Below are 57671 nucleotides of genomic sequence, written 5' to 3' on the forward strand. Positions count from 1 at the left end.
CGGCGACACCGCTGTCCGGCGTGGCGGTGTGCCGACACAGGATTGTTGCCACCGGTTCGAGGACGTGGGCTGCGAGGTTTCCCTGGTCCGGCTCGGAGTACCGCCACCCACTCGAATCGAGAACCTCCCGGTGTTCCCCGACCTCGGGTCCGGTCAGCCGGTGATACTGCGCCAGCGGGTGCCTGGTCTTGCCGAAGACGCGGGCCACCTCAGCCCACGTCACGGGTCCGCCGTCCTCGCCCGTGGGCCGATCCCTTCGCGCCGGGTGGAACGCCCGGGCATATGCAGGGAAGCCGCGCGGCACGACGTTCAAATCGCGGCTGCCGGTGTCCAGCAACGGCCGCAGCCAGCTCCCGTTGTCAGCACTTATCGGTTCCACGGCCCCAGCCTAGTCTGCGGCGCGCCTATTGAGCCCGCGGCTCCTGAGCCTCACTGGACTGTGATCTTGATTCCGGCGACCGCCCCGGTCCAAGCGCCGGTCGGGTCTGGGCGGGTCAGCTGGGCACCGACGTACCCTTTCTGCAGTTGGACCACCTTCGAAAGGACCCCCGAGCAATCAACCTCCAGCGATACTGGCTCGACCCCATCTTGAGAGAGGAAGATCTGGGTGGCGGGAGTGCCAACGCAGGTCGCGGTGACAGTGTACGGACCAGTAGTCACCACCGTCGCGGCTTTGCTGAAGCCAACCCCTGGCCCGTCGGCCGGGCCAGCGTCGTCAAGAAGAACAGGCCCCGTGGCATTGGCCAGGCGCTTGTGGAGTATTGAGTAGTTGCTCGCTTCCACACCCAGAACGCCAGGGTCCTTCGCAGGGACGGTGGGCGCAGCCCGGTGACTTTGGACGGCAGTCGTTGGCTGTGGATCTCGGTCGTCCTCATAAGCACAGGCGGCCATGCCGTCGGCGAGCAGAGTCCCAATAATGAGTGCCGCAGCGCGACGGACTGTTTTCGTTCCACCAAGACCTGACATGGGCCGAGTCTACGGTCCGTCGCCGGATGGCAAGTCATCCGCCCTGGAGCCTGGCTCCTGTTGCGCGGCCCTAGACTCCGATCCCTGGTCATTGAGTCTGTTTGGTTAGATTGCCCTGGCAGTTGGATGATGCTGGGGAGAGGAACTGGCAGCTACCGTTCGTTCCCCATGCTGTCAGTCAGCGGGGCAGGGATCTCCACTGCCGGGCCTGGAAGGCCAGTAAGACGGTCCAGGCGATCGGCACCAGCAGGGAGGTGAACTCGCCCAGGAATGCTAGGACAGCAAAGACGACCCAGAACACCGCGGTGATGACGGAGAGCACGATCAGTGATTTGCGGGTGATCACGAAGGCGGGCATGTCGATGCCTTCGGCTCGGAGGGCCCGGGTTTCAGTGGTTGCTCCCCGGATCAGGGGAATGAAGACGGCCGCCAGGGCGGCAGCGAGCAGCACGGACCGCCACGGCTCGGGCATTCCTACTGCGCCAAGGACGCTCTGCAGGAGACTGCTCAAGAGGAAGAGCCACAGCATACCCCAGACGACCAGTCTGCGCCGCTTCGGTGGCATGCCCTCCAGAGAGTCGGACGGCCACGATTGCCACGCATACCTTTTACCGCCATCACCACTTTCCGAGGTCATGGGCACAGACTACGCGGGTTACTCCGGAGCCCACATGAACCGCGGTCCTGGCGTCCAGGGTCCAGAGGTGCGCCGAATGCCGGCATCTCCTCGGCGGCTACACCGGGGCATTAGTCGGTAAGCCAGCTGAGGTCGCGGACATGAAACGTCCTGGCAGGCGTCACGTACTCGGTCATGACCCCGTATTTGGTGTTCACGAACGCATACCCGGTGAAGCTGGGGTCTTCAATTGAGACCAGGGCAAACCTGACTCCTTCACCATCTGCTTCGGCTCCAGCCACCCGGAAGTCGTCCGCACTTCCGCCCCAGATGCGCATGGACAACGGGAAGAACAGGGCAACTTCCGGTGGAAGGTAATCGTCCCGGTCCCGAGGCACCTGCTCGACCTCCCCGGTGCCGTACTCGATCCTGCCGCCGTACGCGGGAGTGAACGACCAGGTTTTGTTTTCGTCGGTAACCGTCCAGGTCCCGTCGCTGTAGCTGACCATGATCACGGCTGACTGCCGGGCACCTCCGGCGTCCACCTGATCGACGGTGGCGCCCAGCCTGCGCTGCATGAGGGAGTTCCGCACGGCGGCCAGAACCGACAGCAGGGCCTCAAAGGATTCATCCACAACCGGCGCCCTTTACCTGGGGAACAGCGAGCAAGTTATTAGACGCCAACCTATCCGAAAATGGTGAACGGGCGCCGTGGGGTGATCATGACCGGGTTCCCCGGAACTTTCGTCGTGCGTCGGCGACGCCCTCCTCTGAGTGAAGTTCCGCCCATGTATGCTGCAACGCCACCATCCGCGGTGACTGGTCGAGGGCTGGCACCGTCCGTAGCGTTGCCGGTGGGGGAACCCTGGGCTGGGCAGACTTGCGTTGCCTTGGCTGACTCTTGCTTGAGCGCGCCGCAGCGGCAGCGATCTCCGGTCCACTGATGAGCGACCACTTCTCGGGTCGAAGGCGGTGCAGGAAGACCTGGCCGACAACTGCGTCGCAGGCGGGGCAGCAGAAGGCACTGTACTCCTTGCCTGAGGCTTTGGTGCGCCGGAGCCTAATGACGGCTTTGGGCACGTCGGCTTTGATCTCTTTGATCCACCGGTCGACGACGCGGTGGATCTCGGGACGGTTCTCGAACCGCTTCAGGCCGACTTCATCCCTGGCCTGGACTTCCGGGACCCGCGTCCACCGCTTGCCCTGCCCCGGGCTGCGGGCGGCCCAGACGAGCATCGGCTCCTCGCATTTCCAACACGCGTTCAATGTCGCCCAGATGAAGATGTCGGAGTCGGCGGGCACCCGATGCGGGCCGAAAGCAACGGAAGCCGGTGCGCTGCGTTCGTTCGTCTGCTGGACGGCCAGCTCGAAGGCGGCACGTTTCGCCTCCTCTGCTTTGAGCTGGGCAATCCGCCGCTCCTCCTCGGCCTTCCGGGCTTCTGCCTGTTGGGTCGGAGATCCTTTCGGCCAGTGCGGCCCGCGGTGGAGCAGTTGCCCGATGAATGCGTCCAGGTTTTTGGCCTGCTGGATGAAATTCAGGTCGACGTCGATCCGGAGCAGCTGTTCGACGTCTTCGGGGATGTCGGAGGATTTACCGAAACCGGTCACGACAGCCGGCACGGCGATGGGGCTGTACTCGAGCTCGCGGGGCACGAGCCACACGGGGAAGATGCCACCGTCGAAGTACCGCTGGCTCCGGCTGGCGTACCTGTCCGGCGTCTGGGAGGAGAGCTGGACCTCGAAGGCCACCTTTCGGGCTCCGTCATCAGACTCGGCGAGAACGTCGACGATCCACTCCCGGGAAGGATAGGGGTGCTCGATGATGGCATGCCACCCGGGCACCCGGTCGATGCCCAAGGCCAGGGCCTCCTTCATGGCCAGGTGCTGGGGCGTCTCGCCGCCGTGCTCGACACCGCAACCGGCGGTGGACAGGTGCGCGAAGAACTTGGTTTCACCGCGCGCTTTCGCCACGGCCCGGACGCCGCACAAGGGCATCACCAGTTGTCTGCGCTCCTCCGAGGACTGCAGTGCGAGCCAGGACTCACGCGTGTGCTTCGTGGCGTCGACCCGTTCCCCATCAAGCATGGCCACCAGCGGCATTGTCCACCCCCTGCAGCGGCCCCCTGCCGCTGACGGACCGATTCAACCACGGCCGCAGCGATCTTGCGAGGGGCATCATGGCGGGGGTGCGTCGGCCATCGGCGATCGGCGACGCCTGCTGAGTCGGGGCACCGGCGCCATATCACGACACACTCGACCCTGTTTCAGTGTCTGGCGCGCGTTTAAGGAAAACACAAGGTCATCTGGTGGATCTGTGGTTAGACTCGCGGCATAGGCGAGCGGGCTGGTCCGGCGCAGAAGAATCTATGGGGGGAACATGCTTCGCATTGCCAGCGAGCTGCGTATGCGGCTGGCCATTTCAGTCTTGGTCTGTTTGTCGCTCTTGTTCGTCGGGAGCCACCCCGCAGCAGCCGTCGTTGACACATCGAGCGCCAGCATCAGCGGGAAGATCACTGCTCCCGCCGGGGTTACATTGACTGCCTTGGCCGTGCTGGTGATGACCAGTTCCAACGGCTACGCGGGCACCGGCTTTGTTAATGCTGACGGAACGTACACGGTGTCGTCCCTTCAAGCAGGATCTTACAAGCTGAGCATTGGTGACATTTCTGGCCAAGACAGTGGCACACTGCCGCAGTGGTACAACAACGCGACCACCTTCGAGACGGCCACCCCCGTAACCGTCACGGTGGGCCAGGCCGTCACCGGCATCAACTTCACCCTCAAAAAAGATTCCCGCATCAGCGGAAAAGTCACTGCGCCGCCCGGCGTCAACCTGACCAAAGTGTTTGTCTACTCCTATGCGTCCGCGTCCGGCGCCTACGTCGGATTTTCCTTCGTTGGCGCCGACGGGACCTACAAGATTACCGGTCTGGTGGCGGGCAGCTACAAGCTGGAATTCGGCGGGACCGACACCAACGCCGTACCGCAGTGGTACAGCAACGCATCCTCCTCCGCGACTGCAACCCCGGTGGTCCTCACCGCGGGCCAGGCCGTCACTGGCATAAACGTCACCCTCAAAAAGGCTGCCAGCATCAGCGGGAAAATTACTGCTCCGTCCGGCGTCGACCTGACCCTCCTGAGCGTATCTGCTCAACCGACGGCCGGGTCGGACAATTTCACAGGCTTTGCCTCGGTCGGCTCTGATGGAACATACAAGGTGTCGGGGCTGGCGCCGGGCAGTTACAAACTGGACTTCGACGGAGGTGCGACCAGCGCCCTTACGCAGTGGTACAAGGATGCAGCCTCGTTCGAGACCGCGGCCCCGGTGACGGTCACAGAGGGCCAAGCCCTCGCCGGCATCAACGTCACTCTCAAGAAGGCTGCCAGCATCAGCGGCAAGATTACCGTACCGCCCGGCGTCGACCTGACCGACATGTATGTATCAACCGTGCAGTTGTCGACCGACACTAATCCCGGTGGGTTGGGGTTGGGATTCGTGCAGGCTGACGGGACATACACGATCACCCAACTTACTGCGGGCAGCTACAGACTATGTTTGTTCCGGGGGATCCTCCGCATCTTTCTGCAGTGCTACACAAACGCAGCCTCCTACGAGGCTGCGACTCTAGTGAACCTCACGTCCGGCCAGGACCTCACGGGTATCAACATTGCTCTGGCACCGGCCCTCGGGCCGGCTCCGGCGCCGACTATCACGGGTACGGCGAAAGTCGGTTCGACGTTGACGGCTGTTCCGGGAACGTGGGGTCCGGCGCCGGTGGCCCTGACCTATCAGTGGAAGGCCAACGGCGTCTCCATCACCGGGGCGACCGCCGCTACCTTCAAACCCGGCGCGGCGCAGGTGGGCAAGACCCTGACAGTCACCGTCACCGGCGCCAAGACCGGCTACACCACGGCCGCGAAGACCTCGGCTGCCGCAGCCGCCGTCGTTGCGGGCGCGCTCGGACCGGCTCCGGTGCCGACCATCACGGGTACGGCGAAAGTCGGTTCGACGTTGACGGCTGTTCCGGGAACGTGGGGTCCGGCGCCGGTGGCCCTGACGTATCAGTGGAAGGCCAACGGCGTCTCCATCACCGGGGCGACCGCCGCTACCTTCAAACCCGGCGCGGCACAGGTGGGCAAGACCATCACTGTCACCGTCACCGGCGCCAAGACCGGCTACACCACGGCCGCGAAGACCTCGGCTGCCGCAGCCGCCGTCGTTGCGGGCACGCTCGGGCCGGCTCCGGTGCCGACGATCACCGGTACGGCAAAGGTCGGCTCCACCCTGACGGCGGCTCCGGGAACGTGGGGACCTGCGCCGGTGGCCCTGGCGTACCAGTGGAAGGCCAACGGAGCCGCCATCACCGGCGCGACCGCCGCCACGTACAAGCCCGCCGCGGCACAGGTGGGCAAGACCATCACTGTCACCGTCACCGGCACGAAGGCCGGGTACACGACCATGTCGAAGACTTCCACCGCTACAGTTGCGGTGGCCCCGGGCACGCTCGGACCGGCGCCGGTGCCGACGATCACGGGAACGGTGAAGGTCGGCTCCACCCTGACGGCGGCTCCGGGGACGTGGGGACCTGCGCCGGTGGCCCTGGCGTACCAGTGGAAGGCCAACGGAGCCGCCATCACCGGCGCGACCGCCGCGACCTACAAGCTCACGACGGCCCAGGCGGGCAAGACCATCACGGTTACCGTCACCGGCACCAAGACCGGCTACACCACCAAGTCGAAGACCTCAGCGGCGACAGCTCGGGTCGTGTGACAAAGGGCCTCGTGCCTGGCAAGTAACCGACTGTCGCGGGTTAGTCGCCTGACGTGTCAGGACGCGGCTTCCAGCTTGGCGAGGCGCTCGGCGATCCGGCTTCCGTTCCGGCGTGCCTTCGGGCATTTGGCCAGCCACCGCTTCAGCACGGCGATCTCCTCGTCTTTCTGGGAAAGCTTCCGGTGGATGATGGCGGCCTGCTCGGTGTAACCCGGCGCGGGCTCCCGTCCTCCGGCGTCTCCTTCGGCGGCAGTGATGGCTTTGTAGCAGAGGACGAGAGCTTCTTCGAGCCGGCCGTCGCGATTCAGCTGTTTGATCGGCTCAATGAGCTCGAGATAGTGGACGCCGTCAACCATGCCGCGCTCGAACTGGGCAGCCCGGGCGCCTCCGCCGGTCAGGGCTTCCCGGACCATGGCGCTCCGGTCCCGGTGGGCTTCGTTGGCGCGTTCGGCGGTTGTGAGTCCCGGGGGATTGTCCTCCGTGTGATCCCATTCCGGCGGCCCGTCGCCGAGCCAGACGAAGGCCTTCGCCTTCAGCTTCGCTTCCCGCAGGACGTGGAGCTGGTACGTGGCCGGCGCACTGGCGCCCGGCTTCAGGCCGGTGCCCCTGTTGGCCGGGAACGGCAGGTAACCGACCTTTTCACCCTCGACGAGGACGGCGATCGCATGGGGGTCGGCGGGGTTGTCCGGTTCCAGCTGGAGCTGCGCGGGCCCCTCGTAGTAGCCACGGATGCCGAGGCTGTGGCGGTCAGCCAGGGCACCCACGGCCTCTTTGGTGAATGTGGTTGTTCCGGCCAGCTCTACGCAGCGGGCTGTCCCCGTCGATATGGTCACGCGGAGGCCTACGGGCGCTTCGGACAGAGAAGCAGGCTCTCCCGGCGGGACAGCCGTAGCCGGTTTCGTACCGAATGCTTGCCTGACCCAACTGCCGAGTCCCACGTATGTCCCCCTGAAGGATGCCGGCGGCCGATCAGCCGCGCACGCCCGACTTTACCAAGTCAGCCGCGGGCGTCCGGCAAGGGGGATCCCACCAGACGCGTGGACCCGAACGGTGTTCAGCGAATGGGATTCCTTGGACTGCGGGGCGTGACACTCCGGTTAGGAGTAGTGGGCCAAGTCGGGGACCGGTCGATGTAGTCCGTTTTCACAGAGCGCGACGTTTGGCGCCCGGTCGTAACACTCGACATGCTCAACGACGCAACCCGGAGGCTCAATGTATTTGCCCTGATGCTGCTGGGAACATCGGAGTCGTATCTGGGCCCGCCGGGGCAGCGGTTTGCCGACTGGCAGAGAGCGCAATTGCTGTTCGGTCGCGATGATGAAGCGATCACGCCCTTGGAGCATGATGGCCCGCATCTGGTCCGTGACAGCGGCTGTTGCCTTCCTGAAGACAACCTTCTCCCAACGAGGTTGTTACTCCACGCGACCGCCCGGTTCGGGCTAATTGGCCACCAAATCACCCGTGCGTTGTCGACCCCAGGACGAACATTCCTCACGAACGGGATCTGAACCGGAACGTCGGAGGTCAGGAAGCGGCCCTTCGGGTCGTCCCAAATCTCGAGTTGGCGGGTTGTCATGAGGTCTGCGGCGTCCCACATCGCTTGGAACGTGTTCTTAGTATGGATGTTGGCCAGGCGAAGTGGATCTGCGTCGTCGCGAGGGCTACTGAAGTCGTCTGCGCCCTGATCACCCATCCAGAGGTCGTACTGCTGCAGGAGCCGGCGGCTCTGCATGGTCCGCATTCTTTGAAGTGCGGCCGAAACGCCTGCCGCCATGAAGTCTTCGAAGGAGATGTCTCCGTCGTTACGAAGCCCGAGCAAGAGGTCTTGGACTCTGCGCAGTTCCTCATCAACGGCTCCAAACATGAGTTCTACCCGATTGTGGGGTTCGCCGTCAGAACCGACAACCCTGTAGAAATTCTCAGAGACGCACACGTCGCTGACGCCGAGCTTTTTGACCACTCCGGTTTCGGTGTTGAGCGTCCACACGCGTCTCCCATCGGCCGACCACCGCCTCAGGTGTGTCTTCGGCACGTAGTGGTGGCGTCTGGCCGCGGTGTCAGCAGCTGACCCGATTGCTATCAGACGCTCGAAATAACGTTGGGCCGACTGGCCGAGAATCTTCCCGCCACCTGTCACCGGGATCTCGCCCCAGGGATTGGGGACAATCTCCCGAAGCTGCCAGTCGTCGTGTGTAGCCCGGGAGATCATTCCCTCAGGGTAGCTGCCAAATATCGTCTCCTGGTCTAACGAACAGTAGGTCAAGAGCCGCGAGTGGAGCGCCCCCGGGGTTATGCCTTCCGTGGCGTAGCGGTCGCAAAATGTCGGTACGTTTTTCTGCTAAGTGTGTTCCCGTGCGACTCAGTCGCTGGCGCTCGGAGGATCCGGATGGTGGCACGCATACGATGTAGCCATGAACGAGGAGCCCCGTAAGCAGCCGCTCTTCCTCACCGTCGAGCAGGCCGCGCAAGAACTGAACGTCAGCGATGCGGCGATTAGGTCTCTGCTTCGAACTGGGGAGCTTAGAGGCTTTCAGGTCGGCGGCCGCGGCCAATGGTGTACCGGGATTGACGACCTGCAGGCCTACATCGACGAGGCGTATCGCCGCGTGGCCGAAAAGGTCTCGCGGGGTGAGTTCGCCGAAGTAGAGGTCGGGGACGAGTGATGCAACGGGGGCTTGGGATATGAAGGCCCAGCTGAGCGTCTAGGACACATGGTGTCAGGCCGCTCTAAAACGGTGGGGGCATGGACTTAACCTTGAAAGCGTGGTCCGAAGAATTGACCTACGCCCTAGCGATTGGCAGCCCCGGTGCCTGGGGAATGATGACGGTGGCAACATGCAAGACCGCCGCCGCCGGCGCGGAGGTCATGGAGACTGCAAGGAGAGTTGTCGCTGCTCGGGGACTCTCGCTCATAGAGCTCGACGCTCGAACAGTGGCTGCTGATCCGGGCCTCCTGCCCTCGGAGGCAGGTTTCGTCATCTTGCATGACGTCAAACTTCCCCTGCGGCCCGCTGTGCCCCTTCTCGTTGGAGGGTTCCAGCAACTCGTCATGAAAAATCTGTTCGTGGGAATGCTCGTAATGGGGTCGCCCGCTGGCATCAAAGCGCTGAGGCGCCAGGGCCTCGGGCTCGTCAACCGCGCAGAAGTCTTGGACGTCTAAATTGGCTGCGCGTAAGCCTCAAGCGTCTGAAGGAGCCGATCTTTGCCGCACCAGCAGATCGACGGGCCGCCGAGGTCGAGCAGGGGGTGACCATCCAGGCGGCGAAGACGTTGTGGGGGCCTGCAGTTTCAGGTCCGTCTCGAAGAGCTTCAACACGACGGGGTGCAGGCTGCTGTCGGGGCGGACCGGAATCGGGGCTGTAGGTACCGTCACAACCGGACCAGCTGCCGCATCGCCGGCTCGGGGTCATTTTGGAGGCCGGACATCCTCGTCTGCATGTCTTTCAGTGACGGCAGCATGAATTCCGTCTCCAAGCGTCCCAGAGCGTTTCGTCAACAAGGAATTCCGTGCTGCTCCAGGGGCGGCGTCAGGAGTAGGTCGGCGGCTGCGGGGTCGACGGGCTGAACGGTGGTTGCTGCTGCGGTACCGCCGCTTGGCCTGGCCAGTATCCGGGGAGAAATCCGCCGGGGATAGCGATCGGGAGGGCATCAATATTGACTAGAGCACGGTAGATGCTGACGCTGACCATGATGGACCCGACAAATGCTATTGCCTGCCGGGCGCGGGATCGAGGGGCTCGCTCATGGCTGGATTCTAACGGCAAATACAAGACGCCGGTCCTTCTCTCCAGGGGCTATCTGCCACGCCAATAAGCGGTCTTTTGTAAGGGACGGAACCGCCAAGGAAGGCTCCCGCGTCTGGCATGTTAGGCCATACAGCTATCGGCAGCCAATGCCCCAGTCAACACGCCGGCCGGCGTTACATCCGGTCTAGTCACGGATCGCCAGGCTCAAGAGAAAGATTGAGTGACTTGTCCATATCGGATCGACGTAGGGATCAATGCGAGACATCAGTTTCTTAGGTCAGTGGGACGAAGATGCTGCACTCCACTACATATCCACCCAGGAGCTCGGTCTGCGGCAGGCATCCGTGGTGGAGGACAGCGAAGCATCAGCGCTATTTACGGAATGGCATCGCGGGCAGCTTGGACTTGATGCGCCGGGGGAAGTTCTGCTGTCCTGCATTGATGCGAGCATTCAGGGGATTTTGAGGAAGGATGTCGTGGAGTCCTACCTCAGGCAGCCAGACCGAACCCTTGCTGGTAAGCCCTCATCCTGGGGGCTCTCGGTCCACTCGCTGCCGAGCTGAGTAATGGCAAAATTGTCCTCGTCGACGGAAATCACCGCTGGGCAGCAGCTCGGATCAAAGGTGAACCTTCATTCGTTGCCCAGATACTTAGAGGAAAATCGGCATAAGTGGCAGTATGAGCACGAAGCCGAATCTGACGGCCTTTTGATCCCGACATCCTGGACTTTCACGTCGTGAAACGTCATCAGGTTGTGACGGGAATGGGACAGGCGCGCCGGCCGCCGCAGCTCCTGGCCGGGCCGACGACTTCCACATCACCAGAACCGATGAAGATTCTGTTGGTCAACACGTCGAACTGAGGTTCGTGGTGCAGCTTCACTGACCTATGCTGTCACCGTGGCCGCTCTGCCAGCTGTGCTGGAGTACGGCCGAGGCCACGACAGCGGCCAAGCATGACATCGACGGCGTGATTTCGGAGGGAATCAAGATGAATTTTCCGAGGGGTTACATTGCTGAGGCCAAGCGGATCTTGAAGGCCGGGAAGTATGACAACGACGGGGCCCTCAAGCCGGACGGAACCGTCGTTACGGACCCGGAAGTGATTGCCGTGTTGAATGCGCTCATCGAGCTTGACATTGACGCGACCGAGAAAATTGGGCCGGGCATTGATCACTGGGTTGTGTTCAGCAACCGCGATCTGAAACTCAACCGAAATAGCGCCGGCTACAGGATCATGCAGGTGGACGGCACGGGGCTTATCAAGTTCGGATACGGTGACGTGCTTACCCCACCCAAGCCCCGGACGTTCGTTCAGCGGGCTCTAAATGACGAAGCAGCATCTCTGATGGTTGAATTCCGAACCGCCAAGTTCAATGCAGGACCAGTCTGTTGTAGTAAGACTGGCGTCCTGATTGAGGACTTCATCAATTCAAAAGCGATCCACCATGAGCCTTCGCGCGCTGAGCTTCACGAGGCGTTCTTGGCAAGCGAGGGGCTGACTTTTGAGACTGTCGCCCTTGTCAAGCAAGTACCGCCACGTTCGGGGCATCTGCTTGCAGATCGTGCCCTGACAGCCCGATGGGTCAATTACCAGCGGGCCCGACTTGACGGGCTACGCCTCGTCTACGCAGATCGATTCGACCGTTAGCAAGAGGCTCCGAGGGCAGTCAGCGCAATAGTGCAGACGGCCACCGCCACATACCTTCGAGACCCACTTTTCACCTATGGGTTGGTTGGGGGACTACGAGGTCGGCTGCGCCGGCGAACCTGTTGACTTGTCGCGCTTGTACATGACACTGGCTAGATGCCCGCTGCTGTCGGGAGCCTCCTGACGTTCTCGCAGGTAGGAGCGGATGGTGACGGCCGTTCGTTTGTGTCCTAGCTGTTGAGCCGCCTGGTCAATGGACACCGTTTCTCCGATGAACGTGCCAACCGAGCGGCGGAAGGTATGGGGCGTTGCGGTGTCAATGTCGCAGGACTCTCGGCGTTCCTGTTTTCTTCCCGAAGTTTCGTCCTCCTCAGGCAGGTCGTAGGTGATTTCCAGCTCCTGACGAACTATGCGCCACCGGCGGCGAAAATTGTTGAGTTGCATCCATTTGCCGCCCCGGGCGGCGAATATCGCGCCGTTGGGGTTAGCGCGCTGTTCGTTGGCTCGCCGGGCACGAAGCATGGCGGCCACCTCCGGGCTGATGCGAAGATCGAGGATCTTATCGTCCGTTTTCCTATAGCTATGGCGAAGCATCGGATGGCCCTTTTCCCATCCGACCTTGCCATTGATCTGAACCCAGTAGGAGCCCTTATCCGGTTTGTCGATGTGGACGTCCTCCCACCGCAGCGCAAGGAGCTCGGAGATTCTCATTCCGGTGGCCATGAGCAATTCCACACCGTCAGGAATGTCCAGGTTCTGGCGCGGTCCCGGCCGCCTAACCTGGACTTGTTTTTCTCCGTAGCTTCTTATGGCGGCCAGAACCGTTGCCATGTCTTCTTTCTCGATTATCTGGACCTGTTTCTTAGGAGGTCGAGGCAGTGAGGCTACTTGCCTCACTGGGTTTCCAGATATCAGGCCCCGGCCGGCACACCAAGTCAGGACGTTCGAGAGGACAGCACGATTATGTTCGGCCTTGGCATAGAAGCGTCCGCTGTCAACGATGCCGTGCAGAAAGTCGGCGCAAGTCTTGATGTCGATGTCAGCCAGCCGTAGTTCTCCGAGAGCCGGCACGATGTCGGCCCTCGCCATGCGGGCATACTCGTAGGCAGTACTGATCCGCAGTCCCTGGCCACCAGCCTGGATGTAAGCGATCCAGTCCTCAACCACGTGGGAAAAAAGAATGTCCGTCGGATGCGGTCGCTTGGTAGCTAATTTCTCTTCGGCTGACTTCTTTCTGATCTCATCCTGCGCAGCCATTTCCTGGAACAGAGCAAGGAGGGAGTACTCCGCCTTGCGAGCAGTGCTGCCAGTTCGGAACCGCTGGATAATAGCACCGTCCAAGTTCTTGTAACGCCCGTTTGCCACCCACCGGCCATCCGATCGCATCTTGGCGCGAGGAACCTTTCCCCAGGATCCGGGGCGAATCTCATGGTTGGCCATTACGCTGCCCTCGGCGTAACGCGCTGCGCAGCAATCCAGTCTGCCAAGTCTTCGATCGCGTATACGACGTGCCCATCCACTTGCCGGTAGTAGGGCGGACCCTTGCGCTGCGCGGCCCAATTTGCCAGGGTCCCTGGTGACCGACGCAAGTAGCTTGCGACTTCGCCGCGTGTCATGAGTTGCTTGGGCATCCACTGGATGCCGTATGTCGTGCCTTTAGATGCTTCCATATTGATTTCTATGCGGCCACTTCGCTGGCGGGTGTCACTTTGCGCGGCTGATCCCGAGACGACTCCGGCATAACACTTTGCATAACACTTTGGGCGTGAACGGGCGTGAACCTGAGGTGACCGCCCGTGACCTCCGATGAAGCCGACGCGGTATCCCGGCACGTCAGAGGGGCAAATAGTGACATGGAGTGACTTGGCGTTATCCCGCGTTCGCATCGAAGAGGTCAGGAGTTCGAATCTCTTTAGCCCGGAGGTTTGCACCGGGTCGGTGTTGACGGTGTCAACACTTTCGGCTTCGGATCGGGTCGTACATCGGCCGGACTGGCTCGGATTCCCTGTGTGTCAGGCTGTTGTGTGACAGGTTCCCTGTTGCTGGAGCCGGTGCTCAGAGCGGGGGAAAGGTCCATCATGGATTTCGTTATGCCTGTTCGTGTTTCGAACCGGAAGCACTTCACTACCGACCAGAAGCACGCGATTCTGGACGAGTACGACAAATGCCTCGAGTGGGGCTCTAAAGCCGCATTCATCAGGGCGGCGGGCATCACCGAGGGCACCATGAACCATTGGTGCCGCCAGCGGGAGTCCGGGGAGCTGAGGTCCAGATCCGACAACGTCAAGGAGGACCAGCGATTGAACGCAGGCGATAAGCAGTTGCTCAAACGGGTCTTGAAGGAAAACGAAATCCTCAAGGCCAAGCTGGCACGGTCCGAGGCTGCCGTGGACATTCTGGGAAAAGCTTCCGCGCTCTTGGACGCGATGGCCAAGAGCGCGGCGGCGACGGATCCAAAAGTGGAGGAGCCGGAGCCGGGCCGGCCGGAGTGGCTGACGCCAAAACCCGGAAAGACATCGCCCTGACCTTTGCCGGGAAACTGATCACGGCCGGCTGGTCCGCGGTGAAGGCCTGTGCCCTGGTGGGCGTTCACCGCACGGCCTGGTACCGGCGTCTGAGCCCGGCTGCACCGCCGGGGATCCTGGTGCCCCATGCCGACCGGGACTACCCGAACCGGATCAGCGATGCCGAAGCCGGCGCCTTCATGGAGTTGCTGAACTCCAGGGAATACGCCGACCTCTCCGTCACCCAGGCCTACTACCGGATGCTCGACGCGGGGCACTGCTTCTTCTCCATCGCCGCCGCCCACCGGATCGTGGCCCGGAACGGGCAGAACGGCGACCGCCGCGACCAGCACACGGGAACCGGCCCCAAACGAGCCAAACCCATCATCCACGCGACCGCCCCGAACCAGCTGTGGAGCTGGGACATCACGATGCTCCACGGCCCGGGCAAACACACCTACCGGCTCTACGCGATCCTGGACGTGTTCTCCCGCAGAGTCGTCGGGCACCGCGTCGAACACACCGAAACGGCCACCCTCGCCGCCGCGCTGATCAAGGGCGCGGTCACCGAAAACCGGCAGCACCCTGCCGTGCTCCACGCCGACAACGGCGCACCCATGCGGGCCGGCAGCACCCTCCAGCTTGCCCAGTCCCTGGGCATCACGCTGTCCTACTCGCGCCCGCGGGTCTCCGACGACAACCCCTACTCGGAATCCCTGTTCAAGACAGTGAAATACGACCTGGACTTTCCCCGCCGATTCCAGGACCTCCAGCACGCCCGCGAATACATGGCGGCATTCTTCGCGGACTACAACGCCAACCACCGCCACAGCGGCCTGAACTACTACACGCCCGACACCGTCCACGAAGGACGAGTCGACCAGGCCCGCCGGCGGCGGCAGGCAACCCTCAACGCCTGCCACGCCCGGCATCCTCACCGCTACCGGAACAAACCCACCGCACCAGCCGCACCGGCCCACGCCGGCATCAACTACAAAACCAACCAGCTGTCACAAACAGCTTGATATATACCGGATTGGCTATGTTTCCGGGGCTTCCCTGTGTTTGCAGGGGTCGGAATGTAGTTCGAGTCCCACCTTGGGCACGCAAACCCCCTCGTCAGAGGGGGTTTTTGCTTTTGACGTGTGTACAAAAGCTTGGTGGCGTCCTCTGACCCTTGGTTCGCGGGCTTGTGGCCTGGCCGCCGCGGTGGCCTATTCAGGTGTGCGGGGAGCGGGTTCAGGACCCTGGTTGGTGGGCTCTCCGCCTGTTCTGTACTGGGGGTTATACGGTTCCTCCTATGGGTTCTGATAGGTAGGTCTGGGCGCGGCCTACACTCTTTCATGGGGTAGGGGAGTGGGTACGACATGACTACGACAGAATTCGGTTCTGTAGATTTCCGCCCATCAGTTTCCCGTCGTTGACAGTGAGGGAAGGCGGCTTTGTCCGGCCAAAGGGGGTGTGGACACTGTCCACACTTAAGCCCGCGCCCCGGAACTCGTCAGCGAAGGCTCGCATTTTCACGCCGTCGCCGCTGCTGCGGCGGAGCGCGGGCTGAGGGTTGGAGCCGGCACTGTGACGACTGTCGAACAACTTGACGCCGCGCAGGGCGCCGGTGTCTCCTTTGGCTGCCGCCGGCGCCCGGCACCGGCAGCACTTCCAGTTCAGCATCCTGCGGGTGTTCTCGCCGAGCGCCCCAGCCGCCCAGCTGGATGCGGCCGAAGCCCACTTCAAGCGGGCCCTCCTCACCCGCAGTTCGGCATGAACCTGAATTGACGCTTTCCAGGTACGCGTCACAGCGTCCCAGGCCGGCCGGCGGCCGCGGGGAGGCATGAACCCCCTGACCGCGTCTTGGGAACGGAATCTGGCGGGAATTATGCGCCCTGGAAGAGCTCGTCCTGTAGGGCATTTAGGCGGGCTTCGGGCCAAGGAGACCGCAACCTCAGCGGGTACGGCTTCTTAGCTGGGAGCCATGCACAGTTCCGCGTCGATCCTGGCGTTGCGTGCCGATGAAATTGTTGCTCTTGGCCAGGTTGCGGCGCCCTCATGCTGATCACCCCGCATCACCCGCATCGCACTCGGCGGCTGCCTTGAACTTGAAGAATTAGCTCGGACCCAGCGGATTAGCGGCCTGCCTCGAGCGGGCCGGGCGGGTGACGCCGGCTGCGGCTACTCCTGCCAGCAGGACGATCAGGGCCGCGATCTGTTGCCAGTCCCCGTCGAACAGGTCGAGCTTGTCCGCCGCGGAGGCATTAAACGATGCATGCAGCAGCCCCACTATGAATAGGCTATGGCCCGTTCCCAGGTAGACGATGCCCATAAGCAGGCGGAAGAACGGCGCGAAAAGGAACAGGACTGCCCAGGTCACCGCCACGTCGGTCCAGGGCGTGCCGGCGAAACCCCTCTCAGCGAAGGCGAAGGGCACATGGATAAGCGCGAAAGGGATGGCGGTCAGCAGGGCAGCACTAACCTGCCCGTTCCGGTCCATGAGCCGGTGCTGTACCACGCCGGTCCACGCCAGCTCCTCCCAGATGTTGCCGAGTAAGGCACCGATGATCAGGGTGTTCTGCAGATAGCTTCCCATCAAGGCTGCCCACCCTCCGGCGGGCAAATGGAATGTTCCGGTGGCTGCCGAAATGAGGACCGTTAGCGTGGGAAGGGCCAGCAGCGCTATTGCATACCAGCCCGGGGCCACCCTCCAGCGTAATGCCCGGCGGAAGAGGTCACGTATTGCCGGCCGTCCGTCCGCGACGCCGGTCACCAGAGTTGCCGTTCCCACCAGTATCAGGAGCTCCGCGAGGATTCCAGGCAGGATATTCCCCAGCATTACGATGGAGACGATCTGGGCAGTCCAAGACAGCGGGATGGCGATCACCAAGAACGCTGCTACCGGATGCTGCTTGATCACGGACGAAGTCCCAACAGAACTGTGCGAATTCATCAGCCGTACCGTCACTCAGATGCCTGTTGGTCGGGGACTGCAGCGCATGCCGCTCGCGGCGAAACAGCGCTGAGCCGCTGACACGGGAAACAGGACTATTGTCCGCCCCGGAAGGTTCCGGGACAAGCAAGTTACGGAGCACTCCGTGCCGGCGCATAGGGGCCGCACTCTTCCCCCTGCCATCGATGCGCAGGCAGCACCGGCGCGACTGGAACACGAGGATGGGCGCGGGCGCCCGACATCATCGCGGCGGGTTGTAGTCTTGTTGGTTGAAACGCCGATAACCGCCGTTTCGTCATCGTGAACAGTGATTAGTGCAGGCCCCCGCACGGGGCCTCCCAGACATGGTGCCCGGGGCGTCCTTGCGTTTTAAGTCTGTGAGGACAGTGGTAGTCCACCTGCGTCAATGTCGGACGGACCATTCCTCGTGGTAGGCACGTGGTCCTGGTAGCCGGCGGCAAGAATTCGTAGCATCGAGTGTCGGGCAAGAGTCAGCGCCCCCCGATTGTGCAGGGTCCGTGGTCCCTTCAGCCGCGGCCGAGGCTTTCCATGCCGCCACAATGCTGCGCTTCTCCGCGCATTCGGACAACAAGGCCTCATTGAGAGTTTGCCGGGATCGCGGAACCCCCGGTCCAGCGCTCCCATCCTGCTTGACGTCTCGTCCCTGAAGCTGTGCCCCCCGCTCAGCTATGCGCGCCTCCAGGAAGTCGACGAGATTCATTCCCCCGCCTTAGTGGTGCACCATGGCCCCATACACTCTCAACGGCGTCGTGCACGAGTACCTGATGCCTGATCCGGCCAATCACCGAAGGACGCCCGGTCGTGGGTGTAATCCAAGTGAACGAGGTCACTGCGGGTGTTCAATGCGACGTGGTCCCATCTCGTGATAGCGGCCGAGTTTCCACCGAACGAGGTGTAGGAGTGGGGACATCCGCAACGCAGGCCTGAAGAGCCGACTGTGGCTGGGTATATTGCAGTACTCCACAGTACTTGGTATGCTCCGAAACAATACCAGATACCGCCAAGGAATATGGAGCGCATCGTGAACGACAACGAAGGATTCTCGCTCATCTCGGTCCCGAACGAGCACGTCGGGGCCGTCTACCGGCTCCTCGCCGACTTGTTCGAACGCGAGGATCTCGCTGAACGCGGCAGCTTGGTCCCCAACGAGGCGCAGGCCAACGCCCCGCTCTGGCCTCTCGAGAAGCTCATCCAATTCGCCAGCGACCGATCAAAGACCGCGTCGATCATCGGAGAGATCCTGGATGTCCTCGTCGATCGTCCTGAACGCCGGCTCAGCATCGACGAGCTCGCCAAGGAAACTGAACGACCTCGCAGCCAAGTCAAGATGGCCTGGACCCACCTCGGCCGCACCATCCGCGCCAGGTACGACACGAAGGCCTGGCCGCTCACCGCCAAGTGGGCAGCCAATATGGACCCCCGTCCGGAAGGCCCAAACGTCGTGTACTACTGGCTCACCGACGAACAGGCAGAACTGTGGAAGCAGGCGCGTGACGCCAGCCGAGACAGCTGACGACTGGCGAACAGAAGAGCGGCCCGCGTGATCGGCGGGCCGCTCTTCTGTTCGCCAGCGCGCCGAGAGCCGGTCTCCGGCGGAGCCTCCCCAGGCCAAGGAAGTCACGTGACGCCCTGCGCTGACTCTGTGGCGTGACTCTGCCGGGCTGTAGGAAGTCGTCCTATGGCGGAGGGTTTCGGGGGAGTAGATTTGACTGTCGAGAGACTATGGGGGAAAGAGAATCCATCGGATGACAGAAGACTTTTTGTCGGGCCTTGACGATCAGCGTCCCCACAATTGGATTGACGCGTTCCCTTGGCTAAAGGGAGTTGTTGACGCTGGAGCCCTTCCGATTTGGGCGGACGCGATCGAAGGCAAGAGTATGGCCGTCCGCATTCAGCGACTGGGACAGCTCTCGGAACTTGCTATGGAGCGACTCAGCCAATGGACCATCGGCCAGATATTTCCTGGCCTTACCCCTGAGTTGAATCTACTCGAAATCCGGCTCCCCGCGCGCGCAGCCAACGCTCTAGAACGTCATGGCTGCAACACAGCAGCAGTTTTGATCCCTGTCCGACTTGAGGAAATGATGAAGTGGCGCAACGTCGGCGTCGGAACCATAGACTCTATCCTTCAGGCCCTGGCAGACGCCTCGACATCCATGGCGACGCCAGCCGTTACGAGTGATTTACCGTCGTTCGAGCAGCCGCAGCTCGAAATACCGCCGACGCTGTTAGTCACGCAGCCCAAAGTACTGCCGACATAGTTGGCCTCGTTGATCGATGATCTCAGGCGGATCGCCGGTTGGTACGCCCTGGTCGGGCTTCCAGAACAGCCACTGTTTGGGGCGCCGCTCACTCCAGGAAGTCCTAAAGAAGTAGTCGAGGCTCGTCAGCGGCTCGAATCTCTGCAGGCGAGGGCATTGCTAAACGGAGAGTCCGGGACTGACGTCGCTGTCCTATTCGACAAAGCCCTGGCCACCCTTGATAACCGTGCTGTCAACGTTCTCGCAAAAAGGGTGTTTGCTGACGTTCCCCTCACTTTGGACGAACTGGGTAAGTTGCATGGCGTTACTCGTGAACGCGTGCGTCAGATCGAAGGCAGGGCCCGCGGGGCCCTGCTCGGCTACATCTGCGGGGGCGGGCCGCTGGCGATGGTCGCGGATGCCGCCCGAAGGCTTATCGGAACGATTCGACCACTGGAGGACCTGCTTGCCCTAATGCCATCCCTTGGAAAGACAGTCGAAGCTGTGGGGCAGCCCGCCTGGCGGGTGCTTGACGGGCTAGATGATGCGTACGAGATCGAGGAGGGCTGGTGTGCGGTGCCAACCCTTCAATCCGCCGAGACAGTCACCCGGGCGCAACTCGAGGAACGGGCAGACCAATACGGTGTCGCGCGCCTCGCCGAGCTTGACCTGATCGAAACTAGCCACCCCGAGCAGTTGTCAGATCTAACGGCGGCCTGGTTGCGGCGACTCGGCTACACCGTGGAGGACCACGTTGTTTTAACACGTGTGCAGTCTGTCGGTGACTATGCCGCCGCAGTGCTGTCCGTGACAGGCTCCCCGATGGGGGCGCAGGAAATCGTAGACCGCTTCGTGTTCGATCGCACTGTTGGCTCACTCAAGACCGCGCTGAGTCTTGACGAGCGCTTTGAACGCGTCGACCGGGACCGTTGGGCGCTTAGGGAATGGGGAATGGAAGCCTACGCCGGCATACGTTCCGTCATTCGCGAGTAGGTGACACGGAACGGCGGAGGTGTCAATCTAAACGACCTGATTGAGCACATCACGGGCCGTTACACCGTGACAGCGAACAGCGTGGTCGCTTACGCCGGCATGAGGCCGTTCGAGATCCAAGACGGGGTCGTCCGCATGCACTCTGGAAATCACGAAATACGGTAGTCACCTGGTCCTGCTTCCTGGTCCGCCACCGTTCACAGAAGGTGCGCGAGAAAGACGCCCACCTAATGCGTCGAATGTGAGGACTGAACGGTTCTGGCCGGCTGTCCCGGAGCACATCTGGGACAGCATCCGCGAGGAGATCACCCTGCCGACCCTGGCGCTGAAGAACCCGCACAACGTCTTGGCTCCCAGGCTGGTCACCCCGCTGTCTAAAGAAGCCAGCTCCCGGCCCGTGGACAAGCTGGACAGCAGGCCGCTACTTCAGCCTTCCCTCGCAGCCTTCGCTGACAGTACCGTCTAGGATCCGGGCGGCTGCGCCACCTGGGTAGGGTGACTAGCCTAGGTACTAAGGCGTGCCACTCGGGATGCGAAACAGGATCACTTCCTGTCGGGCATGGCCGGTTCATCGTGGCAGGATTCAAGCATGACTCCCAGACCGCCGTTACCCCAGACCATCCAGATTTACCTTCCGCAGGGTGACCCGGCGGGTATCCGGATGGCTGAGATCACCACACGGACAGTGAGGGTTTTCGAGGTGCCGCGGCTTCCTTGATGGGCTCTATCACGGCGAGGTAGGCCTCGCTGCCACACTGCGAGCAGCTAAAGGTCTTGCTCCGATAGTCGACTTCCTGCAGACCGGCCAGGTGAGGCCGCGCGAGCGGCGGCAAACGTCACAGCGAAGGGAGAGCGGACCGAACCGCACGAAACTACATGCCTTCTTTCATCTCCTCCAGGTGGTGCCGTTGGACCACGCAATCTCGCGCCCGTTCGGACTAACCTTGCCCGTATACGCTTGGACATACTGACCGCCGGTAAATGTCATCTGCAGGACATCTCCGACCAGCACTCCGTCACCGCGTTTAAAGTGAGGGTTAGCAACGGTGGCAATTGCGGTAACCTGGGTCCCGTTCTGCTGAATCGTTAGGGTACCCCAATCGCCACTTATGTCGATGGTTGCCATTATCTGCCTCCCTTTTTTGTGCAGTCTACCTCGTGAATGGGGGGGGTATGGTCCGCTCTACTGGTGGAAATGACATCTCGGCCGCCTAAATGGATCAAGCCGCAGCTCCCCGCGCTATCAGCTCCTCGATCTTTTTTATGAAGCCTCCGAGCGTCTCATGGAGTTGCTTCGCCTCCTCAAAGGAGCATTGCGCTGTCGCCGGTGCCGGGGTCTGGTTCGGCCCATTCGAGTGCGGCCACAAGGGGGACTGTCTCTAGCTCCTCTGTCAAGCGGCGAGGATGAGCGTGCTGGCTGCGGAGGTTTTGTGATCGTCGATCAGGGCCCGGTATACGACGTCGGATAGTCGGCGTTTGAGGATACGCAGTGCTTCCGTGGCCGCCGTCCCCGCCTGCTTTACGGCGGGCCAGAAGCTCTCGAGCACCCGGATGGCAGCGGGCCTGGGTCAACGCTATCCGGTGCAGCGCCGCGTTCAGCTGTCTGTTCCCGGTTCGGGAGAGTCGGTGCCGGGCCTTGTTCGAAGACCACACCGGCAGCGGTGCAGTGCCGTTATGGCGTGCGTAGGCGTCCTTCGAGCGGAATCGCGTAACGCCGGCGGTCTCTCCCAGGATCTTCGCCGCCGTCAAGGACCCGCAGCCGACGATCGCCAGCAGTGCCGGAGCGATCACTGGGATCCGGCGGCTGAGTTCGGCCGTGAGTTCATCGATCTCCTCGGTTAGGCGGTGCAGATGGGTGAGGAGCCGTTGTGCGAGGTCGGCGACGATCCCGGAGAAGTCTTCCAGGTGGAATTTGATGCGTGCGAACGCGCTGGCCCGGTCGAAGTTGGCCGGGGACGCCCATGCAGGATCGAGCTCGTGCAGATGCCAGCGGAGCCTGCTGATCACGCGGGTCCGTTCAGCGACGAGGTCCTCGCGGTGGTCGACCAGGAGGCGGATCTCGCGTTCGGCGCCGTCGAGACGGGCGGCGGGCAGATCGGGTTCTCGCAGGGCGGCACGTGCAATCGCGAGAGCGTCGATCGGGTCGACTTACCGAACGTGCGGGCGCTGTCCCGAACATGGGACATCAGCTTAGGAGGCACCCGCACGACCTGTTCGCCCGCCACGAGGAGGTCGCGTTCCAATCGTCTGCTCAGATGCCGGCAGTCCTCGATCGCCCAAAGCCGTTCCTGATCATCATGCTTGTTCGCCCATGCCAGCAGGGCCAGATGGTCGTTGCTAGTCGTGCCGATCGTCTTGACCGCGATCTGCCTGCCAACCGTATCCGCGATCACGGCCGTGTGGGAGCGCTTGTGCGCATCGATTCCGATGATCACCATGGTCTTGTCTCCTTTCCTTCTACGGGTCGGGATGCAGGACCGCGGCTGGGTGCCGAGCGCGCAGCCCAGGCACCTAAGGTGGCAATGAGGGACATCCTCGGCTATGCCACCATCGGGGGAGCCAAAGCCATCGGACAGGAATCCGAAATAGGTTCGCTCACCCCGGGCAAGCGTGCAGACATCCAGCTCATCGACACCCATGCCCTCAACCTCGGACCCGTGCAGGACCCGGCCGCGTCCATCGTCCTGGCTGCCCATGAAGGCAACGTCCGGCACGTCCTCGTCGGCGGAAAATTCGTCAAACGAAACGGTGTCCTGCTGGGCGTCAACACGGAAGAGCTGATGGATGAAGCCCGCCGCTCCCAGCAGGGCCTTCTGGAACGTGCCGGCAGGTACAAGTCCATGGCCGGAGTCTGACACTGCCAGAAGCATCCAGCTGCGAGCAGCATCCCAATAGGAGCCCGACAACCAATGAAGCGTGCCCTCAGCTTCCTCGATGGCCGGGAACTGGACGCCGCCACGTTCAATCACCGGGACCGCGAATGGCAAAACTACGGAAGGGAAGTCTGGTCTGCCTCGGATGCGCGTCCCCAGCGTACTTCCGCTCCTCGACCACGACGAGGGCGGCTTCGTTCGGAGCGACGCACGCGGGAAACTGTCCTCTTCGGAAGCCTTGGAGTGTCTTTCGATACCTCCAGTAGGACGCCCGGGTCTGGCAAAGATCCTCGGATCTGCAGTTCACACAGGATCTAGAGCTAGGCCGCAGTCCGGGCTTTGCGCGAACCTGCTGTGAACCCAGTCGCTGTTGTGGCCCCTTTGACGATCGGACCTGCTGCAACACCGGCCGGGCGCGCAGTAGTACCGGATAACCCGGCAGCAACACCCCATTCCCAAAAACGCTGGTCGGATTCCCGGCATGCCCCCGCAACAGCAGCCCGAAAGTCGGGTGCCAGGAGTCCGACCGACATACGTCAGCCGGTCGTATTGTTTAGCCCGAGCAGCTGCAGAGACCGAAGTGATCGAGCAGACGATCATGACGCCGTCTCGTATTTGATCCCAACACAATCAAAGCCCACTTGGACGGCGCTCGAAGCGACAAAATCGTAATCAGATGCGGGATTCGCTCAGCTAATGACGGCGCGAACACACCCGCCGATAATGCAGATTCCGTCAAATTAGCATGGACCCTCAATTAGGTCCTCCGCGGGCCGCGGGTGGAAGGTCGCTTCTTTCAAAATGCCCTAAAGAAGGAGTGTTGACACTGTCAACACTCCTTGCCGCGGATTGGACTGGATTGTCTGCGGATTGCTTCGGATTCCGCATATTTCCGGGGGAGTCCAGTGTTTGCAATGGCAGGAATGCAGTTCGAGTCCCACCTCGGGCACAGTGTTTCCGTAGGTCAGAGGCCTGTTTACTCTTTTGTTGTTGACAAAGCTTGACGCTTTAGCAACTCGAGGTGTATGGCAGGACCCATTGGGTGCGCCTGGTAGCAGTGTATTTCCCTGACCATGTTCTGGTGTCTAAACGGGCCGCAGAGCCCTTTGTGACCAGCTACCGCATAGACGTTTGAGACTGGCCAAGGATGCACGAGTCAGCGCCAGCGAGCGGTGACTTGCTCGTAACCGCGGAGTCAGCGTGTTAAGCAATCACGCTGAGGTTTAGACACTGGTCAGGAAAAGGGAAGCAAGGCCCGTTCTTCCCAATGCGCCACTTCCTACCTGACGTCGAAATGGGAGCAGCCCAATGCACACGAAATGAGATGTTGATGTCGTGAAGTCGGCCTGTAGGGCACCGCTGGCAGGAGCCGAGTATATGAGAAGTTGCAAAGGAGCGGCATGACCTAACCTTCGGTCATTCTGAAGGTTGTCCCATTACTCCAAAGTAATAGTTCCCTTGGGTAGAGCTCTTCGTTCGCATCGAAGAGGTCAGGGGTCCGAATCCCCTTAGCTCCACGAATTGCAAGGAATTTTGGGTCGTCGGATCCCCGGCATAAACACTCTGGTAACACTTTGCCGCCGAAAACGCGTGTGAACGGCGTTGGCCAAGGTAGTCATGCGATTGATTGTAGTGACCTCCGGGCATAGGGGCGTATAGACGCCGCCCGGCTAGCTCGTTTTCTCGCGCGTCTCTCCCCACGCTTTGGTCGAATCATCGGAGCCGTGCAGAACGACGCTGAGCAGGGCATCGCCATGCCGGGTAGATTGCCACCGGCAGGCCACAGCAACGCCATGTTCAACTTCAGGTACTGGTCGTACTGCGGCAGCGGACATCGAGATGAAGCAGCAGGCGCAGGTGAACGCAATGCGTGACTACTACGCCGGCTTCATCGCCGAGGCGAACAAGTAGGCAGCACCTTCAACTGTAGGGGAGTGACCCGGCCGGAATTATCGGCCGTGCTGTTCCTTTGCCTACCCGCAGTCGTTGCAGATGCCGGTGGCAGGCAGCTGGAGTCCGTAGCCGGGACACACGGCTATAGGGCGCGGCGCGGTCTTCTTCGAGGGGTTCATCCGGGCCTCGTACCTCCTGGTCAGCCGCGGCTCAGCATCAGCGGGAAGGTCCTCGCAGTAGACCTTGTAGCACTCCAGGCGCTCGACCGCGGCCGCCCTTTCCCGCTCCAGATCCGTCGCGGGAATGTCCTTGTCGGAGGCGCGCAGCACCTCGTTGAAGCCGGAGCCCCGCGTCCCGTCGGACGCGGTGACAACCAGCGACGACAGCGCTGGCAGGCCTCGGTCAAGGCAGATATGGATTACCCGGTTCAGGAGCTTGCCGCTGAAGTTGGTGAGCAGCTGTCCGGTCCTGATCGCCGTCTCCTCCATCACCCCGGAGGCAAGGTCGGAGTAGATGATGTGGCTGTTGCAGGTCCGGGCCACCTCTTCCGTAATCGGGATCAAGCTTCCGCCCATTCGGCAATAGCCTGCGGGAAGGGGATCCGAACGTTCCGGTGCGGTTCACGCCAAGTTCCTGGCAAGGTTTCCATGGTCCTGCTTTCTGTCGTCTCTGCTGCTGCGTGGGGTGGCTCTACCGACGCCAAGGCGGCAGGGCCGGTGCAGGCGCCGCTGCGGCATCACCGGCAACGGGTGTCCGGTACTGAAGCATGGCCTCGGGATCCGTCACGTGGCGGGCGCCGTCGGCGAACTCGGCACGAAAGGTGAGCCCGGCGGGTGTTTCGTCACGGGTCAGGCGGGACAGCCCGCCCAGGTCCTCCCCGGAGGGCAGGAAGAACGTGCGGCCGAAGTGCTTGGCCTTCAGGCTGCCGGCCTTCAGCACCATCCAGCCTTTCGGGTTCCTGCGCTCGTCGGTGTGGTCCAGCGTCGGCGCGCAAAGCGGACACGTTGCGTACCTGTCCAGTGCCTCGATCTGCTCACGCGTCTTTAGCCGCGGCATGTCCGGGGCGTTGTCGTCGCTGCCGTGCCAATCCCGTACCCGCTCCAGGTGGCGCAGGTACGGCGCCCAGGCCACGTCGCGGTCCATGAACCGCTGTATGGTCGGGCACGTCGGGAGATGCACCTTCCCGGCGTCGGACAGGACGAAATATTCGCCGGCGGCGGCCCACTCGTCCAGGCTCGCTGTCTCCCGCCGGATGGTGGCCTTTAGCTGCTCCCGCAGTTCCTCGTCGGTGAGGTAGTCCATGCGCCTGAGATAGTCCTCGTTGGCTGCCAGGTCCCGTGAGGCTTCCTCTTCGGTCATCCACGGTTTCGTGCCGTTCTCCATGCCGTTCCCCTTGTCGTCTGCCACAGCTTACCGGCGCTGTTACGGTGAGGCCGGAAGGGCCGTCGTCGGTTTCGCCGCATAGGGATACCAGCGGCTAAACCACACCCATTGCCCAAGCGCCGCGACCGATCAGGAAGGGTTCGATTGTGAGCCGAGACGGAGCCGGAAACGCAGTACTTGAACCGCTGCCCGCGACCGCAGTGACGGCCCAGGAGGCCCGGGACCACATGAAGGTCCTTGAACAGATTGTCACCCGTGCCGGCTTCGACAAGAAGATTGCGGTCACCGTCCGGTGCTACAACAACGAGCTCATGACCCGGGAATAGGCGCGGGAACTCTTCCACCTCATCACCGAGGAGTACGGCGTTCCCAAAGCCCGCTTCATCTCGCCCACGCTGGACGGCGCAGCACACCTCTTCGACGCCGCAGAGGACAAGACGAGCCGCAAGTCCGGCTGCAAGCTTGCCGTGCCCCTGCCAAACGGCTAGACCGACACCATCAGTGTCGGCCGCCGCACCACATGCACGGGCTACACAAAGGGCAGACTATCTAGCTCAATGACGGAGACCTCGTCTGGTAATCGGGACGAGGGTCTGCTTCTGCAGGGTTGTGTAGCCAGTCGGATAGAGCATCCCCTCCTAAAGGGAAGGTCACTGGTTCGATTCCAGTCCAGGGCTCGAGAGCTCAGGTTGCTCGCTTGCGGGCTACTCCTAAGTCTTCCATTCTTTGTCCGAGCTGGTTGAGACCCATCTCGAAATGGTCCGTGAGGTCAGCGATCCGGGCGTATCCGCGGAGGCCAATCCATAGAAGGGACGGCATGAGGACGTCGTACCGACGTGTTCCGGGTCTGGGACTGGTACTTAGGCTCCAGGTCAAACCGTCCTTGGATTGTTGTCTGTAGTTCGCCGAACTTTGTAGCGAAGGGTGGGACTCCTGGGTTTCGGCGAGCCATATCTGATAGAGCCCTGCGAATTGCTCGGGATCATCGACAACGACAGCAGCCAACTGCATGAACCGGTCCAGCTGTTTGAAGTCCTCACCCGCCTCATCCTGCAGATCCTTGATTTGGTTCCTCTGGTCATCAGTGAGTGGCCAGCCGGCCTCAGCGGCTTTCAAGGTGTTTTGCAACGACCAGCTACGCATCCGGACCAGGATCTCCACGAATTCTTGCCGGCCTTTATCCGCCGCCCAGGGCAGTCGGATGGCATGCTCCACGACAGAGCGTGCCAGCGGGGCCGCCTCATTGCCGTACCCGGACTTTTCAAGCTCTATCACTGCTTCTGCTGTGCGCTTGACCCGAATGAGCCAACCCCAGGCCACGGCGATGGCATGAGCTTCAGCCTGGTCCTTCCTAGTCCATTCACCGGCAGGCCGGCGAGGAGGCGAAGGTGCTCTGTCAATCAGGGCTGCGAGGTCGCGGAAGATGGTCCCCCAGTCGTCAATTCCCTGCTGCTTGGTGTTCATGAACTAACGGTCACCCATTGACGGGGCGTTCTTAGCTATCCGACACGCCCGCACCATGGTCTACCCGTCAGCAGCTGGACCGCATAGGACTATCGAACACCCAGCGAAAACCCCCACATGCCCACGGTACCCTGGGGCGCCTTGGCGCTCGGGCCAACGGGATGTAGCGCAGGTAGCGCACCTGGCTGGGGGCCAGGGGGTCGCAGGTTCAAATCCTGTCATCCCGGCGGGATCTCGATTCGGGGCTGTTAGTCTTCCCAACGGTTCTTGTCCGTCCACCGGACCCGCGGGTTGGCGGCCTCCTCGGCCTGCTCCTGGGCGTCGTCCCAAGCGTCCTTGAAGAACAGCCCAATTGACCCGACAAGAATGGCTCCCAGCACTGCCCACGTTGTCTTCTCGACGTTGTCCATTTCTTCCCCCATCAATCGACGATCCATCGATCATAGCGGTGCCCGCTGCGGTGCGATGGAAGCAGTCGGCGGACTGGGCTGGCACCAGGTTCACCGCGGGCCTTCATGGAGGGTCCGCCCATTCGGCCTCTTAGCTCAGTTGGTAGAGCGTGCGACTGAAAATCGCAAGGTCCCCAGTTCGATCCTGGGAGTAGCCGCGGGGGAGTAGCGTCCCTTCTTGTTCGCCGCTATGAGTCGAAACAGCGGTCGTGCTGCGCCGGTGCGGATATACGGCGTCCAATACCGATGAGGGAGAACCTGCCAAGGCATGCTGGCGTCCACGGGCACGAGAGCGCGGGCAGGTGTCGGGCCCTGCTAAGGCCCCAACCCTGCACCTGTAGGCGTGGTGCAGGAGGAACGCAGCAGTCTGCCAGTCTGCGGTCGCGGGTTCGAGGCCCGTCGCCGACTGGAAGTTACAAATGCCATCGAGGCCCTGAAGGTAGGGCGCCTGTCTCCCACCCAGGAGGTAGCGGGTTCGAGCCCCGTCGCCGGATCGAAGGCGCCCAATGCGCCGTCACGCCTCCATAGCTCAGCTAATAGAGCAACGGCCTTCTAATCCGCGTGTCGCGGGTTTGAATCCCGCCGGGGGCACTAGTTCTGCGCCCGTTGCTTGCGCAGCTGTTCCGTTCTGTGGCGCTCCATCGCCGCCGCCCGGATGACATCGTCTGGCTCCAGCCGGGTTCCCCGGAAGCCGTCCATGAGGTCGCCCAGGTAGATGAACGGTAATCCGTCGGTCGGGTCGCCCTTCCTGACGACCTTCTCCTCGATCAGCGCCTGCAGTCGTACCGGGTCGATCACAGACCCTGCCGTCCCGGCTTCGATGTCCTTGATGTAGACGAACGCCGGCCCGGGGGAGTGCACAGCCCGCCGGACGGTGTTCATCTGGATCCAGGTGTCCAGCTTGGACGGGTCGATCTGCTTGTCGGAGGGGATCCTGATCGTCATGCCATGACGCTATCGGAGCACCGGCTAGGTTTCCTGGTGGACGCGCTGTGACGGCTTCACGGCTGCCCGATTTGCCCGCTGTTGAGATGATGAACGTCGATAACGGACACGAGAGAAGGACGGCCATGGCCGAGCACAACGATGGCCCGGAGCGGCTGAGCACCGACGAGCTGGTCAACCTGATCGATGAGATCGCAGCAGGCCGCGGTTCCACGCTGGTTCCTGAGCGGGAGCCGGCCGATGACCCGTACTGGCCGTCCGCGGATTACTCTCCCAAGCCGTCTTTGGAGGAGATCAGGGCACAGATCAGACGGGAGCAGGAAGCGGTGGACTCCCGGCTGCGGTCCGGCCAGGACGTCTTCTTCATCACCGCCAGCGGCATCCGGCGCGTCCACAAGCCTGACTGCGACCACGTCAGGCACACCGTGGACCGGAGCGAGTCCTGGGATCTGGTGCTGCAGAACTACGACACCCTCCGGCCTGCCGACCTCGGCATGGTCTACCGGATGCCTCATGTACTGACTCGGCCGGAAGTCGAGGCCCTGAACAGCTACGTCACCTGCCAGGCGTGCGTGCCCGCTCTGGATCACCAGCGGAAGAAATTCAGTTTCCCGGTTCAGTCCATGCTTGCCCTGAGCTTTGGCCAGCACCACGTCGGCCGGGCAGTCTTCACTGAGGACGGCGAGGAGCTCGGTGCCCTGGTCAGCCACCAGCGGATCGTCGCCGCGGAGGGCATCCGGAGCATCACCAGGACGACCGAACAGACGCTTGAAGGCGACGGCACGGAGAAGTACGTGGTGGCGCCCAAGGACGCGGTCTAGCCCGACGGAAAGGCTTTCCGTGCTGCCGCACAAGCTAAGGGTGGGTGCGCAGGGCTTCAGGCCCGAACGGTTTCCATGCCTGGAGCTGGCACCTAAGGAACTCCATCGCAGTGGTCGTCACGGTCATCGACTTGCCGTCGCCTGGTTGGCCGCTTCTGAGAGCCTTACCGTATCGGCCGCGAAGGGTTTGTAGGCCGCGGCGGTCGCGCCGATGATGGTTACGCTTGGGCTTTCCATTGATACGCCAGAGGCACCGGTGCCGGTTCCCGGGTTCCCGGGACCGTGATCAGGCTTGAGCCGACCCGCGCCGTGCCGGTGGTCGTTGAAGCGGCAGCCGACAGTGGTGCGGCCGCGACCGCCGTGGTGGCGGCCGAGGTCCCGGCCGTGCTGGGTCACCCGGCCTTGCTCCCGATTACTCTCAGAGTGACGGCCTTGCCAAGGAGCTGAACAGGAAGCGCTACATAAACGGTTCCCGTGCCGTGAAGCAGGGCGGCCGTCGCAGTCGCCTATTTCTAGGTGTCAGAAAGGCGCCTTCCCGCGCGTCCAACTACGGTTCCAGTTGCCCGCATGCCCTGTGGCCTGAAAATCATTTATTTCAACGTTTGAGAAGGGGTTGTCAAGGTAGCGGACGTCACCGCCACTGAAGTGACCTGAATCAAGCCGAACGAGAGCAAGACGATAATGGGGTTTAGCGTTCTTTCCTGTAACAACCTCATTGTGTGTGACCCAGAAATCGGCCGCTTCAGCAACCTGTGCCACGACCTTAATGCGGTAGGTCTGACCGGACACAGGGTCGGTCGACAGGATGTCGTAGCCATGAGTGTTGCTCGCTTGCAGTTCCGGGACTCGACCAATTGCCTGCTCCTGTGCGAGCACAACTTCAATGCTGCGACGCTGAACAAACGTTGATGGCACCCCGCTCATCGGCCTGTCATCGATAGCGACATCGGAATCAAGCATCGCAGCAGGAAGGACAAGCGCCGCTGTGACGATTAGCGGCGATTTGGTGGACATTTTGCCCTGCTGGTCGATGAGTTCGAGCCGACGGTCGAGTCGCGTTTGCAGGTCCGTCGCCTTTCGGCTCAAGCTCTCCGAGGACTCTTTCAGCTTCTCCCCAAGGTTCTCCCGCTCGGCTGCGGCAACCGCCTCCGAGAGAAGTCGCTCAATCTCATATTTGAGACGTGCCTCGACCAACCCGCGCTGTTTGTCGAGTTCAGCCGATCGCCGAGGCTGGATAGCAGCAAGGTAGCTCGGCAATTCGTTCTCGATAATCCAGCTCACGGCATTTGATTCTGCACTGTGTAACCACGGAAGTGCCTTCGCCTGGCGAACGGAGGCAACGTCAGGCGCCGACATACAGTCAAGGTAGGGAGCCGGACCGGCGTCGTTGACTGCGCCGTCCTCACTCACATAGGCGTAACCGAATCTGCGCGCGACCGAAGCACCCAACGAGTCGACGATTTCTTCGACAACGCCCACCAGTAGGCAGGGCGACTGAAGTCTTGAGGAGACAAGCACGGTGCCCCGGTTGAGGACTCCGGCCAGAGTGGTAACCGCATGGTCCATCACCGAATCATGGAGAGGGTGACCTGGTGCCAGCAAGTCCGCGCTGGTTCCCTCGTCATCGTGTACGAGGCCTAGATCGAAAGTCACGCGTTCATATCTCGTGGCGACCGGGCCGTACTTGCCGTTGCGAAGCGTGGACGGCACATGGCCGATCTCGAAGCGGCCCTTCTCCCGCCTCACTATTTTGCCGCCGAATCGAGTGAAGGCCTCCTTAAAGGCCAGCTCGATGTAATGAGGCTGAAGACGACGAGCACGAGCTTCATCCATCGACGCTCGGAGGCTCGCAAGATCGGCATCCGACAGGTGCTCGTTGGCTAAGGCGCGTTCGTTGAGCAGTTCTTGCAACCCCTCGGCCACGCTTCGGTCGATAACCTGGTGCATGCGTGCCTTGGTTTCAGGGAGTTCACCGTAGCGAATCGCCTCGATCAGCAGTTCCCGAAGGGGCGTATCCGCAAAAGCCGTACCCAGGACATCGAAAACATTGCCACCGTAGGCTCTCCGCTGCTCCTCGATCTTGTTAAGCAGCGCTGTGAAGACTTCGCCCTCCCGCGTATTAGCGGCTACGAGGTTCCATAGCCGGCAAACCTCAGTCTGCCCGATTCGATGAATACGCCCGAAGCGCTGCTCGATGCGGTTTGGATTCCAAGGCAAGTCATAATTGACCATCAGATGTGCGGCTTGGAGATTCAAACCCTCGCCCGCTGCGTCCGTTGCCAACATTATCTGGCAGTCCGGATTCTTAGTGAACTCCTCGGTTATGGCACGGCGATCGTTTCTGCGAACGCCACCATGGATCGCGACGACAGCCTTCGGGCGGCCAATCAGGTGCGTGATGCGCTCCATGAGGTAGTTCAGGGTGTCTCGGTGCTCCGTGAAGATAATGAGCTTGCGTGGCTTCCCACTGGAATCCAGCGGCATGACGTTGTCTTCAAGGATCAATCGAAGCTCTGACCACTTCTTGTCCTCCCCGCGGTCGCGTACTTCCCTCGCGACCTCCGCTAGTGACGTAAGCTCTTGGATCTCTGATTCCAGCTCGGCGATCGTTTCTGCGGCCGTGGCAGCGTCAACTACGTTCTCTTCGAACTCCTCAAGATCTTCGGCGGACACCTCGACGATATCCATGTCCGAAGTAATGTACTTGTAGCGCTCGGGTCTGAGGACATCGCGATCCTCGCGATAGGTGCCGTTCTCAATGCCACGCTTAGTGACGTCCAGTCGCTGCGCGCGACGAACCAGACTACGGTGAATAGCCTCTGGGCTCGAAGCAAGCCTCCGTTGCAAAACAGTCAACGCGAAACCGACGGTGTTACGACGTTTGCCATCGAGCTTGGCTGCTCGGTTCATGCCGTTACGAACGTAGTCGGTTACCTGCTGGTAAAGGTCATTCTCCAGCTCAGTGAGCTCATAGGGGATAGACTCGGCAATTCTTTCCGGAAAGAGCTTGCGACCCTCAAACGTTAGAAGATCTTCCTTAACCATTCGGCGCATGACGTCACTCGTGTCGACGGAGACGCCGTTCTTACCGGCGAAGCGGTCCTTATCGAGCAAACTCAGAAAAAGTTGAAAGTCTTCCTCTTTACCGGAGTGTGGCGTCGCGGTCATGAGGAGGAAGTGCCGAGATACCTCGCCGACCAGCTCACCGAGTTGGAACCGTTTAGTTTTTTCCAACTTGTTGCCGAAGTAGTGCGCACCCATTCGATGCGCCTCGTCGACGATCGCTAAGTCCCAGTGGCTATTCCGTAGCCGCTGCTGGAGGTCCTCGTTGCGTGCGAGCTGGTCCATGCGCGCGATAAGCAGATGATGATTTTCAAAGATGTCGTTGCCCAGGCTTGTATCAACCATCTGCGTCGTGAGGATCTCGAATGACAGACCGAATTTGAAGAACAGCTCGTCCTGCCACTGTTCAACTAGACCGCCTGGAGCGACTATGAGACACCGTCGAACGTCTTCACGAAGGATCAGCTCCTTGATAAAGAGTCCCGCCATGATCGTTTTCCCTGCGCCCGGGTCGTCCGCCAACAGGAATCGCAAGGGGGTGCGGGGCAACAACTCGCCGTAGACGGCACGGATCTGGTGAGGAAGCGGCTGAACATTACTCGTCGCGACGGCGAGCATTGGATCATACAGCCCCGCGAGCTTAATTCTCTGTGCCTCAGCGACGGTTTTGAAGTCGATGGAAGAAGCATCGAATGGCCGGCTTCCCGAAGTTGAGATTGCAAGCGAATCCTCGTCACGCCGGAACATCACGCGCTGTCCTAAGCCACCCGACGATGTCTTGTACGTCAACTCAACTGCGTCCTGACCATGAGGCTGACCGAAAATCACCTGCACTACTTCATGAGGCACGACGCCAGTAATCTGCAGGCCCGGCGCCAAGTCCTCTAACTTCAATTGATTTCCTCCAGCTTCGCGTAGGATGCTATCCAGCCGGCCCACTTCGCGTCGGACCTACAACCATCTTGAAGAATACTGCCAAGGGGGCTCGATGAAGCGCGCCGAGCGCCAACAGTTAAGCGTGCTCATCGAACAAGTGCGGGGTTGGATCCAGACAGTCGAAGAAATCCGGCAACTCGCTGCGCACTTACCGCTTTCAGGCCCAGCTAACATAGCGGACGATGACTGGACTCGCTTGCTCAGGGTTGAGGAGGCAGCTGAGTCCGGCGATCCCGACGAAGCCGACCGTCTGACACAGACAACCTGGCTCCCGAGTGGTAAGAGACTCCGACCCGCGCATGACGCCGCTGCCCGACTTGCTCACTTCCGGGATTGGTACTGTTCGATCGGCGCCCCACAACGTCTCGAGCAACTCCAGAATGAACTGACAGTACGCGGAGTCGCTGAACGCGACGACCTCGCCGACGTTCTGAGCTCCCTAAGCACAACGGGAAATAAGGCGTCACAGATGCTCGATGAGGCCTCTCATCTGCCAATCACCCGAGACCGGGCCCTCGGAGATGACGAACGTAGTGCTGGGCTAGCACTCATCGACCTTCTTAATGAGCACCACGATGAGTCGATGAAGCTTCTCGATCCGTCCTGGTGCGCGGCAGGCGCCTGCGCTAAGGCCCACGCGTCCACCAACGTTCTCCACGAAGCGCAGATCATCGGACGCAAGGTCGGGACTGCAGAGCGAATAAGTGCTGCCGCGACCCGCGTGTCAGCTCAACTTTCGCGTGAGCGCTCCCGACTGCCTCAGATCTTTAGTGATTTGGCCACCTGGAGAGCTGCCGCACAGCAGGCCGAGTTCGCCGCGGAGCACATGCCAATCAATCCTGCAGTGGTGCTGTCGGAGTCTGAATCGAACGCCATACAGACTCTCTTCCAAACCTACGATACAGATGCTGGTATATCTAACATTGTTGCAGCGGAGATGAGTTGCAGCAGCAAGTCGTGCTCGCAGACCCACGAAGCAACAGCACGACTGGCAGCTTTGCACACCTCACTCACCGCGCACGGAACGAATCACCCCATCCTCAGCGTGGCCGAACGGCTCCAGGCAGAGCGATCAGATGAGTGGCAGCGACTTCGCGAGGCATTGGATGACCTGGAGGACTGGGATAGGTCAGCATCACTCGTTTTGCGCTGCTCCGCACATCTGCCCCTAACGAGGACATACGCTCTTACCGAAGGAGCGCGAACGGCGGCGGCCACCATTCGAGAAATCGTAGCTGAACACAGTGCTAAGGTACGTCAGCTACTTGACCCCACCTCCTGTGAATCTGGCTACTGCGGTGGCCTTCACCGAGCCGGTTCGCTCTTGAATGAGGCATATCTGGATTTGCTCACATCGGGCGGCGGGCAAGCAGTAGTGGCGGCCAGCGCCTGCATGCACGAACAGATGAAGGATGAGCGGGCGCGACTGCGCACCGCTTTAGATGACGTTGAAGAGTGGGGGATGGCAGCGTCACTCGCGATGATCGACGCCGAACATCTGCCTCTGACACGGACCGGCGCTCTCTCGGAAATCGAACGGACTGCTGCGGCGAGGGTCCAAGACCTCAGCGAGACGCATAGCCCGGAAGCTCGACGCCTCCTCGACCCGAGCTCATGCGATGCGGACAGCTGCCAAGGTGCCCATGAATCTGCGTCTCTGCTACATCAGGTTCATGCGGATCTGTTGGCATCGGGCGAGGGGCAAGCAGTCGTAGCGGCCTGCGATCGGGTAGGGAATCTGCTTAAGGAGGAGCGCGAGAAGGTCGCAGTTCTCCACCAGGATGTCCTACGTTGGCCGGAATTGGTCCAACAAATTCAAGCAACTCGCGAGGATGCATTGGTTAACGCAAAAGCCATCGTCCAGCAACTGATTGAGGACTCGGCCTCCATCAAGATCAGCCGCACAGCCATGAGGTTGCTCCCACTGCGCGAGAGCAGTCAAGTCTTGGTTGCCAGCCTCTCCGTGCTTCGGGACGCCGCGCTCACTCAAAAAGACAACGAGTTCCTGACTGAAACCGCAGCGCTGGCTAGCCGGGTCGCCGCGGTGGTTGGTGACGGCTTTGACTTCGAATGGGAATGCGAGGCTGGAGGAAAATGTGAGCGTGCCCACCAAGTTATCCGGGAAGCCTATGAGACCGCCAACTTCGTCAAAGCGCAGCTGGCCCGACTGACTGTCAACCTCCAGGACATGCCGACTGACCCCAGTCAGTTACTCGATCCCTCCCTTGGGCTGAAAGCCTACCTGCCCGCGAATTACACGATCGCCGAGACTCTCCCTTCTAACTTACTGAAGGGCGCGTGGGGGAAGCTCCCGCTCATCACCAACGCAGAGAACGCCGCGAAAGAGGCAGCAACTGAGGCACGTGCAGCGGCCGACAAAGTCCGAGCTGGAGACGTTTCTGATGCGCTGAAGGCGATGGATCTCGAAGTCCTACGCAAAGCAGCTCCGCAGCGGCAGCTTCGGACAGCTCCGTTGCAAGATTACGATCTGCACAACGTTTGGGACGTTCTGCGCTTCCAAGACGATTATTCACTGAAATCCTTGCCCGGTCTTGGCGAAGCCTCCGCGCGGCCTATCGCTCAGGCGTCACTGCGTCTTTTCGAGGCTGTGCGAGAGGAGACCCCCGTCCGTATCGACGTAAAGCGGAAGGGAAAGGCTACTACCGCGCTATTAGAGTCGCTCGCGCGCTGGGACAGCGCACGGAAGTTCAGCCCGACTGAGGACGAAGTGGCGGTGGCTAGGGGTCTATCTCGACTCATCAAGAAGAAGAGCAACTCTACGCCCCTCGGGGTTCTGGTGATCAATAAAGGGAAGATTCATAAAGGCCGCCCCGCCGTTTCAGATGTGTTGAATGACGCGTTGAATCGCATCGTTCCTCCTCTCAGTACTGCGAGCATTTGGACCGATTTCCTCTCCCGACCAGCTGATTATTTCGGCATGCTCACTGAACTTGGATTCATGACCGAGGATGAGAAGAGCATGCACGGCGATCTCCCGGAAGAGATCGTTGAAGCAGTGCGCGCCAAGGAACTTAAACGGGACTACCTCACCGCCTCGCTTCGCGCTTATCAGAGCTTCGGTGCGCGATTCGCCCTCGTGCAAGAAAAGGTGATCATCGGAGACGAGATGGGGCTGGGTAAGACAGTTGAAGCCCTTGCCGTTCTCGCCCATCTCCGTGCGCGCGGTCAGTCGCATTTCCTCGTCGTCTGTCCGGCCGCGGTCGTTAGTAACTGGACTCGCGAGACAGTAAAGCACACCAAGTTGAAGGCCTTACGCCTCCACGGCGCGTTATGGGAGCGAAACCACGCGGCAAAGGCGTGGGTAAAGAACGGCGGCGTCGCCGTCACCACATATGATCTCCTGCCGTGGATAGAGGGGTACTTGAGCGGAGTCGATCTGGGGTGCGTCATTCTCGATGAGGCGCACTACATCAAGAATCCCAGGGCAAAGCGCTCGCTCGCCGCGGCGGAGATCATCAATTCCACGAAGTATGCAATCTTGATGACTGGCACGCCGTTGGAGAACAGTGTCGCCGAGTTCCGCAATCTGATCAGCTATATCCGCCCCGACCTCGCGGAGGAAGCGCCTGAATTTCTCGCCAAGGCTTTTCGCAAGCATGTCGCGCCAGCCTACCTACGCCGTAACCAGGAGGATGTGCTCACAGAGCTTCCCGAAGTGGTCGAGATAGACGAGTGGATGGGGATGTCGCACTCTGATGAGCTGGTTTACGGCCGAGCCGTAAGGGAAGGCCAGTTCATGTTAATGCGACGCGCCGCAATGATGTCGGAACAATCCATGAAGGTCAGCCGACTGCTAGAAATTGCAGAAGAAGCCGAAGCTAATGGCCGACGGATTATCGTCTTTTCATACTTCCGAGAAGTCCTGAACCAAGTCGCTCGACTACTACCCGGTCATGTCTTTGGCCCCCTCACAGGGTCCCTCGCTGCGGCGGATCGACAGAAGCTCGTTGATCGCTTCTCACAGGCCGGGCACGGCGCCGTCCTCGTTGCGCAGATAACCGCGGGCGGTGTCGGCTTGAACATCCAGTCGGCGTCGGTCGTTGTGATCTGCGAGCCGCAGATCAAACCTACGATGGAGTCGCAGGCGATCGCGAGAGCTCACCGCATGGGTCAGACCGACACCGTCCAGGTGCACCGTCTGCTTACGGAAGACAGCGTAGACGAGCGCATCCGCGACATTCTGAAAGACAAGAGGCAGCTCTTTGACGAGTTCGCTCGGGACAGTCTTATCGCGAAGCAGGCTCCCGACGCAGTTGACGTATCTGAGGTCGAGCTTGCACGACTTGTGGTGGCAGCGGAGCGTGAAAGACTATCTATTGTGGCAGGGTGAACTTCGATGACTGCTGTCCCGGCCCTTAGCCCGGCTCAGCGTCCTTGCCATTGCCCTGGAGCTCGGGCGCAGCCCGTCAACCGTAAGGAGAGAGATCCGTCGCGGACAGCCCAGCGCACTGGAAAGATCGCCGGCAACCCGGAGTTGCGGGACTTCGTCCGGGAGGGGCGGCATTGGACCCCTGGTGAAGAATACCCGGAGGGACAGAGGCGATAGCCAACTAGGGATTTCTATGTGAGGAGAATTGTCGAGAGACTATTGGGATGGTGTTGACATTGTCCACACTTTTCCCCTCGGATCCGCTAGTACAGGGTCTGGACTGGTTCGGATTCCCTATGTTTTCGCCGGTTCCCAGTGTTTGCAGGGCCTGGAATGTAGTTCGAGTCCCACCTCGGGCACAGTGTTTCCGCAGATCAGCGGCCTTCGGGCCGCTGCCAAGGCGCGCTTCAGATTCGTCCTGTTCAGCGGCCTTGTATGCGCCAGATGTCTGGTTCACTGCCGTCGTTTCTCTCGACCCAGGCAAGGAAGTCCGTGAGGGACATGAAGCTGTGGTAAACGAGGTAGCGAAATTTCTGATTCACATTTGAGTCGGTACGCGCTGTCACCGGATTCGTTACCTCGCTTGGGTTGTGCGGGGACGTTCCCGCGGCACGGTTCCCGTATGGTTCTTCCGGTGGCATGTAATCGTGCGCGTGCGCTGAGGGCGCTGCTTCAGACAGTGCTGTCGGCGGAGCGGTAACTTCGCCTGCCCGTCCCGTTCCCTTTGGTTCAATGGCTCGTCGTTTACCGTGTTGTCCGTTCACAGTTCACCCCGTTCGATCCAGCGGGTCGTTTATTTCCCCTGCTGTTCCATGCGACTTTTCGGGCATCGGACATGACTGACGGGCTGGGCAGCGGAATTTCTCAACTAGGCATGTGGCCGTGATAACCGAGGGTGCTTGGCACATGGGACGCAAGTCCTGCCGAGGAATGCTTGGGAATCAAATGGAGCCCGGGTCATCGTTATCGGTGCACTTGGCCGATAAAGTGAATTTTTGAAACTTGAGGATGGGGAGACAGGCTCGTGAGAAGCACGCGGCCGCTGACGTTTCGCGATCGAGGGCGACTCGTTGCGTTGCCTGTAAAGTGGCCGGCAAGCTCTTCTGCTACGTCGCGCTCGTCTATGGCGTGCTCCGGCGCCAGCACCATCAGGAAAGCAGAGGAATCCTCATCTGTGGCACCAAAAAGACAGCCTCGTCCGGTGCAGCCTGGGACGATCCACTTTGCCAACGGACCTCGTCGCCTGGATCTGCCACACGCGGTACGGACTCCCAAAAAGCAAACGCTCCCGAGCAACAACTCAAAAGCGTAAGTGTCAAGCAAGGAAGTAGTGGAACCCATCACGCCCGTGGAGTCGTGCGGGTCAGTCGCCCAGTGAAGCCATTTCCCAGTTAGGACCAATGATCATCCGTCGGCGTTCGTCCGCGTTGGCCGCCTACGTAGGGATGCCGGAGTGGCCGGGGCTCCCTGTCCGCGCGAACCTGGTCCAGGCCAAGGCCATGTTCCGCGACGCTTTGTGCCGGGACTCTGCGGTTCCGGCAAACACGGCACGGTCCACATTGTTGAATGCAAAAGGCAGATCCAGACTATGGGCGGCGCCGAGCAGTCCGTCCAGAACGTTGCTCGTGCGGGCGAATTCGTACAGGAAAACGGGTGCGCTCTGCCTCGCTTTGATCTCAGCCATGGCCAGCGCGGCTGCGGCGAACGTGCGGCTGTTCACGACGCGCGCGTCCTGGAGGCGCACCGGCTCAGTTGGATGCTCCGCCATGACCTCCTGCAGCAGCAAGACGCCGTCCGCGCCGAAGTTGGCTTGCGCGAGCTCTATTGCCGTGGGCTCGGTCAGCGCCGGGAAGGGCGGGCCTGCCGCCATCAGCAGGCCTGGACCGGCCTGCTTCTGCTCACCCCCGATGACCGCACCTCGCACCTCGGCCGCCGCTCCCAAGTCATCGATCAACCCGACGGTATGAAGATAGTCTTCGAAACCGGCGAATGCCTGCTCCAAGCCAGGCAAGGTGTTCTTGAATTGGAGGCACGGGCCGATATCGTCCCCGACTTGGAAACCGTTCAACGGGTCATCGCGGTCCACCTTGAAAGATTCGGGCAACGCAACGAGCTGCATGTCGAATGGCATCGTGCGTAGGTTCGTTGACCGTGTCTGCCGTTCCGGGCAAGGCAAGCTCATGCTGGCTTGACCCGACCCCTCCCGGAGTCGCCAAGAGAAAACACCAGCTGTAGGAACGTTCGTTTGGTACGCCTGAGCTTCGCAGAGCAGCTGACCAGATGCCTGTCCCACTGCCGAAGTGGGACACCTCTGACGGTTTGTATCTGGGCAGCAAGTTCGAAACGGGTGGGGCGCCTTTGCAATCGCCCCACCCGTCAAGGTTATAGTCCGATCGAAGCCAGCGGCAGGGTAGCCGTTGGCCTCTCTGCGCCTGCGGCCTCGTGAGCGGCCTGTACAGCTGCGAGGGACCTACCGGCGTCAGCGACACTGACGACAGGAGCGGCGAGCCCGCGGGCAACATCGATGAAGTGGGCGAGTTGGTTGTCGAGTGCCCCGCCACGTGGACGGTCCAGGGATTGCCTGAGGAGCGGCGAGTGCCAGTCGCTTTGGTCCGGATAGGTCCAAAGGTCGAGCTGTGGGATGGATATCGAGCCCTTTGTTCCGGCTATCAGGTAGCAGGGCGCATCCGGTTGCTGGGCGAACTGGGGATCATCGCCTGAGTTTTGGTCCCAGCCCCATGGTGCTGCGGCCGTATCGGAACCTATGAGGGTGCCGATGGCTCCGGTGTCAAACTGGAGCAGCAGTCCTGCCGTGTCTTCGACCTCGAAGCCTCTCACCCGGTTGCTTGTCACAGCTTGGATGCCGGATATCTCGCCGATCAGATAGCGAAGTATGTCGAGGTCATGGACAAGGTTGATGAGCATTACGCCGGCACCCGGGACGCGCCGCCATGTGTCGAAGTAGTCCTTCGGTTTCATGGTCAGCCCCATCGCGGTCGACTGGGGAAAGGGCATCGAATATTCCGCGGCCTATGCGCCGGGAATGACAGTGTCGGCATGGCGATGGGCTACTTTCCATTGACCGTCTTCGCGGCGATATATCTGTGTGGCCCGCAGCGTGAAAGTGCGCGGTTCACCGTCCACGGAGGTCGAGATGTGTTCCAGGCCGGCCGTGTACGCCATGTCACCTGCGACGTCGTAGGCCTGCAATTCGAAGTCGTAGGAAATGCAGTCGGAGAAACTCTCTCCAAGAGCGGTGAAGAGCTGGTCCAGCTCATCGAGTCCAGCGGCGTTGCGCCAGGCCCCCAGAACGCTAACCGGTTCATTGCGGGACCATATCTCGCGGCGAGGGCCAGGGTCGCCGTTATGCAAGGCCAGCTCCGCTTCGTGTAATTCGGACCTGACCCAGGCCAGGAAGTCGCCACGGTCGCTCATGCTTCAGTATGCTCCTGGACCGGCACCTTCGGCATCGCCATCAATGGCTGCCCCAACCCATCGCAACCACGACGTGCGGCCAGAAACGGCCCCGGCCCGGCGGACCACGGACCGCCGCAGCGCCAGCTGTCCCGGAGACGCCAGTACCAAAGGCGGCGGGTCGAAGATCTCCCCGGCATGAGTGAGCACCTCAGAGTCGATGACGTCGGATTTGTTCTTGCCCATGATGGCCCCGCGCAGCCGTGAGGAGTGCCGGGCACCGATCATTTCCATCTGACCGCCGGCCCGTTCGACCGCGAGGGCCAGCGCCAGCCAGGTCATCGAGGTCGGTTCCACGACTGCTGTCAGCGGCGCCGGAACTGCGGCCAGCCGCTGCGAGAGTCTCTCCAGCCCGGCAAGTGTAGGGTCGACCGTGAAACGGCTCAGATGCTCGGTTCCGTCGTCGAAAAACTCCCGCACGGCGATATGGTGCCGTGCCGTGATGGCCGCGTCGATACCTGCCACTGCCCGCACGAGCCCGGCGGGTTTATCCTGATCCTGCATGATGGTTCTCCTCCTCGCATCGAATACGTGCGATGGGACAACCCGTCGTTGCCGGTCCACCAGCCGAGTCACCAGGCCGGGCATCCCACCAGGGAGAACCGTCATGCGCTAACTCCAGCGCCCGGCGGCGACCTCCCTCACACACCCGCAACTGCTGAGGAAGCGTCGGATACAGCTCCCGCGCTTGTGAGTCATCCGGTGCCTGCCCGGACGAAAACCGGTGCTGCGCACCGTTCTCCTCCGGCCACCAATTCCCTCAATCGGGTCTGCTTGGAAGACAGGCCGGGGGCGACGATCTCTTTCACGGGCCATGACGCCCAGCCGAAAACCGGAACCACCCCGGCCCCTCCCAAGGCCACCGTAAACGACGACCACCCACCACAACAGGGGGTACTTAAGAGATACAAGCGGCTTTGGCTGCAGCTCGGGAAACGAATATTAGGCACGTCTGTCGCCAACGTCGAAGGCGATGCCAACCTGATCGCCCAGACCCTCGTGATCAAATGAAAAAAGAAGCACATCGAGCCTTGAGCATCTGACCAGCGCTGAAGTCGACGTGGTGCTGGCAGTTCCGACCAAGGCATTGCTAACTAGCAACCACCTGGGACACAGCAATCGATAGGGAAACAACTGCACCGATCAACCAGGCGCTCAGTACTAGGGCGTATACGACAAACAACCCGAAATCATGCTCGATGGGCCAAAGGCTCCTGCTTCTGCGCATGTAGGGGCCCCGTTCGACCCCGAAGAGTGCTTCGAGGGACCGGGCCCGGCTGATGAGATCGTCGTAGAGCTGAGAGTTGCGCACATCGTAGATCCGAATGCCCAGAGTGACGCCAAAGCCGAAGACTGAGGCCAGGAAGACGAGGAGAGGGGATGCGTCCCGGACTGGTTGCGTCAGGAGAACGGTGAGGGCCAGGCCACTCACTGTTGGGACGATTGTCAGGAGTCTGAAACGGACATCTGTTAGTACTCGGATCTGGCTTCCGAGCTCGGAATAGACGGCAGCGGGCATGTCTCCAAGGGCCGAACCTAGAGCCGCCGCGGCTTCTGTCGTAAACACATTCTTCCCGCTGGGCAGGGCCAGGCGCTCTTCACCGAGCTTGAGACGTAGGATAGTAGATTGCCGGCCCGGCGAATCCGTTGACGGATTATTTTCGTGTTTTATGAATGGCTCCACCACACGTGAGTGACCTTTGGCAAGCAGGAACCACTTGGTGCTATACGCAGGGGCACCCCCCTCCTTGTCTGAATCCTGGAGAGACTGCTTCCATGAACCATGTGCAGGATTCTGATGTGGCAGGATTTTTACGTCGACATGACTTTCAAGCTTCGGGAGGTCAAACGATGTGGGTTGTGTCCTGCCATCGGTGACTATTTGGACGCACCACGATTGAAGCAAAGGATGGTCTTCGGCCCCCAATAATGCTATTTCCCCCTTGTCGGGAACCCCGATTATACGCCGCACATGGTAAATGAAGGGGAAAATGAGGCGGATCATGTGAAATGGGGTCATAGGATCAGCCGCTCCTCGCGCGTCTGGAAAAGCAATACAACAAATCTAGGCCGTCCCGGTCCAAAATTAGTTGAACTTGTCGCGGCTAGCGGTTCGGCGCTCAAGCGGCCGCGGCGTTGACCAAGGGGAGGTGCGTGAGCAGCTCGCAGGCGTGTCAACAGCCTGGCCGTCGGGCGACATGACGATCGACCCAGGTGCGCACCGACCTTTCGCTGACCGCCTCCACTTCGAATGACAGCTGTCGACGGCAGCAGCACCATACATGGTAATTCCTGAGGCGACAAGACCTGTTGGAATGCCCGGCATGGACTCCGTCGCAGGTTGAGTCTCAGCTGACCATGGCACCTGGACGGGGAAAAGGTTCTTCCCGACGATCCCCTTCTGATCATTCTGGAACGTATCCGCAACGGGGGCTCATCACCATTAGCGAAAAACAAGGCCGGCGTCGAACCTGTAATTCCGAATACTACGCGCGGATCCTCCATCTCGGCCTTTCTAGCCTCTTCAACAGCGGCGTCACAGCGGTGTCTGGTCCATTGATTGCCCGTCTCCACACCTTGTCGGGAACCGGCTCCGTGATTCCAGTCCGAGCCGCAGGGTCGCGGTCTCTCGTGTTTCCACAAAATCTCCCTCCGTCATGAAGTGACAGTACGGAAAGCGTATCGGCGAGGATGGCCTCGATCAGGGCATCACAGTCATGGGGTAGCCAGCCGGTAGCCCACGCGCAGGACAACGTCCCCCAGCGCCTCGGCGGAGAGGGCATTAGCGGCACCCGACCCGGCAAGTGCGCCCGGCGTGACGATCTTGACCAGGTACCTCCCAATGATGCCCGACGGGAGGCCCGCTGTGGCCGGTGGCCGGCGGAGCACCGACCCGCAGTCGAACTCGCGAAGACCCCCGGGAAGGTCGCCGCCCGGCCCCGTCGGCGCCGTCACCGTCACGAACGATGCCGTCGCCGGTGGGACCGGCCGCCGCGCCAACGCGATCGACGCGCCGTTCAGGTCGTCCAGCGGCGACAGGATCGAGATTGACGCCGCCCGCGCCTCGAGCTCGCGCCCTGCTAGGAACAGTGAAAAATAGCGTTCATCGAGCGTGAACGTGACTTCAGTGCCCGGCGGGCTCGTCAACAGCCGGTGGAAGACATCCGGCAGCTCGTCGCGCAGGCTGAGCCGGCGTACCAGCGGCGGCTCGCCCTCGAAGTCGTCCCGCAGTAGCGTCACGAGCCCGGCCGCGGCGTCCCAGCGTCGTTCGAGCTCGGGGTGGTGGTCCGCGGTGTAGTCGAGGTGGACGACGACGTCGGTGATCGTCGTGTAGTCGAACACCCGTAGCGTCTTCGGCAGTGAGAGCGACCAGTCGCTGATCGCGCCGGCGCCCTCGAATGGTAGGTACCGATCGTCGCGGAAGCCGAACTCGAAGACCCCGCCGTCGCGCTGCGCCCGGCTGGTCGCGATCGAGACTGTGTGCCCGAGCGGGACAACGGTGGGCGGGTCCAGCGGGTCGACCTGGTTCCCCGGCGCGGCGAGCCTGATCGTGCTCCCGGCGAGGCGCAGCGTGGCGCCGACATTCGTATACGGTCCGGTGATGCATGGCATCGTCAGGCGGACGCCCTTGAGCCGGCGCCGATAGTGCCCGGGGTAGGAGAGATCGAAGAACCACTCCGGGATCGAGAACGTGCACGCGCCGGTGAGGCGGAGTTCCGCCAGCCGGTCCGGCGCGAGCTGCGCGAGGGAGAAGCTCTGCTCGATCTCCAGCTTGCGCGTGTTGCGCTCGACGTACTGCCGCTCGAGCCGCTGCAGGTCCGAGAGCAGCTTCTCCCCGGCGAGCAGACCCGCGTTCTGCCCGTCCCAGTAGCCGCCGGCGAGCAGGTCATTGTCGTCCGTCGGGCCGTCGTCCTGCCGCTCGGCCCTGTAGGCTTGCTCCGCGAGCTGGGCCAGTCGCAGCGCCGTGTCGAAGGCGACCTTGTGCAGCCGCCGCAGGTCCTTCACCAGCAAGCGGTACCGCTCGATGCTGCTGAAACGCTCGCGGAAGAACTCGAACATCACCTCCGCCTGTTCGACTGTCCGCTCGTGCACCTCGAGGGTGCGGACGGCGATGTCGCGCCGGATCTCGGCGGCGGTGATGCTCTGGTCGAGCTGAGCGAGCTCGCGGCGCGCTGTCTCTTCCTGGTGCTTCCACTCCTCGTCCCGCCGCCGCACGGATGCCTCGACGCCGGCCATCATGCCACCGGTGTCGAGGAACGCCGCGTGCCCGCCGAGCCCTTCGCCGACCGCGCGGCCAGCGGCGCCGAGCTGGCTGCCGCCGAACTTCATCGCCGTCGGCGCGCCGAAGTCCGGGATGATCGTGAGGATCGACGCCACCGCCTGCGCCATGCTCGCCGCCGTCCGGAACTGCGCGGCCTCGCGCTGCAGGTCCTGCTGCTTGCGCTCCTGTGGCAGAGTGCCTGCCTCGCGCAATGCGATGAAGTGTTGGCGGCGGTACTCGGCGCCCTCCCGCTGCAGGCGCAGCGACTCGAGCGTGTCCTCCGAGGCGTCGATCTCGAGTTGGGCGAGCCGGCGCCGCAACGCCAGCAAGTTCTGCTCGTGGACGGCGCGCAGGTTCTCGAGCTCCTGTGCGTCGCCCTTCTCGAGCGCGGCGAGGAGCTGCCCGCCGAAGCTCTGCACCGTTGCCAGGTGCTCCCTCGCCTTATCGACGAGGTAGCTGAAGCGGTACGCTGGCAGCCGGCCCCCGGGCAGACCTAGAACGTCGTCGATCGTGAGGCCCGCCGCCGTCATCCGCACGAGCAGGCGGGGGTCGAGCGCGGGCGCGAACAGCTCCAGCCGCCGCCGTGCGCCGGAGATGTCCATGCAGTTGCGGATCCTGTCGAGGCGACCCTCGACGCGGTCCCAGTAGTCGAGCAACTCATGGTTCGGCGGGATGCAGAAGACGGACTCTTTGGGTGGCACGACCTCGACAGGTTGGAAGGGGAAGCGGTCGCGCGGGGCGAGCGGCCGCACGACGTCTTTGAGGTCGTACGTGACCTCGAGCGGCTCCAGACCGTAGAGGCCGAGCAGCTCGTCGAACGGCTCGAGCGGGTCGCCGAAGCGGGTGCCGACCGAGCCAGGGCCGTAGCCGCGCACGTAGTCGGTGTACCCGCCGCCAGGAGGGATGATCGTGCCGGAGCCCGTCCCCGTCCCGATCCCTGTTCCCGCCTCGATGCCGGTGACGGTGAGACTGCCGGGGGGCGCGCCCCCGTCGATGCCGCCCGCGATCGTGGTGAGCGGCGTTCCGGCGGTCGAGGTCCACACTGTGGCGCTCGTCGCGAGCTGCGCGTGCGCGACGGGCGTCTGTGCGACGCCGGGCTCGTCGAAGGTGCCCGGCACCGGCTGCCCCCGCTCTGCGGGCGCGTCGGTCTCCGCCTCGGCGACGAGAACCGTCCGGGCCGGGATGACGTAAGTGTTGGGCGGCGCGGCGGCCGCCACCAGCGTCGGCGCGGCGGGCGTCTCGAGCTCGACGAGGAAGTCGCTGACGTCGCTCAGGCCCGGGCGGATCTCCCGGTAGGTCCGCGTCTTGCCGCCGGTGCCGCACGACCCGAGCCTCTCCGGCCGCGGGCCGAGGATGTCGCGGGCCATGACGTAGAGCATCGTGGCCTCGTTTACCGACTCCATCGTGAACTGCGCAAATAGGCTGTCGCCCCAGTCGAGCAGGTTGTCGACATACTTCATGACGATCGACTTCGCGTACGCGCTCAGGCGGGTACGGGCGATCGCGTGCGGGCTGAACGGGTTGGCCCGGTAGGCGTCGAGCGTCGCGCTGTCGACCAGGAGGTCCCGCAGCGTCGTTGTTCGGTCGTCGGGCGTGGCGAGTTCGCGGTTGCGCCACACCTCGCCGTCCGCCGCGGTGGGGTCGAAGATCGTGTGGTACCAGCGCTGGGCGCCCGCAAAATCCTGGTCGGTGTTGAGCTGGTCGGCGACGAGGAACGGGATGTGGAGGAACGTCTCCCGGTAGTAGCCGAGCCAGGGGTGCTCCGGGTGGAACGGGCTCTGCCGCAGCGGGTCGCTCTGGCCCGCGACCGGGCTGATCCGCGAGCGTGTCTCGTTCAGGGTGCGCTGGAAGTCCGCGGCGAGCAGCCCGGTCGGGCCGCCGCTCCAGAACCGGCGGGCGAGCGAGCGGGTTAGCGACGTGCCCAGGCGCAGGCCAGCGTGGTCGGTGCCGACCGGGCGGAGCCAGACGGAGTCGCCGGCATCCTGGACGATGATCGAGTTTGGCTGCCCCATCACGACCTGGACGTCCGCCGTCACCGGTGCGACCCCGACATCGACGCCCGTCGTGAAGCGCGACTCGAGGACGTGGGCTGCGAGCACGGTCGACTGACCCGGGAACACATGACCGGGGAGGTGCGGCAGCCGGCGGATCCGGCCCTCCTCGAAGTTCAGCGGATGGCCGAACTGCCAGTAGGGCAGTTCCGCGATGAGTGGCGCACGTAGGACGCCCGACACCGCGTCGAGGTCGACCGGCTCGAAGGGGGTCGCGGTCGGGAGACGGTTCCCGCCGGGCACCATGGTGATGCGGATTAGTCCCGGCCGCGGCTCCCAAGGCGGGAGGCCCGGGCGCCCCGGGCTATGGAAGTCGGGGTAGACGCGGTCCCACACCCAGCCGTCAGGGTGGTAGCTGTCCAGGGACTCCTTGTGGTCGCGGAGGCTGCGGTCCCAGCGGACGTGGACGACTTCGGCCTTCTTCGCCGCCTCCAGCTCGGCGATTCGCGTGTCGAGGTTCCGGAGCTGGGTCTCGGCGTTCGCAAGGTCGTCCTGGGCTCTGCGCAGGTGCTCACGGGCCGCGTTCTCCAGATTCACCGCGTTCTGGTAGGTCCCCTTGGCGACCGCCTTGACGATCCACCACGCCTGCGTCGGTGGCACCCCCAGCGCGATGAGCCCGGCCATCTGCAGGCCCTGGGCAACCGTGAGCGGGGCGTTGAGGTCAGCCTCCGCCGCCTCGCGCGCGGCCTGCAGCGGCGGGATCGCGTCCCGCGCCTGGTTCCGCTGCGTCGTCTTGGTCCGCACCTTCTCGCCGAGCGCGGGTCGCACGACGTTCTTGAGCCGGGCGATCTCGGTTTCGAGCTGCAGGACGACGGTCAGGTCGAGCGGGTCCTCGACGATGCGCGCGTCCGCGAGCCCACCCGCCTCCTGGAAGCGGAGGAGTTGCGGTGCCGCCCATCTGCCGTCAAGGCGCAGGGTGGAGTACCGCACCCGGACGCTGTGCCGGTAGCCGGCGAACTTCGAGCTGCCGCCGATGAAGGCGTTGATCGGGCGCGTTGCGTTCTCGATCCAGAACAGGTAGATGCGGCCCTCGTGCACGAAGGGTGACACCTTGCGGACTGGGATCGACAAATCGACCCGGTGCCACGGCGAATACCGGAGCGTCGGGCTGCTTCCCGATGACGCGGCAGTCCCACCCGACTCGTCGATCGCGCGGTAGTAGTAGACGGGTGCATCGTCCTGCGTGACGCCGAACAGGTGCAGCGTCCGCCCGGCGACGTCGCGGTAGGCGCCGGCGATCTGGAGCTGTGCGAGCCCGTCGAACCCGGTGAGGTAGGCGCTATACGCGTCGCTTACATTCTGCGGCGACAGGTCCTGCGCGAGCAGCGCGTCTTCGAACTCGGAGAACAGCGGCGTCTTGTCGTCGCGCAGTTCGGGCTCGATGTACCTCTCGGGGTACAGGAAGACGTTCCGGTTGGCCTCCCAGACCCGGTACTGCCGCCGCCACCGCCACTCGTCGCGCCGGGCGCCGCTGGTGAAGCGCGCAAAGACGCCGCGCGGTGGCGTGGCCGACGGGTCCCAGTCATCGCTGCGCTCGAGGTTCATGAGCACGCGGTGCACGTACAGCTGCACACTCGACGTCGCGGAGACCACGCGTGACGTGCGTGCGCAGCCCTCCACCAGGACGTCGACGAGGAAGTACTCGGAAAGCCGGTCGGGCCCTGAGAACGGTGTCGGCCACCGGGTCGTGAGGTAGTCGACTAGTCCGTCGCGGCGGCGCCCGCGGAACACGTCCTCGTACGGCTCCAGCTTCTCAGCGAGGGTCTTCGGGTCGGAGTACCGGGCGCGGAAGGCGCCGAGAACGTCATCGGCCGCCCGAGAGAGCTGGACGAACGTCGTCGATGGATCGGACTCGTCGATCATGCGCCCGAGTGCCTCGCCGCTTACCCCGAGCCGGTCGGCTAGGGTGACGTTCTCGTCGAACAGCAAGAGGTCGTCGAAGGGACGGCCGGAGCGCGTCAGGCGCGGCGCCAGCGCGCCAATGCGCGCCTCGTCGGTGCCGAGGGCGCGCGCGAGCTGGGCGTCGGTCGCCGTGGCACCGGCGGTGACGACAGCGCGAACGGCAGCGACATCGGGCTCGGGCCCGGCCGTGGTGAAGCCGGCATCCCCGCGTGTGACGAGCTCGCGGTAGGCGACGACGCGGCGGACCGAGGCTAGTGTGACCCTCTCGCCGGCAACGGGTGCGGGGCCGAAGAACGCGGCGCGCTCCTGGCGAAGGAACGCAAGGCCGTCGTCGTCGAAGGCTGGGCGCAGGAGCAGCCGGTGGAAGCGGACGACGCCAGCCGCGAGCGAGGTTGCGGTGGCGACGTCAGCCGCGGCCGTGCCGCCGTCCAGCACCCGCACGATTGCGGCCCGGTCGGCAGCAGGCGGCGTGGCGAGGCACGCGCGCAGCAGCGCGATCTCCTGCGGGGAGCGCTCGAGCTGGGGACCCATGGCAAGGTCGAACAGCACCAGCGGGTCGGGCCCCGACAGGATCGTCGCACGCATCGCGGCGTCGGTTGCAGCCGCGGCGGCGGCCGGCAGTTCGGCCACCAGCTCCGCCGGGTCGGGGACGCCGGCGGGGCGTGCGCCGCCGGTGAGGTAGGCAAGGTCGCTTATGGTGACACCGGCGCGCCGCTGCCAGGCGACGGTGTCGACCATCGCGCGCACGTCATCCGCATCGCGCAGGCTGAGCAGCGGCGCCGTCCCGGAGCCGCGGGACACCACCCGGAGCAGGGTGACGAGGTCGGCGACGGACAGGTGCAGGACGGCACGCAGGCGCGCGTGCCGGTAGAGCGCCGCGAGCGACGCGCGTGCCAGCGAGATGCTGGCGTCCGCGGCCGCCGTGCCCGGCCGGTAGTCGAGGTCCGAGTCTGTGCTGATGCCGTCGACGAGGTCGAGGAACTCCTGGTCCTCGAGCTGCAGGCCGGCGAGCAGACGCGACAAGGTGTTGTCGTCGGGGGAGGCGACGCCGGGAGTGCCGACCCGGCTCCAGGCCGCGTGCGTGAACCGGCCTGTCGTCATCTCGCTCCAGACCCCGTCCCGGTCGGCGAAGCCCGGGGCGTTGAACAGGCGGTCGAACAGGGGCTGGGGCGCGCGCAGGGCCCGGGTGGGGAACGCGTCGACGACGGCGAGGATCTGCTCGAGCGGGATCGTCAACTCGGCCTCGAGTTCGAGCAGGCCGGTGATGCGCTCGAGCGTCCCGGGCGCGGCGGCGGAGTCGGCCACGATGTCCGGCCGGCCGGCCGTTGTCGCGAGGCGGCCGAGCACGTGGTCGAGCTCGGCCACGGTCCAGGGCAGCGTCCGCCACAGGCGCACGAAGCGGTGCAGCCGGTCGAGCCGCCGGAGGGTGAGGTTGGTGACGACCTCGGTGTTGTTCTGGACGTCGTTCGGGTAGCGCTTGCCGACGGTGATGGCCACGGCGCCGGTCGACGTCCCGTCCTGCCCGACGAAGTCGCTCGTCAGCGCGGCCGCCAGCACGGCGTGGTCGAGGCCGGTAGCCCGGACCAACGGCTGCGTCTCGACGGCCCCGAGCACGGTCCCCGGGTCGGTGACGGTGGTCTGGATCCCGAACAGGCGGCTCAGGTACGCGGGGTCGGTGCGCGCGGTGGTGACCAACCCGTAGGCGCGCGGCGACAGACGCAGCCGGGCGCGTGCCCGGACGGTCCACGGCGCGCGCATCACCCGTGCGATTTCGTGCCGCGACAGGGAAAAGTGACCCAGCAGTGTGTCGAGGCGCTCGATCGGCAGCGTGACCGGCTGGCGAAAAGACGCCTCCTGATCCGCCAGGTGCGCATCGACCGAGGTTCCGGTGGGGAGCGGCGCGACGTCGCGGATGTACCGTTCGAGGAGCTCGTTCACGATGTCAAGCGTCGGGATGGTCTCCTTGGTGTTCGCGCAGGACAGCGGGAGGTCCCAGAGGTCCGGGCGCCGCCGCTCGAGGTGCAGCGGGTGCGTGGGCTGAGCGGCGAAGCTGTCGGCCAGGACGTGTTTCTCGACGTAGTGCATAAGGTCGACGAAGTAGGCGGCCGGGCTGAGCGCCGACTGGCAGTCGTCGCAGTCGCACCACGGCTGGTCGGTGAGCAGGTCGGTGAAGCCGGAGAGCTGGTGGAAGTACTGCTCGTGCGTGGGGATGACGCGGACCGGCGTGGTCAACCGGTCGCGAGCCGCGCCGTAGATGCCGAACCAAGCCAGGGCGGCGCTGTTCGCGAGCGGGGCGGCGGTGGCCTGGATCCGACGCAGCTCACCGGCCGCCAGCCCGGTCCGCGCGGCGAGCTCTTTCACCGAGGAGCGCGCGATCGCCGACGCGGAGGTGATCCCTGCGACCATGAGCTCTTGCGCCACGATGGCGTTCCCCGCGACGGCCGTCATCCGCCGATGTGCCCGCAGGTCGGCGATGATCTGGACGCGCGGACCGGGCTCGAGGTCGCCGAAGTCGATCGCGGTGAGTGCGGGGTTGTCGGGTAAGTAGTCGAGCTCCGCGAACGGGATCCCGGGGTTGCGGGCGAGGACGCCGGCCACCCAGCCGACCCGCGACGCGACGACGGCCGCGACGTCCGGGCCGCCGTTGGTGACGACGTCGTGCAGGTCGAGGCCCGGGTGCGTCTTCACGATCATGCGCACCGCCGTGTGGGCGGCGCGCAGCGCCTCGCGGCCGCGGCCACGCACCTCGAGGTCGTCGAAGTCGCGGTCGAGGGCGTCGGGGTTCGCGCGCAGCAGCGTGCGGAACCTCTCGAGGTGGCCGTCGAGGTTGTCGGGCACGCGCCCTGCTCGGTGTCGGAACGCGTCCTCGGGGAAGGCGCTGGTTGCGGCGACGGCGCGTGTTCGCGCGTGGGCCTGGAGCGTTGTCCCCTCGGGGACCGGCGCGCCCGCGGCCTCCATGGCGCGCGCCCAGTCGACCGGATCGAGGGCGGCGAGATCGCGCGCCGCGCGGAACCGGCCGCCGGGGACCGCCGCGACGTCGGCGTCCAGCACGGCGGCGACGATGGCCGGCGCGCCGCCGACGAGGCGATGCACGGAGGCCGCCAGGCCGACACGGGCGGCGTCCTCCGGCGCGAGGTCGCCGGCGTCGACGAGCTCGCCGAGGACCCGATCGGAGACCGCGTCGACGGCGTCGACGCGGCCCGCCAGCGTGCCCGCGGCCGCCGACGGCACCCGGGCGGCCTCGAGCAGGCCGATGAGGCCAGCGAGGTCGTCGTTGGAAATGCGGGCCAGGATGGCGTCCACCTCGCCGCGGAGAGACCGCGGGACGAGGTTGCGGTCGAGGGCCTCGACGAGGGCCGAGCGCAGCGTGTCGATGCGCACCCCGCGCAGGGCATCCCAGGTCTCGGGCTGCCCGGTGCGCCGCCACCCGTGGAACGCCGCTGTCGGGATGTCGTCGGGGGCCGCGGCGGCCAGGGCCAGCGCGCCGACGTAGGCGCGCCACGCGTCCGCGGGGATCCCGGTCTCGCCGGTGAGGAAGTCGACGTCGGCGAGGGTGAGGTCTGGCGGCTCCCCGGCGAGAAGCGGGGTGATAGCTGCCTCTAGCTGCTCGTACTCCGAAGGGCCGAGCCGTTCCGCCGTCGTGAGGTCGATGCGCAGCTCCTGCGGCGCGTTGAACGCGATTGGCGACTCGACGACGGTCTCGTCATCCAAAAGCACCTGGACGACGACATCGGCGGAGCCCTTCTCCGCGCGCGCGTACCGGCTCGCGGCGTAGCGCACCTCGTACTCGCCGCCGCTATCGGTCGTGGCGCGTCCCAGCTCCTCACTCGTGCGGAGGTCGACGTCCAGGGCGACAACAGTCGCACCGGCGACCGGCCTCGCTTCGGCGTCGGTCACCGTGCCGTACACCGTGAACGGCCCGATGTCCGAGAGGATGCGTGTGACTACCTCGTGCGTGCCGGCGTCGAACACGCCGGTCACCGTGATCGCGCTTTGTTCCTGGAGCGTGCGGAGCACCGACTCGGTGGAGGCGCCGAACAGCCCCGCATCTCGTTCCTGGCGGTCGACGACCCGGTTGAGCGCCTCGAGTGTGCGGTGCAGACGCCCCACGGCGTCACCCCGGTCACCGAGCCCGAGCGGATGTGCGGGGATTGGCATGGCAGTGCCTCCTGTAGGACGTCGGAGCCATCAGTACTGATTGCGAAGGTCCTGGTGCATCTTCTGCTGGGCCTCCTGTTCCGTCATGGGCCGTTGGACCGGCTCATCGGGTGAGGAGTCCAGCAGACCCCAGAGGTTCCGCCAGCTCTTCGGCTCAGATGCAGATGCAGATGGGGATGTGGGCTGGAACTCTGGCAGGACGCCGAGCCGCTGCGGCTTGTGGCCGGAAGATCCGCTGGTTCCCGGTGTCTGTTGCTGCTCGCCGGCCAGTGCTCCGGCGGCTGTAACCCCGAATTTCTTGAGCGAGTTGGCGGCGACTGTGCTGTTTTCGACACTGGCCTCGGTGGTTGCCTGATGCTGCTCGGCGTACTCGCTGAGTGACGACGGAGGGGCCTCCGCAGAGACGGTTGGCTGCTGCTTCGGAACAGACAGCTTGCTGGCCTTCGCTTCCAACGTCTCGACGAGTTTGCCATGCTGAACAGCCTTGACATACGGGGCCTTGATTAAGGCTTCCATTTCTTTCACCCGCTGCAACTGCGCGGCGCCGGTCTTGAAGTCGATCCCTGCCTGGATGACGTCAGACGCGTTCTTCCCGATCAGCTGCCGGACGTCCGAGACGGGCGACTTCAACAGCGCCACGTCTATGGTGCGGAAGTCCTTCGCGGCCCTGCCCAGTTGCCCGGGCTCACCGAACGCGACGATCTTGCCGGCCGGGTCCACGATCACTTCCGCAGCTAGTCGGACGCCGTTCGCAACCCTGGCGGGTGAATCCTGCCCAAGCGAAACAATGAATTCGAGTATCAGGTGTGCTCTCGAGCCCCGCTCGGCAGCGTTTAAATGCGCAAACTCCTTCTGGGGTATTGCATCCACGACCTGCTGAAGCCTGTGAAGAACTGCCTTGGCCTCCTCGTCGATCATCCCCCCGCCATCGGACGTCATGTTGGGGCGGTCGCGGCAGTAGTCGTACGCGTTCACCTCGATCTGAGGACTCTTAGGATCGGCGCTGGTCCACCGTGCTAGCCAAGGGGCGTAGTACCTCGCGCCGTGATAGCTCAGCCCTGTCTCCTCGTCGCGTTCCTTGCCGGTGTAGCGGTACCGTTTGGGCGTTTCGGTGCGGCTGCGCACCGCCTGATACGTCGTGCTGCCGTAGGGCGCGTACTCCTCGTACGAGATGATCTTCGCCTGCTCGTCGAGCTCCAGGCTCGCCGAGTCGAGGTGGTTGCCGAGCTGGAAGCGGATCAGCCGCCGCGGCGCCCGGTTCGTGCCGGCGGTGTCGCGCGTGCGGGTCTCGACTAGCGCGACGCGTCGCGCGTCGTCCATCACGTGCAGCGTTTCGCGCTCCAGCGTGGCCGTGTCCGCGCCGATGGGGCTGTTGTGCCGGCGGAAGACCTCGAAGCCGCCGAGGTAAACGCGCTCCTCGATCAGGCCAGGTGCCTTCTCCCATACCTTGCGCACGCGCCGGCCCGACGCGTCGTAGACATAGTGGGCCGTGCCGCCCCCGCCGAGGTCGGCGCGGCGCAGCCGGTCCGCGTAGTCCCAGTGCACGTTCGGCCCCGCGGTGCTCCCACCGAGGTGCGGCAGGCGGCTCATGCTGCCGTGTGCATCGTGCCGGTAAGTCTGGGTCTGAGGGGTCGCGCCGGCGGGGTTCAGCGTCGTGCTCGTGAGGCGGTTGCTTGTGAGGAGCGGGCCACCTGTGCCGTCCTCGAGAAGGCTGGTCTCCGTGTAGTCGAAGTCGCGGGTCCAGCCGGCATGGGCCGGGTCGCTGCCGCGGTGTTGCAGCGCCAGCACGTTGCCGACAGCGTCGTAGACGTAGCGCTCGACGTACGTGCCCATCGCGTCGCCTTCGCCCCGGTGGTTGAGTCTGGTGTGGAAGGCGTCGAAGGCGTCGGACGGGGTCGGGGGACGTCGGTGGCCGTTCGCCATCTGCCCGAGGTGCTCGCGGCCGCGGGCCTGGACCAGCCGGTAGAGGGCGTCGTAGGTGTAGTCGTTGCTCGGCTCAACCCGGTGGTTGCGAAAGAACAGCGTCTGCTGTGCGTCGTCCCGGACGTGGGTGAGGTTGCCGGCGGGGTCGTAGGTATACGTGAGGGCCTGCAGGCTGGCCGTGCCCCTCTTCGTGGCGAGCCGCGTTAGCCGGGACGTGTCGGGGTCGTAGGTGTAGGTGGTGCTCGCGCCGTTCCGGTAGTCGATCCTCAGGCGCCGCCCCTTGGCGTCGTACTCGACACCGGCGACGCCGACCCGGGTCGGGATGGCGACGGCGGGGTTGAGCAGGCTCACCGGCTCGGTTGGCCGCTCGAGCCAGACGTCCACGCGCTCGAGCAGGTTGGCCTCGTTGAACACCGGCTGCACGACGTGGTGTGTTGCTCTCAGGTTGCTGTGCGGGGCGACGGACTGGACGACGCGGTTGAGCGCGTCATACCGCAGGGCGCTCTCGAATGCCTCGGCCTGGAGCGACGGGGCCTGCGGCGCCGTCGTCGACCAGTCCGGCAGCGCCGTGTGGTCGGCGAGGAACCGGAGGGTGTTCCGCAGCGCGTTGCCCTTGAAGTCGTAGGCCTCGACCGGGACGCCGTTGGCGCCGAGCCGGGCGTTGGTCGCGACGCCGGCCGTGTCGAAGTGCCGGAGGACGCGGGCGCGCAGGTTCAGCCGGAGGGCCCGTGCCTGCTCTGCTTGGCTCGCGGTGGTCGGGGGCTCGCCGTACTGGATCCGGTCGACGGCGACGCCGCGGCCCAGCGTGCGCGGGTCGGACGCCGTGTCGCCGCTGGCGACGGTGCCGCGCACGGTCTGCTCGAGCGGGCGGCGCAGTGCGTCGTACCGCGTGGTGAGGTTGTGGCCGCGGCTGTCCCAGGCGCGGATCGGCCGTCCGGTGACGTCGGTCAGGGTCCACCGCGCGCCCGCCTCCATGCTCCGCTGCCGGATGACGTTGCCGAGCAGGTCGTAGGCGTAGCGGATGACGGTGCGCTGCTCGACGGCCCCGGTAGGCCGGTGGTTCACGGGCAGGCGGCGCTCGTCGGTCACGGAGAGCCGGTTTCCTTCGACGTCCAGCTCCACCCGGGTGAGCACGGCACCCTCGCTGCCGTCGAGGTCGTGTCCGGCGCAGATGACGCGGTTGCGTGCGACTGTTAGGAACGGCCGGCCTAGTGTATCGAGGTGGGCTGTCGTTGGG

41 protein-coding genes, 4 tRNA genes and 1 pseudogene (1 of these 46 running past the window's edge) are annotated in these 57671 nt (G+C 63.2%); 21 read left to right on the plus strand and 25 right to left on the minus strand.

What is annotated here, in order from left to right; translation table 11 throughout:
- From LQV16_RS01645 to LQV16_RS01660, 4 genes and pseudogenes are all read right to left on the minus strand, one after another.
- Nucleotides 1-379 (minus strand): annotated as a pseudogene (locus LQV16_RS01645) (hypothetical protein); the annotation flags it as partial.
- Nucleotides 380-1144: 765 nt separating this feature from the next.
- A complete protein-coding gene (locus LQV16_RS01650) occupies nucleotides 1145-1477 on the minus strand; it encodes a hypothetical protein (protein WP_229992206.1) in 333 nt (110 codons plus the stop codon).
- Between the two features lie 236 nt (nucleotides 1478-1713).
- A complete protein-coding gene (locus LQV16_RS01655) occupies nucleotides 1714-2217 on the minus strand; it encodes a hypothetical protein (protein ID WP_229992207.1) in 504 nt (167 codons plus the stop codon).
- 85 nt (nucleotides 2218-2302) lie between these two features.
- Nucleotides 2303-3667, minus strand: a complete 1365-nt coding sequence (locus LQV16_RS01660; RefSeq protein ID WP_229992254.1) for a competence protein CoiA family protein — start codon at nucleotides 3665-3667, stop codon at nucleotides 2303-2305.
- A gap of 292 nt (nucleotides 3668-3959) precedes the next feature.
- On the opposite strand from LQV16_RS01660, the gene LQV16_RS01665 reads away from it, so the two are divergent.
- Nucleotides 3960-6353, plus strand: a complete 2394-nt coding sequence (locus tag LQV16_RS01665) for a carboxypeptidase regulatory-like domain-containing protein (RefSeq protein ID WP_229992208.1) — start codon at nucleotides 3960-3962, stop codon at nucleotides 6351-6353.
- Nucleotides 6354-6409: 56 nt separating this feature from the next.
- Here LQV16_RS01665 and LQV16_RS01670 read toward each other — a convergent pair whose 3' ends face one another.
- Nucleotides 6410-7186, minus strand: coding sequence for a hypothetical protein (locus LQV16_RS01670; RefSeq protein WP_229992209.1), 777 nt, complete (start codon nucleotides 7184-7186; stop codon nucleotides 6410-6412).
- Nucleotides 7187-7407: 221 nt separating this feature from the next.
- A complete protein-coding gene (locus tag LQV16_RS01675) occupies nucleotides 7408-8562 on the minus strand; it encodes a DUF4238 domain-containing protein (protein WP_229992210.1) in 1155 nt (384 codons plus the stop codon).
- A 202-nt stretch (nucleotides 8563-8764) separates the two neighbouring features.
- Between LQV16_RS01675 and LQV16_RS01680 the strand changes: the two genes are divergently transcribed.
- The 3 genes from LQV16_RS01680 (at nucleotide 8765) to LQV16_RS01690 (ending at nucleotide 11749) form a co-directional block, all read left to right on the plus strand.
- Nucleotides 8765-9016 (plus strand): helix-turn-helix domain-containing protein, encoded by a 252-nt coding sequence (locus tag LQV16_RS01680; protein WP_229992211.1) that lies wholly within the window; start codon nucleotides 8765-8767, stop codon nucleotides 9014-9016.
- A gap of 80 nt (nucleotides 9017-9096) precedes the next feature.
- A complete protein-coding gene (locus LQV16_RS01685; RefSeq protein WP_229992212.1) occupies nucleotides 9097-9513 on the plus strand; it encodes a hypothetical protein in 417 nt (138 codons plus the stop codon).
- Between the two features lie 1474 nt (nucleotides 9514-10987).
- A complete protein-coding gene (locus LQV16_RS01690; protein WP_229992213.1) occupies nucleotides 10988-11749 on the plus strand; it encodes a hypothetical protein in 762 nt (253 codons plus the stop codon).
- 93 nt (nucleotides 11750-11842) lie between these two features.
- On the opposite strand, the gene LQV16_RS01695 is transcribed toward LQV16_RS01690, so the two are convergent.
- Both LQV16_RS01695 and LQV16_RS23630 read right to left on the minus strand, forming a co-directional pair.
- Entirely contained in the window at nucleotides 11843-13189 is a 1347-nt protein-coding gene (locus tag LQV16_RS01695) for a site-specific integrase (protein WP_229992214.1), read from the minus strand.
- Nucleotides 13189-13635, minus strand: a complete 447-nt coding sequence (locus tag LQV16_RS23630; RefSeq protein ID WP_356815648.1) for a helix-turn-helix domain-containing protein — start codon at nucleotides 13633-13635, stop codon at nucleotides 13189-13191. The genes LQV16_RS01695 and LQV16_RS23630 overlap by 1 nt, the downstream gene beginning before the upstream one ends.
- Before the next feature lie 204 nt (nucleotides 13636-13839).
- On the opposite strand from LQV16_RS23630, the gene LQV16_RS01700 reads away from it, so the two are divergent.
- From LQV16_RS01700 to LQV16_RS01710, 3 genes are all read left to right on the plus strand, one after another.
- The gene (locus LQV16_RS01700) at nucleotides 13840-14274 is read left to right on the plus strand and encodes a hypothetical protein (protein WP_229992215.1); all 435 of its coding nucleotides are present in this window, start codon (nucleotides 13840-13842) and stop codon (nucleotides 14272-14274) included.
- A complete protein-coding gene (locus LQV16_RS01705; protein WP_229992216.1) occupies nucleotides 14238-15278 on the plus strand; it encodes an IS3 family transposase in 1041 nt (346 codons plus the stop codon). The genes LQV16_RS01700 and LQV16_RS01705 overlap by 37 nt, the downstream gene beginning before the upstream one ends.
- A gap of 590 nt (nucleotides 15279-15868) precedes the next feature.
- Nucleotides 15869-16018, plus strand: coding sequence for a hypothetical protein (locus LQV16_RS01710; protein ID WP_229992217.1), 150 nt, complete (start codon nucleotides 15869-15871; stop codon nucleotides 16016-16018).
- Nucleotides 16019-16357: 339 nt separating this feature from the next.
- On the opposite strand, the gene LQV16_RS01715 is transcribed toward LQV16_RS01710, so the two are convergent.
- Nucleotides 16358-17161: a CPBP family intramembrane glutamic endopeptidase gene (locus LQV16_RS01715; RefSeq protein ID WP_229992218.1), complete on the minus strand. Its 804-nt coding sequence runs from the start codon at nucleotides 17159-17161 to the stop codon at nucleotides 16358-16360.
- Nucleotides 17162-18236: 1075 nt separating this feature from the next.
- Between LQV16_RS01715 and LQV16_RS01720 the strand changes: the two genes are divergently transcribed.
- From LQV16_RS01720 to LQV16_RS01735, 4 genes are all read left to right on the plus strand, one after another.
- The gene (locus LQV16_RS01720) at nucleotides 18237-18728 is read left to right on the plus strand and encodes a hypothetical protein (RefSeq protein ID WP_229992219.1); all 492 of its coding nucleotides are present in this window, start codon (nucleotides 18237-18239) and stop codon (nucleotides 18726-18728) included.
- Between the two features lie 232 nt (nucleotides 18729-18960).
- Nucleotides 18961-19476 carry a DNA-directed RNA polymerase subunit alpha C-terminal domain-containing protein gene (locus tag LQV16_RS01725; protein WP_229992220.1) on the plus strand — a complete coding sequence of 172 codons (516 nt, stop codon included), beginning with the start codon at nucleotides 18961-18963 and terminating at the stop codon, nucleotides 19474-19476.
- 9 nt (nucleotides 19477-19485) lie between these two features.
- Nucleotides 19486-20448 carry a sigma factor-like helix-turn-helix DNA-binding protein gene (locus tag LQV16_RS01730; RefSeq protein WP_229992221.1) on the plus strand — a complete coding sequence of 321 codons (963 nt, stop codon included), beginning with the start codon at nucleotides 19486-19488 and terminating at the stop codon, nucleotides 20446-20448.
- A gap of 241 nt (nucleotides 20449-20689) precedes the next feature.
- A complete protein-coding gene (locus LQV16_RS01735; RefSeq protein WP_229992222.1) occupies nucleotides 20690-20914 on the plus strand; it encodes a hypothetical protein in 225 nt (74 codons plus the stop codon).
- 420 nt (nucleotides 20915-21334) lie between these two features.
- Here the strand turns inward: LQV16_RS01735 and LQV16_RS01740 are convergent, their stop codons facing one another.
- The 3 genes from LQV16_RS01740 to LQV16_RS01750 all read right to left on the minus strand — a co-directional run bounded on the left by LQV16_RS01740 (nucleotide 21335) and on the right by LQV16_RS01750 (nucleotide 22886).
- Nucleotides 21335-21574, minus strand: a complete 240-nt coding sequence (locus tag LQV16_RS01740; protein ID WP_229992223.1) for a hypothetical protein — start codon at nucleotides 21572-21574, stop codon at nucleotides 21335-21337.
- A gap of 176 nt (nucleotides 21575-21750) precedes the next feature.
- Nucleotides 21751-22557, minus strand: a complete 807-nt coding sequence (locus LQV16_RS01745) for a transposase (protein ID WP_356815650.1) — start codon at nucleotides 22555-22557, stop codon at nucleotides 21751-21753.
- Nucleotides 22452-22886 (minus strand): transposase, encoded by a 435-nt coding sequence (locus LQV16_RS01750; protein ID WP_253073982.1) that lies wholly within the window; start codon nucleotides 22884-22886, stop codon nucleotides 22452-22454. Before LQV16_RS01750 ends, LQV16_RS01745 begins: the two co-directional genes overlap by 106 nt.
- Between LQV16_RS01750 and LQV16_RS23535 the strand changes: the two genes are divergently transcribed.
- Nucleotides 22776-23303 carry an amidohydrolase family protein gene (locus tag LQV16_RS23535; protein WP_290369309.1) on the plus strand — a complete coding sequence of 176 codons (528 nt, stop codon included), beginning with the start codon at nucleotides 22776-22778 and terminating at the stop codon, nucleotides 23301-23303. The genes LQV16_RS01750 and LQV16_RS23535 overlap by 111 nt on opposite strands.
- A 1467-nt stretch (nucleotides 23304-24770) precedes the next feature.
- Nucleotides 24771-24838: transfer RNA gene (locus tag LQV16_RS01760), tRNA-Ala, on the plus strand.
- Between the two features lie 456 nt (nucleotides 24839-25294).
- Here the strand turns inward: LQV16_RS01760 and LQV16_RS01765 are convergent.
- A complete protein-coding gene (locus tag LQV16_RS01765; RefSeq protein WP_229992225.1) occupies nucleotides 25295-25777 on the minus strand; it encodes a hypothetical protein in 483 nt (160 codons plus the stop codon).
- 127 nt (nucleotides 25778-25904) lie between these two features.
- The gene (locus tag LQV16_RS01770) at nucleotides 25905-26597 is read right to left on the minus strand and encodes a hypothetical protein (protein WP_229992226.1); all 693 of its coding nucleotides are present in this window, start codon (nucleotides 26595-26597) and stop codon (nucleotides 25905-25907) included.
- 146 nt (nucleotides 26598-26743) lie between these two features.
- On the opposite strand from LQV16_RS01770, the gene LQV16_RS01775 reads away from it, so the two are divergent.
- Nucleotides 26744-26923: a hypothetical protein gene (locus LQV16_RS01775; RefSeq protein ID WP_229992227.1), complete on the plus strand. Its 180-nt coding sequence runs from the start codon at nucleotides 26744-26746 to the stop codon at nucleotides 26921-26923.
- Nucleotides 26924-27281: 358 nt separating this feature from the next.
- Here the strand turns inward: LQV16_RS01775 and LQV16_RS01780 are convergent, their stop codons facing one another.
- Complete coding sequence (locus LQV16_RS01780) at nucleotides 27282-28061, minus strand: DUF5677 domain-containing protein (protein WP_229992228.1); 780 nt, start codon at nucleotides 28059-28061, stop codon at nucleotides 27282-27284.
- A 157-nt stretch (nucleotides 28062-28218) separates the two neighbouring features.
- Between LQV16_RS01780 and LQV16_RS01785 the strand changes: the two genes are divergently transcribed.
- Nucleotides 28219-28288 (plus strand) — tRNA-Pro (locus tag LQV16_RS01785).
- A gap of 21 nt (nucleotides 28289-28309) precedes the next feature.
- On the opposite strand, the gene LQV16_RS01790 is transcribed toward LQV16_RS01785, so the two are convergent.
- Nucleotides 28310-28483, minus strand: a complete 174-nt coding sequence (locus LQV16_RS01790; protein WP_229992229.1) for a hypothetical protein — start codon at nucleotides 28481-28483, stop codon at nucleotides 28310-28312.
- Between the two features lie 364 nt (nucleotides 28484-28847).
- On the opposite strand from LQV16_RS01790, the gene LQV16_RS01795 reads away from it, so the two are divergent.
- Together LQV16_RS01795 and LQV16_RS01800 are read left to right on the plus strand one after the other, a co-directional pair.
- Nucleotides 28848-28918 (plus strand) — tRNA-Gly (locus LQV16_RS01795).
- Nucleotides 28919-28939: 21 nt separating this feature from the next.
- Nucleotides 28940-28997 (plus strand) — tRNA-Gly (locus LQV16_RS01800).
- A 104-nt stretch (nucleotides 28998-29101) separates the two neighbouring features.
- Here LQV16_RS01800 and LQV16_RS01805 read toward each other — a convergent pair.
- Nucleotides 29102-29455 carry a hypothetical protein gene (locus LQV16_RS01805; protein ID WP_229992230.1) on the minus strand — a complete coding sequence of 118 codons (354 nt, stop codon included), beginning with the start codon at nucleotides 29453-29455 and terminating at the stop codon, nucleotides 29102-29104.
- Nucleotides 29456-29580: 125 nt separating this feature from the next.
- Here LQV16_RS01805 and LQV16_RS01810 point away from each other — a divergent pair, with 125 nt between their 5' ends.
- The gene (locus tag LQV16_RS01810) at nucleotides 29581-30276 is read left to right on the plus strand and encodes a hypothetical protein (RefSeq protein WP_229992231.1); all 696 of its coding nucleotides are present in this window, start codon (nucleotides 29581-29583) and stop codon (nucleotides 30274-30276) included.
- Nucleotides 30277-30795: 519 nt separating this feature from the next.
- On the opposite strand, the gene LQV16_RS01815 is transcribed toward LQV16_RS01810, so the two are convergent.
- Nucleotides 30796-34233 (minus strand): helicase-related protein, encoded by a 3438-nt coding sequence (locus LQV16_RS01815; protein WP_229992232.1) that lies wholly within the window; start codon nucleotides 34231-34233, stop codon nucleotides 30796-30798.
- Nucleotides 34234-34327: 94 nt separating this feature from the next.
- Between LQV16_RS01815 and LQV16_RS01820 the strand changes: the two genes are divergently transcribed.
- A complete protein-coding gene (locus tag LQV16_RS01820; RefSeq protein WP_229992233.1) occupies nucleotides 34328-38626 on the plus strand; it encodes a DEAD/DEAH box helicase in 4299 nt (1432 codons plus the stop codon).
- Nucleotides 38627-38639: 13 nt separating this feature from the next.
- On the plus strand, nucleotides 38640-38864 hold the full coding sequence (locus LQV16_RS23635; RefSeq protein ID WP_356815652.1) for a helix-turn-helix domain-containing protein: 225 nt from the start codon (nucleotides 38640-38642) through the stop codon (nucleotides 38862-38864).
- Nucleotides 38865-40100: 1236 nt separating this feature from the next.
- Here LQV16_RS23635 and LQV16_RS23640 read toward each other — a convergent pair.
- Nucleotides 40101-40535, minus strand: coding sequence for a carboxylesterase family protein (locus tag LQV16_RS23640; RefSeq protein WP_356815654.1), 435 nt, complete (start codon nucleotides 40533-40535; stop codon nucleotides 40101-40103).
- A gap of 93 nt (nucleotides 40536-40628) precedes the next feature.
- Here LQV16_RS23640 and LQV16_RS23645 point away from each other — a divergent pair, with 93 nt between their 5' ends.
- Nucleotides 40629-40805, plus strand: coding sequence for a DUF2218 domain-containing protein (locus LQV16_RS23645; RefSeq protein ID WP_356815645.1), 177 nt, complete (start codon nucleotides 40629-40631; stop codon nucleotides 40803-40805).
- Nucleotides 40806-41047: 242 nt separating this feature from the next.
- On the opposite strand, the gene LQV16_RS01830 is transcribed toward LQV16_RS23645, so the two are convergent.
- The 6 genes from LQV16_RS01830 to LQV16_RS01855 all read right to left on the minus strand — a co-directional run.
- Nucleotides 41048-41680: a Gfo/Idh/MocA family oxidoreductase gene (locus LQV16_RS01830; protein ID WP_229992235.1), complete on the minus strand. Its 633-nt coding sequence runs from the start codon at nucleotides 41678-41680 to the stop codon at nucleotides 41048-41050.
- A 15-nt stretch (nucleotides 41681-41695) separates the two neighbouring features.
- Nucleotides 41696-42100, minus strand: coding sequence for a nuclear transport factor 2 family protein (locus LQV16_RS01835; protein WP_229992236.1), 405 nt, complete (start codon nucleotides 42098-42100; stop codon nucleotides 41696-41698).
- Nucleotides 42101-42103: 3 nt separating this feature from the next.
- Nucleotides 42104-42643 carry a transposase gene (locus LQV16_RS01840; protein ID WP_229992237.1) on the minus strand — a complete coding sequence of 180 codons (540 nt, stop codon included), beginning with the start codon at nucleotides 42641-42643 and terminating at the stop codon, nucleotides 42104-42106.
- Nucleotides 42644-43229: 586 nt separating this feature from the next.
- Nucleotides 43230-44159, minus strand: coding sequence for a hypothetical protein (locus tag LQV16_RS01845; RefSeq protein ID WP_229992238.1), 930 nt, complete (start codon nucleotides 44157-44159; stop codon nucleotides 43230-43232).
- A 695-nt stretch (nucleotides 44160-44854) separates the two neighbouring features.
- Nucleotides 44855-54511, minus strand: a complete 9657-nt coding sequence (locus tag LQV16_RS01850; protein WP_229992239.1) for a neuraminidase-like domain-containing protein — start codon at nucleotides 54509-54511, stop codon at nucleotides 44855-44857.
- 30 nt (nucleotides 54512-54541) lie between these two features.
- On the minus strand, nucleotides 54542-57671 hold the final stretch of the coding sequence (locus LQV16_RS01855; protein ID WP_229992240.1) for a SpvB/TcaC N-terminal domain-containing protein. The gene runs 4868 nt beyond the window's last position; only the last 3130 of its 7998 coding nucleotides appear in the window; its start codon lies off the right edge, out of view; it ends in the stop codon at nucleotides 54542-54544.

The sequence above is a fragment of the Arthrobacter sp. Bi26 genome (assembly GCF_918697925.1).
Taxonomy (GTDB): Bacteria; Actinomycetota; Actinomycetes; order Actinomycetales; family Micrococcaceae; genus Arthrobacter.

What these genes read in the sequence shown, in the direction of transcription:
- LQV16_RS01770 (WP_229992226.1), bottom strand. Translation starts at nt 26,597, where the DNA reads ATGGAGAACGGCACGAAACCGTGGATGACCGAAGAGGAAGCCTCACGG.
- LQV16_RS01740 (WP_229992223.1), bottom strand. Translation starts at nt 21,574, where the DNA reads ATGGCAACCATCGACATAAGTGGCGATTGGGGTACCCTAACGATTCAG.
- LQV16_RS01695 (WP_229992214.1), bottom strand. Translation starts at nt 13,189, where the DNA reads ATGGCCAACCATGAGATTCGCCCCGGATCCTGGGGAAAGGTTCCTCGC.
- LQV16_RS01660 (WP_229992254.1), bottom strand. Translation starts at nt 3,667, where the DNA reads ATGCTTGATGGGGAACGGGTCGACGCCACGAAGCACACGCGTGAGTCC.
- LQV16_RS01680 (WP_229992211.1), top strand. Translation starts at nt 8,765, where the DNA reads ATGAACGAGGAGCCCCGTAAGCAGCCGCTCTTCCTCACCGTCGAGCAG.
- LQV16_RS01820 (WP_229992233.1), top strand. Translation starts at nt 34,328, where the DNA reads ATGAAGCGCGCCGAGCGCCAACAGTTAAGCGTGCTCATCGAACAAGTG.
- LQV16_RS01690 (WP_229992213.1), top strand. Translation starts at nt 10,988, where the DNA reads ATGCTGTCACCGTGGCCGCTCTGCCAGCTGTGCTGGAGTACGGCCGAG.
- LQV16_RS01835 (WP_229992236.1), bottom strand. Translation starts at nt 42,100, where the DNA reads ATGAGCGACCGTGGCGACTTCCTGGCCTGGGTCAGGTCCGAATTACAC.
- LQV16_RS01810 (WP_229992231.1), top strand. Translation starts at nt 29,581, where the DNA reads ATGGCCGAGCACAACGATGGCCCGGAGCGGCTGAGCACCGACGAGCTG.
- LQV16_RS01850 (WP_229992239.1), bottom strand. Translation starts at nt 54,511, where the DNA reads ATGCCAATCCCCGCACATCCGCTCGGGCTCGGTGACCGGGGTGACGCC.
- LQV16_RS01685 (WP_229992212.1), top strand. Translation starts at nt 9,097, where the DNA reads ATGGACTTAACCTTGAAAGCGTGGTCCGAAGAATTGACCTACGCCCTA.
- LQV16_RS01805 (WP_229992230.1), bottom strand. Translation starts at nt 29,455, where the DNA reads ATGACGATCAGGATCCCCTCCGACAAGCAGATCGACCCGTCCAAGCTG.
- LQV16_RS01845 (WP_229992238.1), bottom strand. Translation starts at nt 44,159, where the DNA reads ATGACCCCATTTCACATGATCCGCCTCATTTTCCCCTTCATTTACCAT.
- LQV16_RS01780 (WP_229992228.1), bottom strand. Translation starts at nt 28,061, where the DNA reads ATGAACACCAAGCAGCAGGGAATTGACGACTGGGGGACCATCTTCCGC.
- LQV16_RS23640 (WP_356815654.1), bottom strand. Translation starts at nt 40,535, where the DNA reads ATGGCGGCAGGCCCGCCCTTCCCGGCGCTGACCGAGCCCACGGCAATA.
- LQV16_RS01790 (WP_229992229.1), bottom strand. Translation starts at nt 28,483, where the DNA reads ATGGGGGAAGAAATGGACAACGTCGAGAAGACAACGTGGGCAGTGCTG.
- LQV16_RS01700 (WP_229992215.1), top strand. Translation starts at nt 13,840, where the DNA reads ATGCCTGTTCGTGTTTCGAACCGGAAGCACTTCACTACCGACCAGAAG.
- LQV16_RS23535 (WP_290369309.1), top strand. Translation starts at nt 22,776, where the DNA reads ATGGTCGTTGCTAGTCGTGCCGATCGTCTTGACCGCGATCTGCCTGCC.
- LQV16_RS23630 (WP_356815648.1), bottom strand. Translation starts at nt 13,635, where the DNA reads ATGCGAACGCGGGATAACGCCAAGTCACTCCATGTCACTATTTGCCCC.
- LQV16_RS01750 (WP_253073982.1), bottom strand. Translation starts at nt 22,886, where the DNA reads ATGGTGATCATCGGAATCGATGCGCACAAGCGCTCCCACACGGCCGTG.
- LQV16_RS01665 (WP_229992208.1), top strand. Translation starts at nt 3,960, where the DNA reads ATGCTTCGCATTGCCAGCGAGCTGCGTATGCGGCTGGCCATTTCAGTC.
- LQV16_RS01830 (WP_229992235.1), bottom strand. Translation starts at nt 41,680, where the DNA reads ATGCCCTTTCCCCAGTCGACCGCGATGGGGCTGACCATGAAACCGAAG.
- LQV16_RS01840 (WP_229992237.1), bottom strand. Translation starts at nt 42,643, where the DNA reads ATGCAGGATCAGGATAAACCCGCCGGGCTCGTGCGGGCAGTGGCAGGT.
- LQV16_RS01725 (WP_229992220.1), top strand. Translation starts at nt 18,961, where the DNA reads ATGACAGAAGACTTTTTGTCGGGCCTTGACGATCAGCGTCCCCACAAT.
- LQV16_RS23645 (WP_356815645.1), top strand. Translation starts at nt 40,629, where the DNA reads ATGAAGATAGTCTTCGAAACCGGCGAATGCCTGCTCCAAGCCAGGCAA.
- LQV16_RS01675 (WP_229992210.1), bottom strand. Translation starts at nt 8,562, where the DNA reads ATGATCTCCCGGGCTACACACGACGACTGGCAGCTTCGGGAGATTGTC.